Origin of the sequence: Peribacillus sp. NPDC096448 (assembly GCF_044762675.1) — a bacterium.
GTDB lineage: Bacteria > Bacillota > Bacilli > Bacillales > DSM-1321 > Peribacillus > Peribacillus frigoritolerans_B.
The window spans coordinates 57,672-115,342 of the sequence record NZ_JBIWEU010000001.1 but is presented as its reverse complement, the minus strand read 5'-3'; the positions used below and the strand labels follow the sequence as shown (position 1 = coordinate 115,342).

The window sequence follows — 57,671 nt, the reverse complement described above, 5'->3', positions numbered from 1 at the left end:
CTCCTTGTAAGACTGTTCCGCCTGCATATTGTGCAATCAATTGTGCAGCACGTTCTCCAGCTTCACGAACACGGGCCGGGTCGACGCCTTTTTCAAAGCGGGCACTGGCTTCACTGCGTAATCCATGGTCCTTTGAAGCTTTGCGAACTACTGTACCTGCAAAATATGCACTTTCAAGAATGATGTTCGTCGTATCATTTTTCACTTCGGAATCCGCTCCGCCCATCACACCAGCAATCGCAACAGGCTCGCTGCCATTTGTGATCACTAAATGGTCAGGTGTCAAAGTGCGTTCCGCTTCATCCAATGTTACGATTTTTTCAGCATCCTTCGCTCTGCGGATGACGATTTCCTTTGAACCAAAGCGGTCATAATCAAAGGCATGGAGCGGTTGTCCGTATTCAAGCAAAATGTAGTTCGTGATATCCACCACATTATTATGAGGTCGGATGCCTGCAGACATCAATCTAGTTTGCATCCAAAGCGGTGAGGGTCCGATCTTAACATCCTTGATGATTTTAGCCATGTATATCGGGTTATCTTCTTTCGCTTCCACTTTGACACTGATATAATCAGTTGCTTTTTCAGCTGCCTCTTCTTTCTCGACAACCGGCCATTTCACTTCCCGGCCTAGAATGGCTCCCACTTCATATGCAACACCAAGCATGCTCAATGCGTCGGAGCGGTTTGGAGTCAGCCCAAGTTCCAGCACTTCATCACTTAAACCAAGTTCCTCCAATGCATCTCTCCCTACTTCCACATCATTAGGGAAAACGAAGATACCTGTAGCGTAATCCTTGGAAACAAGCTTGGATTCGAAGCCCAATTCTTGAAGCGAGCAAATCATCCCGTGCGATTCCTCTCCACGAAGTTTCGCTTTCTTGATTTTGAAATTACCTGGAAGGACTGCGCCAACAGTAGCGACTGCGACTTTTTGGCCTTTATCGACATTCGGTGCTCCACAGATGATCTGAACGGGATTTTCGGCCCCGATATCAACTTGGCATTTATTCAATTTATCCGCATTTGGATGCTGTTCACGTTCTAAGACATGCCCGATGACGACCCCTTTTAGCCCTTCACTTTTCTTTTCCACCCCTTCAACCTCAATGCCGCTTTTCGTGATTTTGTCAGCTAGCTCCGTCGCATTGATGCCTGAAAGGTCAACATAATCTTGTAACCATTTATATGAAACAAACATGGTAGGTCCTCCTTTTTAAAATAAAAATTTATGCTTCGTGATGGTTGAATTGTTTTAAGAATCGAACATCATTCGTATAGAAATGACGGATATCGTCCACACCGTACTTCAACATGGCAATCCGTTCCACGCCGATTCCAAATGCGAATCCAGAATATTTCTTGGAATCGAAGCCAGCCATTTCAAGGACATTCGGATGAACGATCCCGCCGCCAAGCACTTCGATCCAGCCTGTTTGTTTACAAACGCTGCAGCCTTTACCTCCGCAGATTTTACAAGAAATGTCCACTTCGACGGAAGGCTCCGTAAATGGGAAGAAACTTGGACGAAGACGGATTTCACGGTCTTGCCCGAATACTTTTTTCGCAAATACGTCTAGCGTTCCTTTCAGGTCGCTCATGCTGATGTTCTCATCGATGACCAAGCCTTCAATTTGCTGGAATTGATGGGAGTGTGTCGCATCATCATTATCACGGCGATATACTTTTCCTGGGCAAATGATTTTAACAGGACCTTGACCTTTATGTTTTTCCATCGTTCTGGCTTGAACAGGTGAAGTGTGAGTACGCATAAGGATTTCATCCGTGATGTAGAAGGAATCCTGCATATCACGTGCCGGATGGCTTTTTGGCAAGTTAAGTGCCTCGAAGTTGTAGTAGTCGCTTTCGACTTCAGGACCTTCTGCAACGGTATAACCCATCCCGATGAATAGGTCTTCGATTTCTTCCACGACACGTGTTAATGGGTGTAGATTCCCCTTGTTTACCGGACGTCCTGGAAGTGTGACGTCAATCGTTTCAGTTGCTAGCTTGGCATTGACTGCCGCAGTTTCAAGCGCTTTTTGTTTCTCCTCGATCTTTGTTGCGATCGCTTCCCGTACATCATTGGCTAGTGCCCCGATTTTCGGACGTTCTTCGGCAGATAATTTACCCATGCCGCGCAATACCTCAGTGATTGGCCCTTTTTTCCCTAAATAAGCAACACGGACTTCATTCAGTTCTTTTAATTCGGAAGCGGCGGCAACTTTTTGCAACGCTTCTTCCTGCAGTTCTAGTAAACGTTCCTGCATCATGTCTTCCTCCTTTATTTTCCTTTTGTAAAAATGAACACAAAAAAACCCCGATCCCTAAAGGGACGAGGTTTATGTATCGCGGTACCACCCTTATTAGTGCACAAATAAACTTCTGCACTCACTTCATTAAAAATAACGGCTCTTCACCGGAACATTTTTCAGACAATCTGTCTTCCCAATGCCAACTCGAAAGGTGAATTCACTTAAGCAGTGCCATAAAAATGCTTTCAGTCAAGGCATTTTCTCCCTGGTTATGGTTAACTTTAAGCTACTACTCTTTGTCATCGTCGTTTCATTATAAAATTCTGTTTTATTATATTATAATTCTTCGGCCGTTTCAAATCGATTTTCGTAAATGGTACATTAAAATCCCGGCAGCGATCCCCACATTCAATGATTCGCTTTTTCCGTAGATGGGAATATAGAGGTTTTTAGTCGTTTTCTCCAATAATTCCTTTGATACTCCTTGGCCTTCATTACCGACCAGCAGGGCAAATCGGGAAGACTTTTCCACTTCTTCAAATGGCGATGCCCCTTCTAATGCCGTGCCATAAACCGGTGTGCCGCTTTGCTTCAGCTCATCGATGATTTCGGATAGGCTCCCTTTAATGACAGGCATATGGAAGAGGCTCCCTTGCGTCGAACGGACCACTTTGGGATTATACAAGTCAGCACACCCTTCGCCTAGTATGACCGCATCGATTCCAGCTGCATCCGCTGTCCTGATCATCGTTCCAATATTCCCCGGATCTTGGACGGCATCGATCAACAATAGCTTATCGGGATTGATGGATGCCATGCTCGTTGATTTCTGTTCACAAACCGCAGCAATTCCCTGCGGGGCTTCGGTATCGCAAATCGCCTTCATAATATCATTTTTCACATAAATGAGTTCTGTGCCTTCCACCTTAAAATGGGCAGGCATTTCAGTTTCTTCATTGATGATCACTTCCAAGACGATTTCTTCTTTTAAGGCTTCTTCAACTAGGTGAAAGCCCTCGACTAAATATTTACCTGTTTTATCCCGTTCTTTTTTCGTCAAAAGTTTTTTCCATTGCTTTACTTGCGGGTTTTTTACGGATTCGATATATTTCAAGGGTAAACGCTCCTTTAACTTCACACTGATTTTCCTATTATAACGCAATTCACATACATATTGCATGCGAGTTTGTGAAATGCTATTAATGTCAGTCATTATGTGTTAGAGGAGGAATAATTATGAATTTAAACTTACGTAATGCGATCATCCAAAATGTATCTGGAAATTCGCAAGAGCAGCTGGAAGACACGATTGTTGATGCCATACAAAATGGCGAGGAAAAAATGCTTCCTGGATTGGGAGTATTATTCGAGGTAATCTGGCAAAATTCATCTGAGCAGGAAAAACAGGAAATGATCACTGCCCTCGAAGCAGGATTAAAAAAATAACAGCCTTCAACGGCTGTTATTTTTTTGATCTCGCTTCGCCAGCCTTCAGTCCTTCGATGGAGACTTCTTCATCAAGCAGCAAGATGAATTTTTTTGCGCTCACTTCTTCAAGCATCGCTTTTGTCTCAGCAAAAGAGTAGCCGTATTTCGTGAAAAAGCTGCGTAAATCTCCAGATCCTTCATCTGTGAAGTAGTGGAAAATTTTCAAAAAAAGCGTGTCTTCCTTATCCTGATTGGCAATGATCAGTATATCCGTATGTTCATTTCCAAGCTGCACATAATTTTTTATATCAGCTGCCACTGTCATTTGGGTGCCAGATATGCCTTTAGCTTTTAAGTCTTGAATTGCAGCAAGTAGTTCCGGATTAGAGTCAAAAACACCATATACGTTTTTTTCCATGTTTCTCCCTCTCCTTGTTACTCTACTAAAAATAAAATTCCTTTGTCATTATACCTTGCGGCTTTATCAATAAACAAGCAAATAGTCTATTGAAATGAACGAGGGAACCCTCTGCCTAAAGGGTTTTTTAAAATAACGGTCTGGAAACAAACTAGATGAAAAATCGAGTTTGCCTACAGTTTCTTAATGGGCTTGTACAATTTGGACGTTGATTTCCATTCCAGGCACTCGTTTTCCGCGGGCGGTCAGGGGGCTTTGCACCTTCCTCCCAATCAACTAGATAGAAATCAGATCTGAGGAATTGAAAATGATGCTTTGGGTCAGTTGGTTCTGGAACATCATTTGATGATAGCTATATTTTCCATTCCCTCTTTATCTACAAACTGAAGAACAGCCTTGTGCAGGCTGTTCTTTTTGCGTATTACAGATTGTCGGTATTGATTCGATTTTTGATATATTCATCCTGCAAGCCTTCCTCTTGCTGCCCGCTAGCCTTCGGGCTAAGAGTCCGATTCATTGAACCTTGAGCATCAAGGGCTTTGTCAGTATCGGCAGAAAACGGTTCTGCATGCGGGTCGCTTGCCAGTGTCCCTTCATGATTCCCTGGTTTTTGCTTCTTGAATTTTTCTGTGGAATTCCCCCAGATTTCCCTTTCTTGAGCCCGCTTCGTATCCAGCTCTTCATTTTCAAAGATGTTGGCGGAATTCCCATGAAGTTCTTCGGTTCTTCCTGGCTGTGCTTCCACTTCCCCTGTTTGATAGGCATTCGCTGTTGTTTCAGGAAAAAGGTTCGGGTCCGGATTGTTCACCACCCCTGTTTTAAGCGGATTCTCTGCAGGTTCGTCCGTATCCTCCATGCGATTGGAAGTTATGCTCTCCCGTGCTGAAACGGTTTCCGATTCATCTAAAAGAATCAGATATTTTCCGGCCTCCACTTCATTTATATAAGCGGTGGCTTCACTATCGGATAGTCCTAATTCACCTAGTCGGTTCCTTATATCTTCAGAACCCTCGTTCATGAAAAAGTGTCTCATCTTATCAATGAAGGAATCCTCGTTAGATTTAGTAACGACGTCGACATCGGGAACAGGCTTTTCATTGACGAAATCCAAATCTTCTTTCCTATCAGCCATTACCGTTATTTCCCCTTCATGGACCCCCTTTTCCTTGAGGGATTGTATAGCCTGGATCATTTCACTTTCCGTATTAAAAACACCATATAATGTTTTTCCCATGCTTCTTCCTCCTCCTATTTTTCCGATAATTCTCCTTAAGTGTATTTATACCCTGATGGGTGCTAATTAAACAAAAAGGTTTGCCTCCCTATCGAACAATCAGTCTTTAAAATCAAAAAGAAACCTGCAGTTTTTAAAACTGCAGGTTTTTTCCTTCACTCTTAGAAGCGGTCGGTTCTACGTTCAGTTGCCTTTTTCTCATTCACGATCGATTCATCTGTACTATCAAGCTGGATATCTTCCTTTTTAAGAGTATCCTGAACCTGTTCCGTTTCTTGTACAGCATGTTTCTTGATGACAATTTCATCTGTGACAACCGGTTTTTTCGAAACTTCCAGTTTTTCTTCAACAACTGGGATTCGCAATGTTTCCCCATCTTCAATGCTTCCGGTTTCCAGATTTGCTTCACGTCCCGAAACCGATCTATGCTCGACTGTCACTTCTTCGTGTTCAACAGGGACATTAATCGTTTTATGCTGTTCATTGACTTCTTTGTTAATGACGACTTCTCCCGTCTGAACCCTTTCTTTGTCAATGTTCAGCTGTTCTTCCCGAAGTGTAAGCGTCCTTTCATCTTCTGGCAATTCACGGCCTCGTCCGCTGACTCCATAAACATCTTCTTTATTTAATGCATCGGTCTTTTCCGTACCATTATATAGTTGGTTGGTGGAGTTTGTATCAAGCCTTGTACCGGCAGTGTCCATTGTACCAGTCGTGAATTTATCCTTTGCCGTTCCAAGATGGCCTTCACCTTCTTCAACCAGAACCAGGACTTTTCCATTTTCTACATCAAAGACATGTTCAGCTGCATCGCTATTCGAAAGGCCTGCTTTCGCCAATCTTGTTGAAAGGTCTGCCGTATCTTCCGGCATGAAGAAACGTGCCACCTTGTCCATAAATGATTCGTCATTAGGAACATTCGTCATTGTATGAACATCCGTTTCACGTTGATGGTTCGTGAAATCCAAAGTTTCTTCCTTGTCTGCGACAACCGTAATATCGTCCCCTTCAAAACCCTTTGCCTTAAGTGCATTAATTGCTTGGATCACTTCTGCATTTGATTCATATACTCCATATACTGTTTTATTCATTTTACATTCCTCCTTAGGTTTTATTGTTTCGTTTAGTGGATGCTATATATAAACAATACCCGCCATGTTCCTAAGTAAACGAGGAATCCATATTTCATTTTTGTTATATCATTTACAATTCGTTCTCAGCACAGAACGCTTTTTTAGTTGAAACCCAGGCTTTACAAGGGTTTCCCCATTTATAAAGATGTAATGTTTAACCCATAAATGCCATTTCATTTACTGCTTGTAATCTATTTTCTTCTATTATAAAGCCACAGCCTTTATTAGCAGGTCCGCAATATGCACCGCTTTTGTACATTCCCCCACGTTTTCCCTCTCGATCCCCAATTGCATTTGCAACAGACAGCCAGGGTTTGCCGTGACAACAATATCGGCCTGTGTCGATTTCGTGTGCTCCATTTTAGAGTCGAGAATATTCATGGACATCTCTGATTCAACAATATTATAAATCCCAGCTGAGCCGCAGCATCGATCGGCATCCCTCATTTCCCTGAAATCGATTCCTTCTATCGATTGTAGGAGAATTCGCGGAGCCGAGGAGGCGTTCATCACATTCCGTAAGTGACAGGAATCCTGGAAAGTTACGGATTGAGCTGGCAGTTTAAGGCGAACTTTTTCCTAAAAACGCAAATCAACAAGAATCTGGCTGATATCTTTCAACTTATTTTTAAATGCGGTTGCACGGTCGTGCCATTCCGGTTCATCTTGGAGCAGATGGTCATAATCTATGAGAAAAGCGCCACAGCCGCCCGCATTCGTAATAATATAATCAACTTCCTCAGCTTCAAAGGCTTCAATATTACGCTTGGCCAGTTGCTTTGCACCTGCTTTTTCACCACTGTGCCCATGCAGCGCCCCGCAACATGCCTGGGATTTTGGAATCACGATTTCACATCCGGCCAGCTGTAGCAGCTTTAGTGTGGCCTTGTTCGTTTCCAAAAACATCGTATCCATCAAGCATCCGGAAAAGAAAGCCACCTTTTTGAGCGGCGTTCCGATTGCAGGCAGCTTGGTTGGCCTATTTTTCATTTCTGATTTTTTCGGGACTTTCGGCAGCACTCTTTCCATGGTTGCCAAATTATCCGGAAGCATATTGAGGACTCCCGTTTTCCGGGCCACATATTGCAGGCCAGATCTCTGATAGAAGCCAAGCAAACTTGTCATGGCCTGCATTCGCTCCTGGTGCGGAAATAATCCACTAAAAACGGCCTTGCGAATCGTTTTTACAGGGAAGCTATGTTTTTTATTCTGCTGGATGATATCCCTTGCTTCTTCAAGAAGATGTCCATATTTCACACCTGAAGGACACACAGGCTCACAAGCCCTGCAGCCGAGGCAAAGACTCAACGAACGTTCTACATCCTCATCGGGCTCAATCACACCTTCCGCCACCGCTTTCATAAGTGCAATCCGGCCCCTTGGTGAATGGGATTCCTTCAGCCCCGATTCTATGTATGTCGGGCAGTGGGGTAAGCAAAAGCCGCAGCGCATACAATTCAACAATTCATCTTCATTCATTCTTTCCGCGAATTGAATGGCAATGGTTTCCCTTTCCTGAACTGTGGTCATGTAGAAACCACCACCCTTTTTCTCGTTTCCTTGGCAAATACCTTGCCGGGATTCATGATGTTATTGGGATCGAAAGCTTGTTTAATCGCCCTCATGGCATCAATCCCTTCTTTCTTCAGCTTCCATTCAAGATACGGGGCCTTCATCGCTCCTACACCATGTTCACCGGTAATCGTCCCGCCAAGGTCGATAGCCGCGGCAAAAATGTCGGCAAAAGCGAGCTCCACCCTCTCCATTTCCTCATGATCACGAGCGTCGGTAATGCAAGTTGGATGCAAGTTCCCATCCCCAGCATGACCGAAAGTGCAAATGTCCACGTTATGTTTGTCAGCGATCTCATTAATCGCTGTAACCATTTTGGCAATTTCCGATCTTGGAATGGTGGCATCTTCCAAGATGGTCGTCGGCTTGAGCCGTGCCAATGCGGAAAGTGCTGTCCGTCTTGCCGTTTTCAAGGCGACAGCGTCAGATTCCGTTTCGGCAATTTCCACGGAAACCGCCTTTTCCTCTAGACAGATATCGGCCATTCTTTTCATATCACGTTCCACCACTTCAGGCGGGCCATCCTGTTCAATCAGCAGGACGGCTTCCACATTGGTAGGCAAACCGATTTTCGCGAAGTCTTCAACAACGATCAATGTCGGCCGATCCAGAAATTCTAATGTAACAGGAATGATCTTATTTGAAATGATCTTGGCCACTGACTGGGCTGCAGCATCCAGATCTTGATATAAGGCAAGCATCGTCTTAGTCGTTTCCGGCATTGGGATCAGCTTTAAGGTCGCTTCCGTAACGATGCCCAAAGTCCCTTCCGATCCGACAAAAAGTTTCGTTAAATCATATCCAGCTACATCTTTGGCAAGCTTGCCCCCTGTTCGAATGATGTCCCCATTCGGAAGGACCACTTCAAGCCCGATGACATAATCACGGGTGACTCCATACTTTAACCCTCTCAGTCCGCCGGAGTTCTCATTAATGTTGCCGCCAATCGTAGAGATTTTCATCGAACTTGGATCCGGCGGATAAAACAATCCCTTCTCTTCAACTGCGGAAATCAAGTCCAATGTGATGAGCCCAGGCTGTACGGTCGCCGTTAAGTTCTCTTCATCTATTTCAAGTAATGAATTCATTCGATTGAATAAAAGGACAAGCCCCCCCTCTGTCGGGCAGGTGCCTCCGCTTAAATTCGTACCAGACCCGCGGGGAACGATCGGAACATTGTATTCGTTGCAAACTTTGACGATGGCTGCGACTTCAGCTGTGCAGCCCGGCTTAATGACAGCATCCGGCATGGCTTGAAACCCTGGCGTTGCATCATATGAATAGACTAGACATTCCACTTTCGAGTCATCGTAATTCTCCTGACCGACTATGGTAAGAAGTAGCTGCTTAACCTGCTTTGTTAACATGTACATCCTCCTCAAATAAACATAGGAAATTCGAGATTTTTTTATATGATGTAAGTATAAGAAAAAAAACACTCAGCCTTCTATGTATGAACATATAGAATTTAGAGCTTTTCATAGAATTAATTTGTATGTTTATCCAATACACATACTGCTAGATACATAGTGACTAAATCGGCTAGCTTCCGAGGATTCAGCCGGGCCAAATCTTCTATGCGCTTGAGCCTGTAATGGAGGGTATTGATATGGATATGCAGGGCTCTAGCGGTCTCCTTTAAAGATAGATCACATGCAAAATACATGGAAAGGGTTTTAAGCAGATCCTCATTAGGAAGCAACTCCTCAATCGTCCGGGATAAATATTCCTGTCTTGTTTCAGCGGTAACTTCATCAAGCAGGACCTCAAGTTTCAAGTCCTCGTCAAATATGATCCCCGATGAAGGAAACGCGATTTTCAAGGAACGTTCCGCTTTAAAAAACGCTGACCTGAAAGCGGCTCCTGATGCACGCGAACTAACTCCTGCACACACTTTATAACCCGAGCTCTCTTCCAGTCTTTTTTGCAGTTTACTTAATTTCTTTAATTGCTGGATTTTTGAACCGAAGAAATCGGCCATTGAAAGAATGACGAATTGGTTCCTCCCCCAACGTACTGCGATGTCATTGGGATGCTGCTGTCTTATGAATATCTGAAGCGTTTTCCACACATGAGGTTCAATGATCTCCTCAGTCTTAAATTCACCCAGGGTGATGATCCGGTCTGCATGAACATCGACCCCAAGCAACTTGGCCTTCTGAAGGAAGAGATCATTGAACGTCTTCAGCTGATGCCATTCAAACACAAAGAATTCCATCAGACGTGATTGGGATTCTGTTTGTTCGATATGATAGCTTTCCTGAATGAACATCTCCGTCATTTTTTTTAAAAGTTCCGCATAGGGAGAAACATGTTTGGGGTCGCCCGTAATTCCTATGACACAAACGGCTTCCTGATTGAAGAAAATGGGCAGGTTTATCCCTGCCTTCACTCCTTTCCAACTTCGTTCATCCTGTTTATTGATGATCAATTTCTCACGATTGTTGAAAGCGTGAATGGCCCCTTCATGAAAAGATCCAATACGGCTGCCATCGGTGCTGGCGATAATCGTGCCAGCATGGTCAATAATGATGATCTCCTCATCAATCAGTTTTCGAACCTCATGCACCAATTTTCCTGCCACAGCTGCCAATTGCATTAAATGTCCTCCTTTTTTGAATCGACTTGAAAATATTTCAAGGCTCCCCTATGAAAAGGGAGCCTCATTCTAATTATGGAATCATCCAGGAAAGGACGCCATTTTGCAAGAAGGTAATCACACAAACAAGCAGCAATAAAAATAAGCTATGTTTGAGCGTGAATCTCAATAATTCCGATTCCCTGCCCGCCAATCCAACGGCAGCACAGGCAATCGCTATCGATTGGGGGGAAATCATCTTTCCGGTGACTCCTCCGGAAGAGTTCGCCGCCAGTGCCAGGACCGGTTCCATCCCCACTTTAAGCGCTGTCACTTTCTGCAGACTGCCAAATAAGAGGTTGGCTGATGTATCCGATCCGGTAATGAACACACCCAGCCAGCCGAGAACCGGTGCGAAGAACGGAAATAAATCACCCGATTTTGCAAGGGTCATCCCTAATGTTGTCGACATGCCTGAAGCATTGGTCACATAGGCAAAAGCCACCACGGTAGAAATCATCAAGATTGGTTTGGCCAACTCTTTCATCGCTTCAACAAAGGTGCCATAAAAGTCTTTTGCAGACATGTGTGCGATGAACTTCGTTACGATGGCGGCCAGTAAAATGGCCGTCCCGGCTGCTCCGAGCAGTTCTATTTTATAGAAAGCCGCAATCGGCAATCCATCGCTCCCGATTATCTCATTATGCAGACCTGGTACTTGGATTTGGAAGGTTAATAGTTTCCCGATTTCATTAATTCCACCAAGCAATACATTGTTGCCTTCATAATGTCCGGAGAGTGCCGGCTTTATTGGGTTCATCCCCCATATTGTTATGAAAAGCGTTAACAGAAGGAATGGTGACCAAGCATGGAATATCTGCCATTTCGTGTATTTTGTTTCCGCTTCGGCTGAATATAAAGGTTCGACAGCTGCTGCCGTTTCCTCGGATGCAAAGCGAAAGATCGTTTTAGGTTTCCAGAATTTAAGGAAGATCGCCAATGCAAACAGTGACACTAACGCGGAAAGGATGTCCGGTAATTCGGGCCCAAGAAAATTCGAACTTAAGTATTGTGTGATGGCAAAGGAAATTCCGGAAACCAAAATTGCCGGCAAGACCTCAAGCGATCTTTTCCACCCAGTCATGATTAAAATGAGATAAAGCGGAATGAGAGCCGAAAGGAATGGCAATTGTCGGCCGACCATTTTTGAAATCTCCATGGCGGCTATGCCAGTAGGGCCTTCCATGGCGATGATCGGTATTCCAACCGCCCCGAATGCTACCGGAGCGGTATTCGCGATCAAGCAAATCCCGGCTGCATACAGCGGGTTAAATCCGAGACCGACCAATAGCGCGGCTGAAATGGCGACCGGTGCTCCAAATCCCGCGGCACCTTCTAAAAAGGCCCCGAAAGAAAATGCCACCAATAATGCCTGGAGGCGGCGGTCTTCCGTAAGCGAAAGCACCGAAGAACGAATGATATTGAATTGTCCGCTTTTAACAGTCATTTTGTACAAAAATACGGAAGTGATGATTATCCATCCGATTGGGAGCAGCCCATATACGGCTCCTTGTGAAGCGGACATCACGGCTTTTCCTGCAGGCATTCCATATATCAATACAGCCACTGCAAGAGCTACAAGCAGCGTGGTTACACCTGCAATGTAACCTTTCATACGTTTGATGGTAAGTGCCCAGAAAAAGTAAAGAATTGGAATGAGTGCAGCAAGAGATGATAAAACTAAATTATCGGTGATCGGCGTAAAGTTTTGTGTCCATGTCATTCATTTCGACTCCATTTTCTATAAATTTTTTAAAAAATCAGAAATCAACCGCTAATTGAAACCCCTTACATATTCAAATATTCAAAGTCATCAGATGACTTGATGAGTACTCATTAAAATTAAATGATTGAAAATATAAAATCAAGATTTTTTTTATTTTTTGTTGATTTTTCACCCTTCTGGAAGTGTCAAATATCATTTGTGTTATATAATATTAACCAGAGAAACTCATAGAAAATAGAGGTGCTACTACTTGGTATATAAAAAAATAAAGCCGAAAAAAATTTATGAAGAAGTCAGCGATGAACTTTATGAAATGATTCGGTCAGGCAGCCTGAAACCAGGTGAACAATTGGATTCCATTCAGCAGCTTGCGGAAAATTTCCAAGTCGGGCGCCCGGCCATCCGCGAAGCATTAAGTGCATTGAGTTCAATGGGTCTTATTGAAATAAAACAAGGTGAAGGAACATTCGTCAAAACCTTCGACCCCACCATCATGAACCACCCCTTGTCTGCCGCCCTTTTGATGGATCAAGACAATATCAAGCATTTACTGGAAGTTCGGAAAATCCTGGAGTCCGGTACGGCAGAAGTGGCAGCGAAGAAGAGAACGGAAGATAACCTTATCGAACTCAAGGACAGGCTTTTTGATTTGGAAAAGGTATCAGATGATGAAGAGCTCAGTGATAAAGCGGATATCGCCTTCCATGTTGCCGTGGCAAACGCATCACAAAATGAGCTGCTGATTACATTGATGAATCACGTTTCGGAATTAATGACGGAAAAGATGCGTGATATCCGCCGGATTGCGCTTTATTCCGAAGAGATGACACTTAAGCAGCTTTACCAGCAGCATGTCAGGATATATGATGCAATTGTGGCACAGGATGAAGACGGAGCCCGCAGTGCCATGCTATTTCACCTTCAAAGCGTCGAGGAATCACTGGACCGGGTCATCCAAAAGAATCAGCAAAAGAATAATTGACATTCCTTTAAATTTTAAAAATACCCTATACAAAAAAGGATTAAATTGATATATTATTTTGAAAACGATTACTTCATTTAAAAATCTTGGAAATTGGTATATTCACTTAGCCATTTCCTTTTTCCATTTTTTAGTCATCAGATGACCTGTTAACCTATTTTTAAAAAGGAGGAGTTCAGTTTGAAAGTTACTCTCTTTGCAACATGTTTAGTGGATTTGTTTCAATCCAATGTCGGCAAAGCCACAGTGGAGCTACTCGAGAGATTAGGCTGTGAGATCGATTTCCCGGAGTCCCAGATATGTTGCGGACAGCCGGCATATAATAGCGGGTATACGAAGGAATCGAAGGAAGCCATGAAAAAGATGATTAAAACATTCGCGGATGCTGAATACATCGTAACCCCTTCCGGTTCCTGTGCAGCGATGTTCAAGGAATATCCGGTTCTTTTCAAAGGCGATGCCGAATGGGAAAAGAAAGCGGCATCATTAGCGGCTAAAACATATGAATTGTCCCAATTCATCGTGGATGTCTTAAAAGTGACCGACGTCGGAGCGACCCTTAAGGGAAAGGCCACTTATCATACTTCATGCCATATGACACGGCTGCTTAAGGTGAAGGAAGCACCTGCCATTTTATTAAGCCATGTCAGGGGACTGGAAATGACACCACTTCCGGATGCCCAAAACTGCTGCGGGTTCGGGGGGACATTTTCGGTTAAGATGGGTGACATTTCCGGGCAAATGGTCGAGGAGAAGGTATGCAATATTGAAGTTACCGGGGCAGATTTTTTAATCGGCGGGGATGCAGGATGTTTGATGAATATAGGCGGACGGATCCAAAGGAAGGGGCAGCCGGTGAAAGTGCTTCACATTGCGGAAGTCCTGAATAGTATTTAAAGAAAGCGAGGAGGGATAAACTTATGGCTATGAAAACCAGCTCTGCCAAATTTAAAGAACGGGTGGATGAAGGAATACATAATGACTTTATGCGATTGGCCGTATCCAGTGCCCAAGAACGATTACACGGACGGCGACTGACTGCCGTTGATGAATTGGGAAGCTGGGAGGATTGGCGTTCCCTTGGGGAAGAAATCCGGCAGCATGTGCTCAGTAACCTTGATTTCTATTTGCACCAGCTTGCAGAAAACGTTTCGAAAAGGGGCGGTCATGTCTTCTTCGCTGAAACCGCTGAAGAAGCAAGCGGATACATTAAGGATGTCATTGTAAAAAAGAATGCCAAAAAGGTCGTGAAATCCAAATCGATGGTCACGGAAGAGATCAATTTGAATGCAACACTTGAGGCAGTTGGCCTCGATGTCGTTGAAACGGACCTTGGTGAATACATTTTACAAGTGGATGATCATGATCCCCCTTCCCATATCGTCGCACCTGCTCTCCATAAAAATAAAGAACAGATTAGGGACGTTTTTAAAGAAAAGCTTGCCTATACGCAAACCGAAAAACCGGAAGAGCTTACCGCCCATGTGCGGGGCATTCTGCGGAAAGATTTCTTAAGCGCCGATGTGGGCATTACCGGCTGTAATTTTGCGATTGCGGAAACGGGCTCGATCGGTTTGGTGACGAATGAAGGAAATGCCGATTTGGTCACTGCCCTCCCAAAAACGCAAATCACCGTGATGGGTATGGAACGGCTTGTACCTACATTCGATGAATTCGAAGTCCTTGTCAGCTTATTGACAAGAAGCGCTGTCGGCCAAAGATTGACCAGTTACATCACCGCACTTACCGGTCCGCGTGATGAAGATGATGTAGACGGACCCGAGGAGTTTCACCTTGTGATTGTAGATAATGGACGTTCCTCAATTTTAGGAACTGAGTTTCAATCAGTTCTTCAATGCATTCGCTGTGCTGCCTGTATAAATGTCTGCCCGGTCTATCGCCAGGTTGGCGGTCATTCATATGGTTCAATATATCCAGGACCAATCGGTGCTGTGCTTTCACCCTTACTCGGGGGATATGATGATTTCAAGGAACTGCCATATGCCTCCACTCTTTGTGCAGCATGTACAGATGCCTGTCCGGTAAAGATTCCTCTTCATGATTTATTGAGGAAGCATCGTGAAGTCATCGTAGAAAAGGAAAAAATGGCGCCGTTTTCAGAAAAGATGGCCATGAAGGCCTTCGGAATTGGTGCGGCATCGCCTATGCTTTATAAGTTCGGCTCCAAAATGGCCCCATCAGCGATGTCACCTTTTAAAACGGGGGATATCATCTCGAAAGGACCGGGACCACTCAAAACTTGGACAGAAAGCCGGGAGTTCCCTGCTCCAGGTAAAGAGAGCTTTCGGGACTGGTTCAAAAATCGGGAAAAAGGAGGGAAACCATCATGAATGGAACCATCCATAATGAAGGGGCATTTTTAAACAATATAGCTAAAAACCTGGGGCGTGCTCCTATTACGGAGGGCATCTCCGTTCCGGAATGGAAGCACGCCCCCCAAAAAGAAGTTTTGAAACATGCGACACCAAATGATCTTGTCGCGGAATTGAAAGAGCAATGTAAACGGGTGCATACTCAATTTCACGTTACCGACTCCAAGCAAGTGATGCATTGTTTAACACAGGTGATCGAGGAACTTGGAAACGGACCCTTGATCATCCCTAAGGACGATCGATTTTCCGCCTATGGGTTAGAGGGTATCTTAAAGGAAAAAGATGTCCATATATGGGATCACCAAGCCGGGAATGAAAATATCGAAAAAGCAGAAAGTGCTAACATCGGAATCACATTCAGTGAGATGACACTAGCAGAATCAGCGACCGTCGTCTTGTTCAGCGACAAGGACCATGGCCGTTCCATCAGCTTCCTCCCTGCCTGCCATGTTTCCATCATTCCAAAAAGCACCATCGTTCCGCGAATGACGCAGGCTGCTGCGGCCATCCGTTCAAAAGTTACCCGGGGCGAAGTCGTTCCTTCCTGCATCAATTTCATAACAGGGCCGAGCAATTCGGCTGATATCGAAATGGACCTTGTCGTCGGCGTCCATGGACCCATCAAAGCGGTCTATATAATCGTCGAAGACAAGTAGAAATAGGAAAAAGAAAATGGAGAGGACCTAAATTAGGCCTCTCCATTTTTAACTTTCACTATATTATTCGTAAATGATCCGATCAACCGCTTCGCGATCGAGGCGTTTAATCACTTCGACAATGAGCTTAACTGCATTCTCATAATCATCCCTGTGAAGCATTGCTGCGTGTGAATGAATGTAGCGTGTGGCAATCGTGATCGCCAGAGCGGGAACACCATTTGCCGTTAAATGGATGGAACCGGCATCCGTCCCGCCGCCTGGGATTGATTCATATTGATAAGGAATATTCATTTCATCAGCCGTATCGGTGACGAAATCGCGTAATCCCTTATGTGCCACCATCGATGAATCATAGATGACGATTTGCGGGCCTTCCCCCATCTTACTCATCGCTTCTTTATCGGTAACCCCCGGTGTATCACCAGCAATGCCTACATCGACGGCAAAACCGATATCCGGCTGAATTTTGAATGTGGATGTTTTGGAGCCACGCAGGCCGACCTCTTCTTGCACTGCGCCAATTCCATAAACGACATTAGGATGGTCGCCGTCTTTCAGCTGTTTAAGCACATCAATGGCGATTGCACAGCCAATTCGATTGTCCCAAGCTTTGGCGAGCAGCATCTTTTCATTATTCATGACCGTGAATTCAAAATATGGCACAACCATATCCCCTGGCTTTACGCCCCATTCCCTAACCTCTTCTTTGCTGGATGCACCAATATCAATAAACATATCCTTAATATCAATCGGCTTCTTCCGCGCCTCCGCTGACAGGATATGTGGCGGCTTGGAACCGATAACGCCAGTTATATCACCTTTACCTGTAACGATTGTCACGCGTTGGGCCAGCATTACCTGTGACCACCAGCCCCCAACCGGCTGAAAACGCAAAAATCCTTTATCATCAATTTGGGTGATCATGAAACCGACTTCGTCCATATGCCCGGTAACCACGATTTTCGGTCCGTTTTCATCTCCCGTTTTCTTTGCAATCAAACTGCCCAGGCCATCTGTCGATATTTCATCAGCAAATGGTGTTATGTATTCGGTCATCACTTTTCTTACTTCACTTTCATTTCCTGCAATGCCTTTAGCATCAGTTAAGTCCCGAAGCATCCTTAACGTTTCATCCAATTGAGCCATTCCCTTACCTCCCTATAACTTACATTACAAGAATAATTATACAGACAATCGATTACATAAACAATCAGTAGCCTTGCTTTTGCCTTTCGTAATTCACTTCATTTTTGCTTACATATGCTTTTTCCACATCCACTGCCGAAAATCCAAGCGACTCCCCTAAATGTAAATACGCAGTAAAAACCTTTTGGAAAGATGACTCTGTCAACTGTGTGCGAAATTCACTGATGTAGCCGTAAATAGCGGTAAATTGAACCGTCAAATCCTCCCGATGCATCTTGAGGGCAGATGGAACTTCCGGCACAAATCCCCGTTCGATCCCGAGTGACAAAATGAAATGGATGCCATCCACGTATTCAGCCAAAATCGTTTCTTTATCAGAGGGTCCTTTAAGACTCCAGAATTTAAAACATCTTGTTTCATTGGCAAGCTCTCCAAGCTCCACTAAAAGAGCAAGTATCTTCCGTTCCACCAAGTCTTCAGCACCCAAATCATGCTTTGATTGTATATGCTCGTCCAAAGCTGCCTGCATTTCCATTAATTTACCTATGTTCATTTTCATCACTTCTTTCCATCGTCTTCCCCTAAATTATATCAAATAAATGAAACTTATTAAAAACCCATACGTAAATTAAGGGAATCACTCTGTTTAAGGAGGTATCTCCATGGTATTGATCATGCGGTCCATTCTTTTGGCTCTCATCATTTTCTTAATATATACAGTCATCAAATACCTATTTAATCCGAAAAGAAAATTAGAGCTGGCACATGAACAGAAAAAATTCTTTCTGCTCGACGATACAGCCAATATACGAAAGAATTTTTTATTGACGTACAACGGGGTGATGTTTGAAGGGGAAAAGTATTTAGGGACGACGGAACGCTCCTTCGAGGTCATCTCCATCTTCATATGGCCTAAAAAAGTGGCCGGCCTGAAAGGCTTGAAGCGAAATGACTTCTTAAAAATCGAGGCAGCCATTAAAAAACAATACCCGGATGCCGTTATTGATTGGAAGAGCCCGGTTAAGGAGTTTTTACAAAAATGAAAAAAATCATGCGCAATGAAGAGCCTTGAGAAAAATGGACTCAAGGCTCTATATTAATCATCTGAACGAAAAAATTCCTTCCAGGGGACGACCGTCTGCTTCTCTCTCAATAAATAGATCAATAAGGTTAAGGATAATAAAATGATGACGATAAGCGTTGGACTGAAATCTGCAATATAGTGGCCAAAAACCGTGTATACGAATGCTACAGGGAGATTGGTCATGAAGGATAGGTAAAAATAATTTTTCAGCCCTTTATTGGATTCCAATAAGCAAAGCGACAGTAAGTAAAAGTGGATGAATGGTATTAGCCTCAGTACTGCAATTTGCCGGCTGTTTAGCTTTCGGTTTCCAAACAGCTTATTCTTAAGACGCAGCAGCCTATCCTTTGTTTTCGGAAATTTGCCTATCACGAAATAAAAGGCCATACTGGACAGCGTCAAACCGATTACCGAATAGATGGTTCCAAAAGCTGCCCCGAATAATACTCCGCCGGACATGCAAACCACAATGACAGGAATGAATAAAAATTGCCTTAATAAATGAAAAGTGATAAAAATCAACGGTGCAAACACGCTTCCAGATTGAACGTAGCTCATCACAAGTGTCAGTTTATCATTCATGCTCTCCCTCCAGCTACTCTTTGCTGCTTCTACAAGCATATACATCATACGGGCTACATATTACAATTGAATGAATAACTTAATCAATAAGCCTATCTGAAGAATCATCAATATAGGCAGGCCCCACTTAAAAGCGGCATGCTTCGTCTTATGGCGGAATTGCTTCATCCCCAAAAAGGACCCGGTCCCCCCGCCTATGACTGCCCAAAACCAAAGTGTCTTTTCGCTGATCCGGTACTCCCCATTACGCGCTTTCCTTTTGTCGATTCCCATCAAGGCAAACCCGATGATGTTTGTGATGATCATATAAGCAGCAATGAACCATACTCCTTGCATTCTCATTCCCTCCTTAAAATATGTAAAAAGCCACCCTCTTGAAAAGAGAGTGGCTGTATCAGTCAGACTTATTTGTCTAATTGTTGTTTAGCAGCAGTTGCTAATTGAGCAAAAGCTTGTTCGTCAGCAACAGCAAGATCAGCAAGCATTTTGCGGTTCACTTCGATACCAGCAAGCTTTAGACCATGCATTAAACGGCTGTATGAAAGACCGTTGATGCGTGCTGCAGCGTTGATACGAGTGATCCAAAGTTTGCGGAAATCACGTTTCTTTTGACGACGGTCACGGAAAGCATAGTTTCCTGACTTCATTACTTGTTGGTTAGCTACTTTGAAAAGAATATGTTTCGCGCCATAGTAACCTTTAGCTAATTTTATTACCTTTTTACGACGTTTGCGAGTAACAGTACCGCCTTTTACACGTGGCATGTTATTTCCCTCCTATTTAACTCGATAAATCGAACTTATTTAATGTTGTCTAGCATATGACGAATACGTTTGAAGTCACCTTTGCTTACAAGGCTAGCTTTGCGAAGCTTACGCTTTTGCTTAGTAGATTTGTTAGCAAATAAATGGCTTGTGTAAGCGTTAGAACGCTTAAGTTTGCCGGATCCAGTCTTTTTGAAACGTTTAGCAGATCCGCGGTGAGTTTTCATTTTAGGCATAAGGTATTCCTCCTCATTACAAATTACTTTACAATTACTTTTCGTTTTTCGGTGCTAATATAATGAACATGCTGCGCCCGTCCATTTTTGGGTGTTGCTCGATTGTAGCCACTTCTTTACATGCTTCAGAAAAACGAACGAGTACACGTTGACCAATTTCCTTATGCGTAATGGCACGTCCTTTGAATCGGATAGAAGCTTTTACTTTATCGCCTTTTTCAAGGAATTTAATACCGTTGCGAAGCTTCGTATTGAAATCATGTTCTTCAATCGTCGGGCTCAAACGAACCTCTTTCAGACTGATGACTTTTTGATTTTTACGTGCTTCCTTGTCTTTCTTTTGCTGCTCGAAGCGGTGTTTTCCGTAGTCCATGATCCGGGCTACCGGAGGCTTTGCATTTGCAGCAACTAAAACTAGATCAAGATTTACACGAGCGGCAATTTCCAATGCTTCGAATTTCGTTTTAATTCCAAGTTGTTCTCCGTTTTGGTCAATAAGACGAACTTCACGGGCTCGGATGCCCTCGTTTACCATCGCGTCTTTACTAATAGTTAGCCACCTCCAAAGATATTGGCGAATACGAATATTTGAATAAATTCGGTCACGCTCACAACTCGCTTACAGGATATAATCATAATAAAAAAGTGTGGATGCATGTTGCACCCACACTGATAGACTCATTCAGAAAGATCCAAATAATCAAATCATGACCTGTTAACTGCATTGTTTGCGTCAACCAGGTGAGAAGCGGGTGCTTCTTCTTTTCCTCAAACACGTATTCAATTCACTTTAGAAATATATCATAAACACTGATGACTTGTCAAATGCTAATTTATTCGTTTTTCACAACAAAATTAATATTATCAGACATTCAGTTATTTGACAATACGTTTTTTAAAGTAATTTGGCCAAAAAATATTCATCATGATACATTCCATCAAAAAACAGTGATTCCCGCTTTATTCCTTCCTTTTCAAAACCCATCTTTCGATATAAGGAAAGCGCAGGGGCGTTGTTTGCAATCACGGACAATTCCAGGCGCCGAATTTCGTTTGTCCGTGCATGCTCCTCCATTTTAAGAAATAACTTCGTACCGATGCCTTTTCCTCTATCCTGTTCATTGATGCCGATGACGATTTTAGTGGAATGCCTCGTTCGGCCCATTCGATTGCCCAATAAAATTAGGTAACCATTCAACTCATCGCCACTAGCAGCAACGAGGAAAACGGAAGGGGTATTTTTTTCGATTTGCTCCAATTGCTTTTCCATTTGTTTCCCCGTAGCTTTTCTTTCCCCAGGGTTAAACAGCATGTACCCGGAATCTTCAACATGATTGAACAGAGAAGCCAAGTTACCCGCGTCTTTCCTTGAAGCTTTTCTAATCTTCATTTATCCCACTCCCCCTTTGGTTACAGTCCATACTGACAGAAGCCATCAAATTTTAAGAGTCTTCTTTCGCCTTTTTCTTTTTCTCAATGGCGTCCCAAGAAAATAACGCTATCCAGAAAAACAGGACCGGGACGATGGCATATTGTCGATAACCATCCAATAACAATAAGATGATGATGACAAGGAATGTCGGTCCGAATAGATAAGTAAATTTCTTTTTCATGCTGCCCCTCCTTTTCATGGCTGTACATATTTTCACATGATGGTTTCATTTTATCATGCCATAATTAAAAAGAGGGACACAACTATATGTGCCCCTCTTTTTGCTGTTAACGGCTCACTTCCGCCTTAATCGCTGAAACGAAATCTTCAAAAGCGATCGTTTCGGATTTTTGTTCACCGTATTTACGTACATTCACGCTGCCTTCTTTGGCTTCATTGTCTCCAACGACCAGCATGTACGGGATTTTTTGCATTTGCGCTTCACGGATTTTGTAACCGATTTTCTCGTCACGTGTATCCAGGTCGACACGAATGCCTTGCGCTTTAAGTTTTTCCTGTACTTCTTTCGCATAATCCAAGTGCACTTCAGGTGAGACCGGGATCACTTGTGCTTGAATAGGTGCAAGCCAAGTCGGGAATGCCCCCTTGTATTCTTCGATCAAGTAAGCGACAAAACGTTCCATTGTGGAAACGACGCCGCGGTGGATAACAACCGGACGGTGCTGCTTGCCGTCCTCACCTACGTAATTAAGATCGAAACGTTCAGGAAGCAAGAAATCAAGCTGAACAGTGGAAAGCGTTTCATCTTTCCCTAAGGCAGTACGCACCTGAACATCAAGCTTAGGACCGTAGAATGCCGCTTCACCTTCCGCTTCAAAGTAATCCAGACCAAGTTCATCCATGGCGCCTTTTAACATGCTTTGCGCTTTTTCCCACATGTCATCATCATCGAAGTATTTTTCTGTATCCTGAGGATCGCGATAAGACAGACGGAATGAATAATCCTTGATATCGAAATCTTTATATACTTCCAGAACAAGGTTCACAACGCGCTTGAACTCTTCTTTGATTTGGTCCGGACGGACGAAAATATGCGCATCATTCAATGTCATCCCGCGCACACGCTGAAGGCCTGAAAGGGCACCTGACATTTCATAGCGGTGCATCAAGCCTAGCTCGGCAATCCGGATTGGCAGTTCGCGGTAGCTGTGGATGCTGTTTTTATAGACCATCATGTGATGCGGACAGTTCATCGGACGCAGGACAAGCTGTTCGTTTTCCATCTCCATGACCGGGAACATGCCGTCCTGGTAATGATCCCAATGTCCAGATGTTTTATAAAGGTCCACGCTTCCCATTACAGGTGTGTAGACATGGTCATAACCCAAACGTTCTTCCTTGTCTACAATGTATCTTTCGATTGTACGGCGAATTGTCGCGCCTTTTGGCAACCACATCGGCAGCCCTTGTCCTACTTTCTGTGAGCTCATGAACAAGTCCAATTCTTTGCCGATTTTACGATGGTCACGTTCCTTGGCTTCTTCAAGGAGACGCAGGTGTTCGGCTAAATCTTCTTTTTTATAGAAAGCCGTACCGTAAATGCGTTGAAGCATTTTATTTTTGCTATCGCCTCTCCAGTATGCTCCAGCGATGCTCAATAGCTTGAATTCTTTGATTTTCCCCGTTGATGGAACATGAATTCCACGACAAAGGTCAAAGAATTCCCCTTGCTCATAAAGCGTTACCTGCTGATCGGCAGGAATCGCATCGATCAACTCCAATTTATACTCGTCGCCGATTTCTTTAAAACGGGAAATCGCTTCATCACGACTCACTTCGATGCGGGAAATTTCCAGGTTTTCGTTGACAATTTTCTTCATTTCTTTTTCAATCAATGGAAGGTCTTCGGGAGTCAATGATTCCTCCAGATCCATATCATAGTAAAAGCCGCCCTCGATGACTGGCCCTACGCCGAATTTAGCGTTTTTGTACAAACGTTTGATCGCTTGTGCCATCAAGTGCGCTGTACTGTGACGCAATACTTCAAGAGCATCCGCTGCGTCCTGTGTGACGATTTCGATTGTACCATCTTGTTCAATCGGACGTTTCAAATCATATAATTCACCATTGAATTTTCCGGCAATGGATTTTTTCCTTAAACCAGGACTGATGGATGCAGCGATGTCTTCAGTTGTTGTGCCTTTAGCAAACTCCTTAACCGCTCCGTCAGGAAAAGATATTTTCAGTAATTCTGACATTCAGTTTCACTCCTTCTTATTTGTTCGAACAAATTACAGGTTTTTGATTCCATTACAACACAAAAAAGCCCGCCCCTGTATAAAACAGGGACGAGCTTAGTAATAAATATCATTAACCCGCGGTTCCACCCTCGTTCCATCTTGCTTCTCACGGCAAAATGGCACTTGTAACTTGGTAACGGCAGCTTCCCGTCAGCTCATATTCGCAGAATGCCTGCTTTCCGAGCCGAAGTTTAAAGGTGGTAAGTGTTCCATGCGAATAGGAAGCTTACAGCCTGTTGGCTCCCCTCTCTGATAATCGGCGACTAGAATACCCTTGTCCTCATCATAACTTTTAGTTTTTTAATAGTATGTAGGAAATTATAATTTGTTATACGGTGAAAATCAAGGTTAATTTTCTTTTTTCCACGAAAGATCATTCAAATGCATAGTAAATGACGAAAGTGGCAAGATAGTCGCCCGTTCTTCGAAAATCCTTGAAATGGTCTGGATCAGCCCCTCTTCCTTGTCATCGGTATAGATGCACAAGTTTTCAGGAGCAATCGATAAAAGCGGGGCAAGTATCACCGTATCGAGAAAAAGTGAACTTTTGGCAAGAAGCCTCCTGTCGATCATACTATTGATTTTTGGACGGTCGAGTTTGCTGAATTTCTGATCATAGAAGTGAAAACCATCCTGGTTGACCAGGTGGAGCTTCCTTAATTTCGACTCCTGCCCATGAAGGCAATCACGGAGCGTAGCAATGAAATTTTGATAATCCTGTTCCAGCTTATATTCATCAATCGCCTTGACGACATACTTCTCCAAAGTGTGCTGAAACGATTTCAACCGGAAGGTCGTAAAAGAATCGAATGAAAAAGATACCTTCCCAGCCAAGATGCTTTGAAGTCCTTCCTCTATCAATCGTTTCTCCGTACTGAATGCTTCATCTTGATTCCTGGCTCTTTCCGCCTCGATGATCGATGATGCAATTTCAATGATGGCTTCAATTTCTTCCCGTTCCCTATAAAAAAATTTACTGACTATTATTTGCTCCAGAACAGGTAGCGTCTTTTCTTCCAATAAAAAAGAATGAAATGCATCTCGAAGCAGAATTAGCCATTCATCACCTGAAGACTCCGTCATATCCACATGCATGCCTTGTTGCGGAAGAAATCGAATATATGCTTGAAATTCTGCCCCCAATGGATGGACAGAAACGAAATTCAGTAATTTCAATGCCTCTGAATCGTTTTGAAACGAAATTTGCACTACGACATCCCCCCTTCCCCCTTGCTTCTTTTTTCATGTATATGGGGATGGGGACGTGTTTAGAAGTAGGATGGGCCTTGTAAGAAGAAAAAAGTGACCTCCATTAAGAGACCACTTTTCTTCATCTTCTCCGATTCACGCCATCAAGCTTGACCGGCTCAGCTAAATATTGAATTCTTTCCAGTACCCTGGCCGCCTTCACTTCTTCCTTCTCACCACGCTGTGAAAAGGTCAGGTGGTTCTCCAGGCCATTCAAGTCAAAATTCGAAGTGAAAAACGTCGGCAGATTTTCCAGCATCCTAAATTGCAAAATCGGACCAAAAACCTCATCGCGTCCCCAGCTCGTCATGGACTCCGCTCCAATATCATCCAGCATGAGGACAGGTGCCGTTTTCACCATCTCTATTTTTTCATTGACCGTATTATCACCTATCGATCCCTTAAGTTCCCTCAAGTAGTCAGGTACATAAACAATAAGGGAGGAAATTTGCCTTTCTGCAAGTTCATTGGCAATCGCACCTAATAAGTACGTTTTCCCAACACCGAATTTGCCATAAATATATAAACCTTTTTGCCTTTTACCTGGCTCATATTCCATAATGAACGACATCGCTTTACTTAAAACACCCAAGCGTTTGTTTTCATTATCCGTTTGGGTAAAGTCCTCAATGGTCGCCTTTAAAATATCCTTCGGTACATATAGGCTGCGGATCAATTTTTCCCGTTTTCGCTTTTCATCCTCTGCCAATTTCCGCGGGCATATTTCATAATGCAGGTTCAAAGCCTTCCCTTGAACCACCAATTTAGGATAATACCCTTGCATCATATTGATGCAGCCATTCAGGCTTGGACATTTATCACATTTATTGCTCTGTGAAGTGAACTCATAAAGCTTCCCCAAATTTTTATCGATCATTTCCTTCGTGACCGTCGAACTGTTGGCATTCAAAAATAACCGCACTTGTTCGTCTTCAAAAATCTCCTGTTTCAGCTTTTCATAACGCTGTTGGAATTGGTTTGTATTGGCCAATTTATTAAGGGATCTATTAATCTTTTCCATCGTTCATTTCACCTCCTGCTTTCCACTGCTTCCATATTTCCTGAAGCTCGCGTTTCTGGGCATTCAATTCAGGCTGATCTGCATCCTGCTCCTGCTGTGCTTCTTCTTTTTTCTCAAGCCACTCCGGAACCACTTCTTCCCGTATCGCCTTTTTCCGGCTGCCCTTCGCAGCATTCCTGCTTCCTTGAGCCCAGTCCTGATATTTCCTATGTTCATTTTTAGCCAGTTCCATCGCCTCGACGACCGTGGACACCTTCAGCCGTGCCCAATGGCCCGCCAGCTTTTCCACATAACCCTTCGTGAACTTCATATCCGTTTTTAGCATGACATATTCAATCAAGACATTGACTACACCCGGATTCAGCTTTTGATTGATCATCACGCCCTCAACCACTTTCAAATCACCGCTTGACGGTTCTGCACCGCCAGACAATTGCATCAGCCGCTCCCTTGGAGAAATCGTCTCCAAATGACGGATTAACTCTTGTTCCTTTGTTTTCGGTTCTTCTTTTTGTGTCCGTTCACGAATTGGCTGCACCCGATTGACAAGGGAAGGCATATCGGCCTGCCGTTCGATCTGGTACCAGTGCCTTGCCGCCTTTCTAAGCATTTCCTCATCAATCTCATCATCCAATGAAACGGCATCCATGACTAGTTTTTGCATTTCCAGCGGATCAATGCCATATAAGAAAGCAAGTTTGGCAATCGTACTTTTTATTTTCGGAGTAAACGCCTTTTTCGGCACGATAGAGGATTTCATCCCGGCAAATAAAAGGTCAAAATCAAATAAGTCATCAAACCCCGATGGCTCGACGCCTTCCGACCGATCGATGAATTGCTGTTCAGACAGCGGTTTCCATTCGTTTTTCGCTTCATCCGTTACATATAAAGAGTCCAAATGATCTGATGAGAATACTTCCGCAAAAGATTTAGTCACACCTTCATATTGATCTGTTAAGATATGGTCATCACAAAAGAATCTCTTTAACCGGTTGAATTGCACTTTACCGATTTTTTTGTATAAGTAAATATTCAGCATTCCATCCGTGAAAAACTGCTGGGGTGAAAGCGGCGGGTTTAACTCATAGATGAATTCCTTCGTATCATTTTTCGATTTCCTATATACATTCAACAGACCGATTCCTTCAAGTAAAAGCCGTGCTTCGTAAATATCACCTAACTTAAGGCCGATCGTATTCATTAATTGATAATGCGAGGAGGTTTCCGACCATAGCCTGTTTTCCTCCAACTCACTCCATAACGTCATATATAGGCTAATGCAGATAGGTCCAATAAGAGGTTGATATAGTCGGGTAAGTATTTTCCGATCATAATCATGAAGCAGCCCCGCAGATGAGACCAAATATGAATCCGCTGGGAGCAATTCTTGCCAATGCATTGACATCTCCATTCAAACCTTTCAAAAGATGTAGTGAAAAAAGAGCCAAAGTGAATCTTCAGCTCTACTTTCTTTCTTTATTTATTAAATCTTTCAATTCATCGATAAAGACATTGATATCTTTAAATTGTCGATAGACGGATGCGAACCTTACGTAGGCAACCTCATCGACTTCCGCCAGCTTGTCCATTACCATTTCGCCGACACTGTCGCTTTTCACTTCCGATATGCCCTGGTTGCGTAGTTCTTTTTCTACATAACTGGTAATTTGCTCTAGTTCTTTCAAGGGAACCGGACGTTTTTCGCAAGCCCTGATTAAGCCACGCAGGATTTTATCACGACTGAACTCTTCACGTGTCCCGCCCTTTTTCACTACAATAAGCGGTGTTTCCTCCACCTTTTCAAATGTCGTGAATCGAAAACCACATGCCTCACATTCACGGCGTCGTCGAATCGATTTACTTTCATCGACTGGCCTGGAATCGAGCACTCTTGTTCCGTTATATTGACATGATGGGCATTTCATCATTATCAGCTCCGTATTTTATGTAGGACTCCCCTATCTAATGTTCCCCAAGGAATTACTTCTCTATCTTAATCTTATATTAAAAGGAACGGCCAGTACAAGTAAAAAGTGTAACTTCCGGCAGCAGGCACTTTTTGTCCTGCCGTTTAGGCACCGTTGTCAAGGGCATGCGCTACAAGGCAATCCTCTCCAATAAAGTGAAGCAGACTGCCGATTCATTGCATTAAAAAAGAGATGCACCCATGGCATCTCTGTGTATACATTTTTTTATAGGGCACTTATATTGGCTTTTTTCATTTGTACAGGACCTAATCCACGTGGTAATTCTATGTTTTCACGTGTTTGCGCATTCAAAGCTTCTGCAATATAATCTGCCGCAATATTCGGATCCAAGTTACCGCATGTATAGACATCAATGCTCGCATAGCCGTGTTCTGGAAAACTGTGAATCGTTAAGTGTGATTCAGAAATGATGACAACCCCGCTGACTCCTTGTGGAGCAAATTTGTGAAAGGCAACTTCTCGTACCTCTGCACCTGATTTCAAAGCAGCATCAACAAAAATCTTTTCAATTAAATCGATATTGTTCAGTTTTTCAAAGTCACAACCCCAAAGTTCAGAAATGACATGTCTACCCATTGTTTCCATAGTGTAAGCTGTTTCCATATTAAGCTTCCCCCTTACCATGATTTAAAAATAAGTTCTGATAACTACCACGGGGGAAAGTTAGTCCAAAGAGGTCCTAACCCTTTAAGTAGCCATCATGCAAACCGCTTTTGAAGAAGTTCACGATTCATAGTATATATGGTTTGAATTTTTTTTGCAACTCCAAATTGAATTTTTGGAAAGATAAACTTTATATGTAATTGGGATATAACGAAGGTTCCAATGTGGAGCAAATTCTGTCTTCGGTTTATTCAGCGCCATAAAGCAGCCAGGAACTGATTGATCACTGCATTAAAAATAGCCCGCTAAAAAAATTTTAGTGGGCTTAAAATGCGGACCATCTCGTAATTGAGTTTGTCTACAATTTTTTAGGATTTTAAAATTTGGACGTTGATTGGAACGAAGGGCACTCGCTCCAATCAACTTTGTTTTAACATTAAGATAGAAACTCCTTTTGCCTTCAGTCTATTTAAGTAAAAAAACCCTAGGCGATTAAAGACAGTTCAACTGACCCTGAGAGTGGCTACTATGTGAACGGACAAAGCAAGTACGCCCGTTCGTTTCATGCGGTATCAGACCGCAATGGATTTGTGTTGGGGACGATAGTAACACCTGGAAATACACATGGTGGCCATATCTTATAGCCTCTGGTTGAACAAGTGATTGGGAAAATTGCAGTTGCCGCAGATGCAAAAGAAAAGTATGGTATGAGTTAGGTCACTATTCTCTATAACTACTTCAAATCCAAAATGGCCTGCTAAAAAATTTTAGCAGGCACGGTTTTTTGATTTTATTTTACTGATAATTCGACTTCGGAAGTTTTTTTCAACTCGGAACCAACCAATTTTACAAGGTCCACTACACGGTTGGAGTAACCCCACTCATTATCATACCATGCAAGGACTTTCACTTTCCTGTCCCCGATCATCATCGTCGTCAACCCATCGATGATTGCAGAGTGTGGATTCGTTTTGAAATCACTGGAAACTAAAGGTTCCATCGTGAATTCCATGATTCCTTTGAGTTCATTTTCTGAAGCATCGATGAAGGCTTGGTTCACTTCATCAATCGTGACATCACGGTTTAAATCCACAACAAGGTCGACTAAAGATACGTTAGGTGTCGGTACGCGTATCGCCATTCCATGAAGCTTGCCTTTTAATTGCGGCAACACTAGTGAGATGGCTTTTGCAGCTCCTGTAGTCGTAGGAATCATGCTTTCCGCAGCGGCACGGGCACGTCTCAAGTCTTTGTGCGGGTTATCGATATTATTTTGATCATTAGTATAAGAATGTATCGTTGTCATTAAACCGTTGTTTATGCCGAATTTTTCATCAAGCACTTTTGCAACCGGTCCAAGGCAGTTCGTTGTACAAGATGCATTGGATATGACGAAATGCTTGTCAATTTCCAGCACTTCCTGATTTACTCCCATTACAATGGTAACGTCTTCATTTTTACCCGGGGCTGATAATATAACTCTTTTAGCTCCTGCGTCTAAATGAAGAGCCGCTTTAGAACGATCATTGAATTTGCCAGTGGCTTCAATTACAATATCTATGTTCATCTCTTTCCAAGGCAATAGCTTTGGATCGCGGTTATTTATTAGTTTAACTCGGCGGCCATTCACTACTAGTGAATCATCTTCAGCTATAATGATACCGTCGAATTTACCATGTATCGTATCATATTTTAGTAAGTGTGCTAAAGTTTCAGCTGGATAGCTTGCATTAATGGCAACAATGTCCAAACTCTCATCTAATATGGCTTTTCGGAAAACCATTCTTCCAATTCTCCCAAATCCGTTAATCGCTATTCTTGAATTCATTGTTCGGACCCTCCAGAAATATTAGTGTTATACTTATTACCTTTCACATGTAATTAGTATAACATAATTCTGAGGAATTGTGCTAATAAAAATGCGGATTGTTCTTATTTTTTCAACATAAAAAGAAGAAACCGGGTGGTTTCTTCTTTTTATCATGATTATATGACATACCATTCGCTAAGTATGGACTTCACTTGCCGCTTCGTTTCATTAATGTCACCATTATTATCGATGACGGCATCCGCTAAAGCCTTTTTATCGGCCAAGGGCATTTGCGAATTGATCCTGGCAAGTGCCTCCGTCTCCGAAAGACCATTCCTGTTCATTAATCGCTGCAATTGAACTTGTTCATCTACATAGATCAAAATCGTCTTATCCACCATGAATGTCAGCTTGCTTTCGAATAGGAGCGGAATATCCATGAACACCGTTTCTTCCCCTGATGATAATGCCGCTTCCGTTTTCAGCCGCATCCAATTCCTGACGGCAGGATGCACGATGCCATTCAATAGCAATCTCTTTTCTTGATCATTAAATATGATCGACCCGAGCTTTACGCGATCTATATTCCCATCCGTCAATAAGATATCTTCACCAAATGCCTTCACAACTTGATGATAGGCTTCTTCACCTGGCTCAACGACAGCACGGGAAGCCAGATCTGCATCGACAATCGTGAATCCGAGTTCCTGTAAATAAAGGCTGACGGTGCTTTTCCCACTGGCAATGCCTCCGGTGATTCCGATGATTTGTCCCATAAGCTCCCCCTTTTAAACTTATCCTAACTTGAATAAACCGATGATAATCAATAGTGCACCTGGAAGAAAGGTCAAATGCTGGACAACTTTATTATTTGAAAGCAATTTCCCGCTTTGAATTCCGCTCCAAATGAAAATCGAACTCATAACAGCGATGCACCCTGCGAGGATAATCGGTGAAATCCCGATCATAGCCGCTCCAACTCCGGCCCCGAACGCATCCAGCGAAAGTGCAAACCCCAGAACAAGCGCTTCAACACCTGTAATCGTACCTGATTTATCAAAATCAGCATTCAATGGTTTTTGTAAAATATTAATGACTACCCCAAGTGATTTAATTTCAAAATTAAAGATGATTTTTTCATGATATCTATCATCTTTCAAATCTTTTTCAGGCTTAAAATACTGGTATACCATCCAGGCACCAAGAAAAATGAGGATGATGCCGCCTGTTTTTTCAGCCGCCCCGATGGATATGAGCTGACTGATGAATTGTCCGATGATCATCGCCATGCCTAAACTCAATGCAGAACAAAATGAGATGACCGCTATTGACTTTAAGGGGATTTTCATCTTCCGCATACCGAATGTCAAACCTACGCCAAATCCGTCAATACTAACTGCAAAAGCGAGAAAAATAATTTGTAGCCACATCGGAATATTACTCCTTCCCTACTCGTTGCTACCCTAGTATATGGAAGGAGCCCATCCGATGTGTTTGAAAAAACATTACCTATTTTAGCGGCTGGCATGACGGGCAAATATGTGTGCCGCGTCCTGCAACAACCAGTTTTTCAAGTGGCGTGCCGCATTGTTTGCAGTTCTCGCCTTTTCGTCCATAAACATTCAGTTCCAACTGAAACATGCCGATTTGCCCTTGGGAATTAATGTATGAACGAATCGTACTTCCGCCTTTTTCCACAGCTTCACTTAATGTCGCAATGATTTCAGCATGCAATGTTTTGATTTCCTGCAACGAGAGTGAAGATGCCATTCTCTCCGGATGGATACCGGAACGGAATAACGACTCATCCACATATATATTCCCAATCCCGACGACAACCGTTTGATCAAGGAGAACGGGCTTGATTTTCCTGTTGGTTCTTGCCAACTTCTTACTTAGCCCCTCGACAGTAAAATCTTCAGACAACGGTTCAGGCCCTAAATGCAACAGAGGCAACCGTTCAAATTCTTCTCCTTTGGCAAATAGGTGCATCGTTCCGAATTTCCGGACATCCCTGTACCGAAGTTCACTGCCATCCGTGAAAGTGAAGATCACATGGGTATGCTTATCATACGGCTCTTCTTTTGGATGGACGCCGTATTTCCCCTCCATTCTTAAATGCGAAACCATCGAATAATCATCCAAGGTGAAAATGAGGAACTTGCCCCGACGGCCTATTGCAGAAATCGTCTGCCCCCTTAAAGCATCCTGAAACTGTTCGACAGGCTCAGGTGCTTTAATGATCTTTGGCCAGAAGACGGACACTTCCTTGATCTCTTTTCCGAGTACGAGCTGCTCTAATGTTCTTCTGACTGTTTCCACTTCTGGAAGTTCTGGCATTGCAATCACCTATCTTTTATTATTTGGCATCAAACCATGTTGGCCCGAAAGCATAATCCACCTTAAGTGGCACGTTCAATTCAATGGCATTTTCCATTTCCTCCGGAACGATCACTTTAAGGATTTCGAGTTCCTCAGGAGGAGTTTCAAAAATCAATTCATCATGCACCTGTAGAAGCATTCTCGTTTTGAGCCCTTCCCTTTTCAGGCGTTTATTCATGTTTATCATGGCAAGCTTGATGATATCAGCGGCACTGCCTTGAATCGGCGTGTTCATCGCTGTCCGTTCGGCAAAACTCCTGATGTTGAAATTCCTGCTTGTTATCTCAGGTATATATCGCCTTCTTTGCATCAAAGTCGTGCTATATCCTTTTTGACGTGCCTCATGTATGCTTTCTTCCATATATTCCTGAACACCTGGAAAGCTTCTTAAATACTTCTCGATGAACTCTCCAGCTTCTTTTCTCGTGATTCCAAGACTTTGCGATAGTCCGTAATCACTTATACCATAAACGATTCCGAAGTTGACCGCTTTGGCATGGCGCCTCATGTTCGAAGTGACTTGATCTGCAGATACATGGAATACATCCATGGCTGTCTTTGTATGGATGTCCATCCCGGCCTGGAATGCTTCCACCAATCCGCTGTCATTGGCAATATGCGCCAGGACGCGTAACTCGATCTGGGAATAGTCGGCAGCAAAAATGATCCAATCCTTTTCGGAAGGAATGAAGGCCTGCCTGATTTTCCTTCCTTCTTCCAGTCTGATCGGGATATTCTGGAGATTGGGATCTGTAGAACTTAACCGGCCGGTCTGGGTCAACGCTTGGTTGAAACGGGTGTGCACCTTGTCCGTTTTGCCATTGACCACTTTAAGCAACCCTTCAATATAAGTGGATTGCAACTTACCAAGCTGGCGATACAGCAGGATCTCCTTAACGATATCATGCTTGCTCTCCAGTTTCTCCAGCACATCGGCTGAAGTCGAATAACCTGTTTTGGTTTTCTTCATGACCGGAAGCTCCAACTTTTCAAACAGGATGGCCCCTAGCTGTTTAGGTGAATTGATATTGAACGCCTCTCCAGCCAATTCAAAAATTCGTGCTTCGATATTTCTTAAGCGAATGGCTAATTCCTGTCCCATGTTTTTCAGTCGGCCTATATCCACCTTGATTCCCTGCCATTCCATATTTGCCAAGATGATCGACAGTGGCAGCTCCAGTTCCGTAAATAGGTGGAACTGCTCGAACTCTTGCAGCTTATCAATCATCGGTTCTTTCAGAGAAAAGATCGCCTTCGATTTTCTGGCGATATGCTCCCTCAATTCCGCTTCCTCGGGTATTTTGCGTTTTGCACCTTTTCCATAAAAAACATCATCTGTTTCAAGCCGGATAGTACCTTGAGTTTTCGTGATTTCTGCGACTTCGTCCACTGACTCTGCCGGATCCAGGATATAGGATGCCAAAAACACATCAAAATCGATGCCTTTTATTTCGACTCCTCGATGACGCAGCGCCACGACCGTACGCTTCGCATCGAAAACCGTTTTCTTTTTTGTTTCATCCTCAGCCCAGGATTTAAATGCATCGGAACCCAGAGCATCATCTCCATTGAAGTAAAAATGACCTTGTTCATTACTGATGGCGATCCCTATTATATCGGCACGATGATAATTATCTTCTAAAATTTCAACATACAAGGCACTTTCATCTGCAAACATTTCCTCTGTCATTTCAGCAGTGTGCACCTCTATCTTCTCCTGTTCAAGCGGTGCGCTTTCCGTTACATCCAATTTATCGAGCAAAGTCGAAAAGCCAAGCTCCTTATAGAATGAAATGACTCGATCCTGATCCATTCCAGTGTACTCGGTCTCGTTAACTGAAACTTCAAGCGGCGCTTCCCTCGTTATCGTAGCCAGCTCTTTGCTTAATAATGCCAGGTCTTTATGTTCTTCAATTTTCTCTTTCAATTTTTGTCCGCTTACCTCATCAATCGACTGCAGCAGGTTTTCAACCGTTTCAAATTGATGCAATAATTTAAGTGCAGTCTTTTCACCAACACCCGGAATACCGGGGATATTGTCGGAGGCATCTCCCATCAGCCCTTTTAAATCAATGATTTGCAAAGGGGATAGACCGTATTTTTCATGTATATGCTTTGGAGTGTATTCCTCAATTTCAGTTATCCCCTTTTTCGTGATGGAAACCGTCGTACTAGGGGAGGATAATTGCGTTAAATCCTTATCACCGGAAATGACCTTCACTTCAAAACCATCTTTTTCCGCTTGTAAAGACAGCGTACCGATAATATCATCGGCTTCGTAGTTCTCCAGTTCATACCTTTTTATTCGAAAACAATCAAGCAGCTCCCGAATGAAGGGGAATTGCTCGGATAATTCTGGCGGCGTTTTTTGGCGCCCACCCTTATATTCTTTAAATGATGCATGTCTGAAAGTCGTTTTACCCGCATCGAATGCCACAAGTATGTGTGTTGGCTTTTCTTCTTCAAGAATGCGGTTGAGCATCATTGTGAATCCGTACACGGAATTCGTATGGACCCCCTTATCATTATTCAAGAGCGGAAGCGCAAAAAACGCACGGTATGCAATGCTGTTTCCATCTATGAGTACTAACTTTTTATCCAAATCCGTCTTCCTCCAGTCATACAGGTTTATGTAGTTATAGCTTCTATTAAAAAACGCAAAAAGCCGTTCATTTTCTTTCTCTATTCTACCATGAGTAGAAGCGGAAAGAAAAATGACGGCTTCAAGGTTATTTAGTATTTCCCATTAACAAGCTGGCATAAGGGGAATCAGAAGGCAGAACGATGACCGTTTGATCTCCAATCGTTTTCTTGTAGGATTCAAGAGTCCGGTATAGTTTATAGAATTCGGGGTCTTTGGAAAAAGATTTATTATAGATTTTCGCTGCTTCCCCTTCTCCTTCTGCCCTGATCACTTCTGCATCAGCCTCTGCAGTAGAGAGCAGTTCTTTCACTTTCCGATCAGTATCCGCAATGATACGGTTTTTCTTCGCATCACCTTTGGATAGGTATTCCTGCGCTTTCGATTCCCGCTCGGAAATCATCCTCTTGAAGACGGATGCTTCGTTTTCGGCGGGCAGGTCAGTACGCTTTATCCGGACATCCGTCAAGCTGATTCCATAACTGTCCTTTTGCAGCAGATCGTTGACTTTTTCGGTTATGCGGTCGTTTAAACTTCCCCTGGATGACTTTTCATCATTGATGATCTCATCATAATTCAGCTGGCCCAGCTCTGAACGAACTGCCGAATAGATGAACTCTTCCATTTTCGTTTCGGCATTCTCAAGTGTCCTTGCATTTGTAATCAATTTCTTCGGATCTTCTATTCTCCAAACTGCATAGTTATCGATCAGCATCCGCTTTTTATCTTTCGTATTGATTTCCGCTTCGGAAACATCAGAAGTCATCTGGTACTTCGGCAAGGTCATGATACTCTGAATGAAAGGCACCTTCGCCTTCAATCCCGGGGTCTTATCGATCCTTACCACCCCACCGAATTGACGGACGACTTTGTATTCGCCCTCTTTGACGATATAGACATTGGTGAAGATGATTAGCAGCAGCGCGATGAAAATAATCAGGAAAATGCCGATTCTCACATAGCCCCTCCAATGAAAATCCCCTTTTTTCAACTCAGAGAAATCTATTATTTTTCCGCTCATTGTTTAGTGCCCCCTTCCCCTGTCGCTTTTTCTTCCGGTGCATTCCCTTTTTTCGTTTCTTCTTCAGGTATAGCGGCTTCATCAGGGGCAGGAGTTTTTTTCGTTTCCTCCTTTTCAAGTGAGCGAAGCGGCAAGTACTTCATTGTGTTTCCATCATCATTCATGATATAAATCTCTGCATTCGGCAGCACTTCCTCAAGGGTCTCAATAATAAGACGGTCCTTCGTAATCCCCTTATTGCCTTTATACTCACTTAGTAATTTTTCAAAGACCGCTACATCTCCGCGGGCAGCTTCCGTACGGGCAGCTTTATCCCCATTAGCCTGTGAAATGAGGGCATCTTTTTCCCCTTCCGCTTCATTCATCCGCTTATTTTCATATTTATCCGCTTCGTTGATTTTCGTATTCGCCGTTTCCCGGGCATCCGTTACATTTGTAAATGCTTTCCGCACTTCTTCATTCGGCAGCTCCACGTCCTGGAGTTTAACCGCAGATATGGAAATCCCGACATCATATTTCTCCATTAGCTGCGACAATAAATCGCGTACATCCGCTTCGATTTGCGCTTTACCGGATGTAAGGGCATCATCGATTTTCGTACTGCCGATAATGCTACGTAATGCAGCTGAAGTCGTATCGTATAATATTTTTTCTGGATCATCTGCATTGTATAGATATTTTGGAGGGTCGGTAATCTTCCACTGAACCACTAGGTCGGCCAGCACAATATTTTCATCACCCGTGATCATTTTGGTCTCACTCGGGTAATCCGTCACCTCTCCATCCTCTTCCTTATATCCAAATTTAAGACTGAATGTTTCTTTGGATAATTTCTCGACCGATTGAATCGGCCAAGGCAGTTTAAAGTGAAGTCCTGGTTCCGTTATCGTTTGTTCCACTTTACCAAACGTCATTATGACAGCTTGATCGGATTCATCAACCGTGTACCAGGTCGATATCGCAACTACACCTAAAATTAAAATAAGAAAGACAAGTCCTGTTATCGTATATATCCTTTTTAAGCTAACGATATGTATCACCCCTTCTTTTGCAGTTATATCTTATTTACGCAAGAAAGGGCCTAAAGTTTCATGAAAATCAAATATTTTCCTAGGAAAATAGGATAGAGGAATGGTTCCCGGGGAATATGGCCAAAATTAAAAGACAGAGACTATGTCTCTGCCTACAGTTTTTTAAGGGTTTTGTACAATATTGAATGTTGATCGGAACGGAACGCAGGGTACTCGCTTTCCGCGGGCGGTCCGCCCTTTGTGCTTGTGGGGTCTCCTTGGGAAGGGCTATTCCTACGGGGAGTTTCGCTCACCTGTTCCAATCATCTATGCTTTAATGTTTAGATTGAACTTCTACAAAATCAAACAGAGACTATGTCTCTGTCAATGTTTAACTCCTTGGATGAGGGGTTGTACAACCATTGTACCCCTGCATTATGAAGTCCGTTTTAAGGAATTGTAAAGGACATGTAAATACGAAACCCGCTACATTTTCCCTTTTAAGCTTTTATTTAAAGTGACTGTAAAGGTCGTCCCGGTTCCAGGTGTGCTTTCCACGTTGATTTTACCTTTATGGACTTCAATTATGTGCTTGACGATTGCCAATCCAATGCCAGTTCCTCCTGAATCGCGGCTCCTCGCCTTATCAATCCGGTAAAACCGTTCAAAGATCCTTGGCAGTTCTTTTTCTTCGATGCCGATCCCGTTGTCTTGAACTGCAATATCGACGGTCTGTTCATTTTCTATGATATCAACGGTGACCCTGCCGCCATTTGGTGTATAGGTCAATGCGTTCGTAATCAAATTGATGAAAACCTGTTTGATCCTGTCAGATTCCCCCTCAATGAATACGGGTTCCGGTGATGTTTTAATTTCAAGGGATACTTCTTTTTCCTTCAGCTTGCCTATAAGCATCTCTTGTATTTCGCCAAGTACTTTCGTAATATCCACGACCCCTGCGTGTAGAACGAATTCCTGTTGCTCCATCTTGGATAAATTCAGAAGCTCCTGAATGAGTTCTTGCAGCCGGTCACTTTCTTTCAAGATAATCGATAAAAAGTGCTTTAAGGTCTTTTCGTCTTTTAGAGCGCCATCTAACAATGTTTCAGAAAAGCCTTTAATGGAAGTGATCGGGGTCCTCAATTCATGGGACACATTAGCCACGAAATCCTTCCGCATCTGCTCGAGCCTTTTCAATTCGGTGATATCATGGAAAATGAGGAGGATCCCCTTCCATTCATCATGATTCCCGATAATGGGAGCCCCGTAAATCTCAAAATGCTTACGTTCTATGGCAAGCGGTATCTTCACCTGTCGTTTTATCGTTTTTTCCGTTCGAAAGATCTCTTCGATGATGGCTATCACTTCCTGATCTTTAATGACCGAGTAATATTCCTGAAACAAAAACGTAGCGGCGTTCACATGGAAGCTTTTCTTGAATTCCCGGTTGATTAAGGTCGTATACCCTTTACTGTCTATCAGCAAGACCCCGCTGCCGATATTTTCAACAAGTGCTTCCAAACGATCCTGATTCATTTCCCTCGCTACCTCTGTTTCCTGAAGATTCCTCGCCAATATGTTCAAGGAAGTTGTCAGCATTCCCGTTTCATCGGAATGCCGCCCGAATGTCCTGGTTCCGTAATTCCCTTTTGCCAGTTCAATGGCTGCTGTCGTCGCCTCTTCGATCGGACGGGTATAATATGAGGTGATTTTACTCGCAAGCATGAGAATGATGATCAAGGCAACCCCTAAACAAATGATCAATATTTGCCACATTTGTTTATTCACTTGATGGATGGCCTCTATTTCATTGCTATGGACGACAAATCCTTCAATCTCGCCGTCCTTTTCAACCGTCTTCCAATAATAATGGAGGTCCGATTCCCCTTCGACCACTTCATACCCTTCCCCATGCTTAAGCCCTTTTTCCAAAGTTATCTTGCGAAGGACATTGGCATGGCTTTTAAGTATTTCATTGGATGATGTCGAATCGTATAATATTTCCCCTCTCGTGGAGAGAATGGTTAAATTCGAATCTAAAAGCGGTGTCAGTTTTGCCGTCTTCCCTTTTTCCAAAAAGGACTCGATCCCGCCATGCTCCTGAATATATGTAGAAATGAAAAATGTTTCGTTCTGTATACGCTCATTGAACGTTTTAATATAATAACTTTTGAACAAGTGTCCTAATAAAAAGCCCACGGCCATCAGGACGACCATCACCAATGTGATGAGGGTATATAAGAGCTTTTTACGATAGGTCGTCATTCTTTTTTAGGCTCCTCAAGCTTATACCCCAAGCCCCTTATCGTTTTAATATAAAGAGGTTTTTTTGTATCCTTCTCTATTTTTTCACGAAGATGGCTAATATGGACATCGACGATCCTTGAGTCTCCCGCGAAATCATAATTCCATACCGCACTGAGCAGTTGATCCCTTGTCAGCACTCTTCCTTTATTCTTCGCCAAATATAAAAGTAATTCAAATTCCTTTGGAGTCAATTCTAATTGCTGTTCATCAAAGAATGCTTCGTATCGTTCCGGGAACACTTTCAATTCCCCTAATTTCAAGAGACCATCTTCCTGATCCTGACTTGACTCACTTCCGTTCGATTGCAACTGGGATCTTCTTAAAATGGCTTTAATCCGGGCCACTACCTCCCTGGGACTAAATGGCTTGGTCAAGTAATCATCCGCCCCTAGTTCCAGTCCCAGCACCTTGTCAAATTCATCGTCCTTAGCTGTCAGCATCAAGATCGGTATATTGATTTTTTGCTGGCGAAGCTGCTTACATACTTCAAGCCCGTCCATTTTAGGCAGCATCAAATCCAATACCACTAAATCGGGGCGCATATCCACTGCAGCCTCCAGCCCTTGTTCTCCATCCAAAGCTGTGATCACCGTATAGCCTGACTGTTCTAAATTGTACTGAAGTAAGGTAACTATTGATTGCTCATCATCCACTACGAGAATTTTCTTTGACATTAGATCCTCCTGAATTATGTATTACCCAAAAGACCAATTTCTTGGTCTACTCATCCAATTCCATTATAAAGAATATTATATGAAATTTACACATAAAAAAAACGGAAATAAAGTTATCCCTATCTTCAGCAAGGAGATTATAAGTTCAAGGCTTCTTTTGAAGCGGATTAAAAAACTGCCCGGAGTTGGAAAAAGGCCTTGGCCTTTTCTTCCATTATCCGGGCAGTCTGATCATGATCTCTTATTGAAGGACTTGCATTACTGCTTTAACTGATTCAACTGATTTTGAAAGTGCCGCTTTTTCGCCTTCAGTCAAATCAAGTTCGATGATTTGTTCAATACCGTTTGCACCAAGTACAGTCGGCACTCCAAGGTAGATCCCTTCAAATCCGTATTCACCTTCAAGATAAGCGATTGATGGAAGAACGCGACGTTGATCTTTAAGGATCGCTTCAGCCATTTCCACTAGGGATGCAGCCGGTGCATAATAGGCGCTTCCGTTTCCAAGAAGGTTTACGATTTCCCCGCCGCCAGTGCGGGTACGAGCCACTATTGCTTCTAAACGATCTTGAGGGATCAATTTTTCCAAAGGAATTCCGCCTGCATAAGAGTAACGCACTAGAGGAACCATATCGTCTCCGTGTCCGCCAAGTACGAAACCAGTTACATCTTTAACGGATAAGTTTAATTCTTGAGCTACGAATGTGCGGAAACGAGCTGTATCAAGAACGCCTGATTGTCCGATAACGCGTTCTTTAGAGAAACCAGATTCTTTGTATACAGTGTAAGTCATTGCATCTACAGGGTTAGTTAAAACGATGATGGTTGTATTAGGGGAATGTTTAACTACTTCTTTAGTTACTGATTTCATAACTTTTTGGTTAGTTTGAACTAAGTCGTCACGGCTCATGCCGGGCTTACGGGCAATTCCGGCAGTGATGATCACTACGTCGGAGTCAGCTGTTTCTGCATAGTCGGATGTACCGATGATGTTAGCATCGAAACCTAGAACAGGTCCTGCTTCCGCCATATCAAGAGCTTTACCTTTTGTAGGGTTTTCCGCTTGCGGAATATCAACTAAAACGATATCACCAAGCTCTTTTTGAGCTGCAAGGAATGCTGCTGTAGCACCAGTGAATCCAGCACCTACCACTGTGATTTTTTTACGTTTAGACATGTTATTTCCTCCTTAAAATATATAAATACTTTTGGAATACTTCTAACATCCGCTTGAAAATATATATAAGCCTCCTGGAAAAGGAGCCCGTTCAGGCACTTTTCCAGAAAGCATATAATGAATTACTTAAGGTTTTTGATAAGCTCGTCTGCGAACTCAGAACATTTAACTTCCGTTGCACCTTCCATTAGGCGGGCAAAGTCGTATGTAACAACTTTAGAAGCGATTGTTTGTTCCACTGATTTAGTGATGCTGTTTGCAGCTTCGTTCCAACCAAGGTGCTCAAGTAAAAGAACGCCTGAAAGAAGAACTGAAGATGGGTTAACTTTATCAAGACCAGCATATTTAGGAGCCGTTCCGTGAGTTGCTTCGAAGATGGCATGTCCAGTTTCGTAGTTGATGTTTGCTCCTGGAGCGATACCGATTCCGCCAACTTGTGCAGCTAATGCATCAGAAATGTAATCTCCGTTCAAGTTCATTGTTGCAACAACATCAAACTCTTTAGGACGAGTCAGGATTTGTTGTAAGAAGATATCAGCAATGGAATCTTTAACGATGATTTTGCCTTCAGCTTCAGCAGCAGATTGTGCTTTGTTAGCAGCTTCAGTGCCTTCAGCATCTTTAATTTTGTCATATTGGTTCCATGTGAACACTTTATCGGCGAATTCTTGTTCTGCAACTTCATAACCCCAAGTTTTGAATGCACCTTCAGTGAATTTCATGATGTTACCTTTATGAACAAGTGTTAATGACTTACGGCCTTCTTTGATCGCATAGTTAAGTGCAGAGCGAACAAGACGTTTTGTTCCTTCTTCGGAAATCGGTTTAATTCCGATACCTGAAGTTTCAGGGAAACGAATTTTTTGAACACCGAATTCATTTTGTAGGAATTCGATTAATTTCTTGGCTTCGTCAGAACCTTTTGCATATTCGATACCAGCATAGATGTCTTCAGTGTTTTCACGGAAGATGACCATGTCAGTGTCTTCTGGACGTTTAACTGGAGAAGGTACACCTTCAAAGTAACGTACTGGACGAAGACATACGAATAAGTCTAATACTTGACGCAATGCAACGTTCAATGAGCGGATACCGCCACCGATTGGAGTTGTAAGAGGTCCTTTAATAGCGATTAGATATTCGTTAATGACATCAAGAGTTTCTTGTGGAAGCCATTCGCCCGTTTGGTCAAATGCTTTTTGTCCAGCTAAAACTTCTTTCCATTCGATTTTCTTTTCGCCATTGTAAGCTTTTTCAACTGCTGCGTCTAAAACGCGGGATGCTGCAGCCCAGATATCAGGACCGATTCCGTCTCCCTCAATATAAGGAACGATTGGGTTGTTTGGTACGTTAAGAACACCGTTAGTAACTGTGATTTTTTGGCTTTGTGTCATGTCTCTTACCTCCGATTCAAATTCAAAGGTTAGATGGCCTGCCATTTTAATGAGGCAGAACCACTAACCTTTTTTACTCACATCTATTAATTTACTACAAATTCGATGAAATAAAAAATGATTTTTCGAAAAAACTTTTAATTAGCGTTTTTCAATCGGTACATATTTTTGCATACCTGGTCCAACATACTCTGCACGCGGACGGATAAGGCGGTTGTTTGAATATTGCTCAAGGATATGAGCGATCCAGCCTGAAGCACGGCTTACAGCAAAGATTGGTGTAAATAGGTCATGCTCGATACCTAAACTGTGGTATACGGAAGCAGAATAGAAATCCACGTTCGGCGGAAGATTTTTTTGACCGGTTACGATTTCATGAATTTTGATGGACATATCATAATATTGAGGTTGTCCAGTAAGTTCAGTCAGTTTTTGTGACATTTCTTTAAGGTGTTTAGCACGAGGATCACCTTTACGGTATACACGGTGACCAAAGCCCATGATTTTTTCTTTATTGGCTAATTTTTCGTTGATATATGGCTCAACGTTTTCAACTGAACCAATTTCTGTAAGCATTTTCATGACTTGTTCGTTGGCTCCGCCGTGAAGTGGGCCTTTTAAAGCACCAATGGCAGAAGTTACGCCAGAATAGATATCAGATAATGTAGCCACACAAACGCGTGCAGTGAATGTAGAAGCGTTTAATTCATGGTCAGCATGAAGAACCAATGCTTTGTTGAATGCTTCTTCTTCGATTGCCGTTGGTTCGTTACCGCTTAACATATATAAGAAGTTAGCAGCAAAGCTTAAATCTGTACGTGGAGCAACAGCTTCTTTCCCTTGACGGATGCGAGCGAAAGTTGTTACCAATGTAGGGATTTTTGCTTGGATGCGGATTGCTTTACGATAGTTAGCGTCTTCACTCATTACATCTGCTTCTTCATCATAGAGACCAAGAAGAGATACTGCAGTGCGAAGAGCTCCCATTGGATGTACTTTATCAATTGGGTATGTTTTGAAGTGATTAACCACTTCAGCTGGAATTTCAGCATTTTCAGCAAGTTGTTTAGTTAATTCTTCTAGTTGGCTTTTGTTCGGAAGAGCTCCGTGCCATAAAAGATAGATTACTTCCTCGAATGTTGCGTTCGAAGCCAAATCATCGATGTCATAACCTACATACGTTAATGTGTCATCGATAATGGAGCTTACTGATGAAGTTGTTGCTACCACACCTTCAAGACCTTTTGTTGCTGTCATACTAAATCTCTCCTTTTCCTAGATATTCCCCTATGCCCTTGCTATTAGCGTATAAATATAGCGCTTCCAAGAAATTAGCTTTGTAAACAACCATCTATTTTTTAGCAGAAGACATACATCTTGTATTGGAAGCGTTCACAGAATATGACCCCAACAATAGTAAAATGTACGATAATCTTTAATACGAAATTCTAAAAATAATGCTTGTAGCTATTCCTAGTGAGCGCTTGCTCAATAACTACATCTTTTTTTTAAGATTCCTCAAAAATATCAATGATATTCTGAATCCCATTTTTAATAAATCAGAGCAGTTACATGATTATTATAAACAATAAACACTTTTTTGGGAATGAAAAGCACTTAAAATGTGAAAAAATTATTATTTTATTAGAAAAATTAGCTACATATTCTCTTGCTTTTTTAATGCGATTCAAAACGTTTTTTTTTAAAAAAATGACCCAAAGCAGAATAAACGAAACATTAAATAGAAAATTTACAATCCCGGCATTGACGGACTTTTCTCCCCTTAGCCACTCGCTTCATTTAAAAAAATTGAAGATCTGCATGCATAAATAAGCAATTCCCGCCCCGATTAACGGGCCGACAGCCACTCCTTTGAATAAGGCGACCGCAAGAATCGTCCCAAATACAAGTGCAGTGGTAATGTGCGGATCGTGCGACAGGAGTGTAATCCCATTTTTTGCTATGAGCGCAACAGCTATTCCAGATGCTAGTGCAATCCAGGCATAAGGAGATTTTATCGCGTCTCCGAGTTCCTTGAAACCTATCGCCCCGTTTGCTATGGGAATGAGTACGGAGATCGTGATGATCGTGACGCCCAAGTTGATTCCTTTCGCTTCCAGGTATGGAAACACTTTAGCGTCAAGGCCAACCAGTTTCATGCTTAAAAGAAAACCCGCAGCCATGATCAGTGAGGTATTTTTCCCGAACCAACCGATTGCAGCAAGCAGAATTAAAAATACGACAGGACCGTTGATCATTATCCCTTCACCTTCTTCCTTCTGTTTTTTTGTTATTTTAACATAACAAACTCCCTTGTTCCTGGGAGAAAAATGATTTAAGGGAACGATGCATCTGCGGAAAAAATCCAAGCCGAAAGATGAAAGAATCTTTCCTTTCTTTTCCATCATCGTTACAATTATAATACAAACTTAATGGTTGAAGGAGGATATGACTTGAATCCGGTATATATGTATCGTTTCATTCGCTCTTTACTGGTCGTCGGAGGGATAATTTTAGGTGGAATTGCCTTGTTTTATTTATCTAAATATACATATCCATTCATCATTGCCATGATAATCGCTTTCTTGATGAATCCCCTGGTCATTTTTTTCGAAAGGAAAGGGCGGCTGCCACGGGGGTTGGCTGTATTCGTTTCCCTTTTGCTCATTTTCCTTTTATTTGCGGGTCTTATCACCTTACTGGTTACCGAAATCATTTCAGGGACCAATTACCTTGCCGGAGTCATCCCGAAACACATTGAAACCATCGTGGATTATATAGAAACATACATCGCTACCACCGTCATCCCTTTATATAATCAAATAGCTGCCATGTTCAATAATTTGGATACCGAACAGCAAGACACGATCCTCAAGAATATCCAAAATATCGGTGAATCCATCACTACGGGAGTAAGCGGCTTCATTCAAGCTTTCTTGAAGAACATCCCCACAATCATCGGGTGGTTTCCAACTACAGCAACGGCACTCCTTTTTACCCTGCTTGGCACGTTCTTCATCAGCAAGGATTGGGATACCTTTGGCCGCATGACCGGAAAAGTGTTGCCTGATAAGATATTTGCGGGTGCAAAGCGTTTATTCTGGGACCTAAAACGGGCTTTATTCGGGTTTATCCGGGCACAATTCACTCTTGTTTCATTGACGACTGTCACGATTTTAATCGGATTCCTCATTTTGGGGGTGAATTATTCAATTACCATTGCCCTGATATGCGGACTGGTCGATATCATTCCCTATTTAGGGACAGGTACGATTTTCATTCCTTGGATCATCTTTGAATTCATCGCCGGGAATACAAGTCTCGCAATCGGTTTGTCCGTCCTATACATAATCGTCGTTGTCCAGCGTCAGCTAATTGAGCCAAAAGTACTTTCTTCCAGTATTGGTTTGGATCCGCTTGCCACTCTCATCGCCTTGTTCATCGGCTTCAAATTGATCGGTTTCCTAGGTCTGATTGCAGGACCTGTCGTACTTGTCATATTCAATACACTTCAGCGTGCCAATGTCTTCAAGGCCATATGGACTTTCATCATCGGGGATACAAAAAAAACCACTTAAGATAATCCAGACATCTATTAGCATTCACTCCTTTCCATTTAAAAATCCGCCTCGGGTACAAGGCGGATCTTTGGTTTTACGCTAAAATTATTTTGACGTCTCGAATTGTTCTGTTTCAGTAGAACCTGCAAGTGCTGTTGTGGATGATGTTCCACCGGAAACGACTTGTGCCACTTCATCAAAGTAACCAGTTCCCACTTCACGCTGATGACGTGTTGCTGTATAGCCGTCCGGCTCACTGGCGAACTCCGCTTGTTGAAGTTCTGAGTATGCAGCCATGCCGCGATCTTTATAACCAAGAGCAAGGTTGAACATGCTATGATTCAATGAGTGGAAGCCTGCAAGTGTAACGAATTGGAATTTATAACCCAATTTACCCAATTCCACTTGATAATTGGCAATCTCCTCATCACTTAATTTCGCTTTCCAGTTAAATGATGGGGAACAATTGTAAGCAAGCAATTTGCCCGGGAACTCTGCATGGATAGCCTCGGCAAAGCGGCGAGCATCCGCTAGATTAGGTTCAGAAGTCTCACACCAGATAAGGTCGGCATATGGCGCATAAGCAAGGCCTCTTGCAATGGCTTGGTCAAGACCTGCATTCGTGCGGTAGAATCCTTCTGGAGTCCTTTCACCAGTGATGAATGGTGCATCGACCGGATCAATATTATCGGTGATCAAATCTGCAGCATCAGCATCCGTACGGGCAATCAGGATGGTCGGTGTACCCATTACATCGGCTGCCAATCGGGCGGAAACTAAATTACGTACTGCCGTTTGGGTTGGAAGAAGGACTTTACCGCCTAGGTGACCGCACTTTTTCTCGGAAGAAAGCTGGTCTTCAAAATGAACGCCTGCCGCTCCAGCTTCGATCATGCCTTTCATTAATTCGAAGACGTTAAGGGAACCGCCAAAACCTGCTTCAGCATCCGCCACGATTGGAGCGAACCAATCGATATCATCTTTACCTTCAGCAAAGCTGATTTGGTCTGCACGCTGAAGTGTCTGATTAATGCGTTTAACAACTTGCGGCACGGAGTTGGCTGGATATAAACTTTGGTCAGGGTACATTTGCCCTGCGATGTTAGCATCTGCCGCCACTTGCCAGCCGCTTAAGTAGATTGCTTTTAAACCAGCTTTCACCTGCTGCATTGCTTGGTTACCAGTCAATGCTCCTAATGCATTGATGAAATCCTCTGTATTTAATAGATTCCATAACTTTTCGGAACCACGGCGTGCCAATGTTTGTTCAATATCGATGGAACCTCTTAGTTTAATTACTTCTTCGGCCGTATAAGGACGTTTAATACCAGTCCACCGTGAGTCATTTTCCCAGCTTTGTTGTAATTTTTGCGCTCTCTCATTCATCATCATTTTTTCCTCCTAATTCATATTATATATTTTGAATATTAAGATAATTTTTCGTATGCCGCGTTAGTTAAGAAATCTGCAAAGTCATCCGCTTCAATCAATTGTTCAAATAGTTTAGTAGACTCTTCAAACTTTCCTGATTTGAAAGTTTCTTCCCCTACTTCCGATTTAATGACCGCCAATTCTTCTTCTTTGATTTGATGGAATAATTCCTCGGTTATTTCCCTGCCATCTTCGAGAATGCCTTTTGGATGACGGATCCATTGCCAGACTTGAGCCCTTGAAATTTCAGCGGTTGCAGCATCTTCCATTAAGTTATTGATAGGTGCCGCACCTCTGCCGCTTAACCATGAGGCGATATATTGGATGCCGACATTAATATTCGTCCTTAATCCTGCCTCTGTGATCGTTCCTTCCGGTACAGCCAGCAACTCTTGAGCTGTTACATGGACATCTTCCCGTTTCCGGAAAATTTGATTCGGTTTTGGGACGAGGAGGTCAAAAACCTCTTTTGCCGTGCTAACCATACCTGGGTGGGCGACCCATGTTCCATCATGACCGTCTCTTGCTTCGCGTTCTTTATCTGCCTTTACTTTCGCAAAAGCCTCATCGTTCTTAACCGGGTCATTTTTAACAGGAATTTGCGCGGCCATCCCGCCAATTGCAGGAGCATTACGAGTGTGACATGTTTTGATTGCCAGTAAGGAATACGCCCTCATGTTCGGGACAGTCATCGTGACCTGCTGCCGATCTGGGAAGATAACATCATCCGAGTGACGGAATTTTTTCAGGAAACTAAAGATATAATCCCAGCGGCCGCAGTTCAGGCCTGCGGAATGCTCTTTCAGCTCGTACAGAATTTCGTCCATTTCGAATGCAGCTAGAATCGTTTCTATCAAGACCGTTGCCTTGATGGTTCCTTGCGGAATTCTCAAATCGTTCTGTGCATATACGAATATTTCATTCCATAATCTTGCTTCGAGATGGCTTTCCATTTTTGGTAAGTAAAAGTATGGACCGCTTTGTTTTTCGACCAATGCTTTTGCGTTGTGGTAAAAGTACAGTCCAAAGTCAAAAATGCTGGCCGATATAGGCTGTCCATCCAATAGGACATGTTTTTCCTCCAAATGCCACCCTCGTGGCCTTACCTTTAGGACAGCTGTTCTTTCATTTAATTCATACACTTTGCCATTTGGATTTTTAAATGAAATGGTTCCGCGGATTGCATCGCGCAGATTCAATTGGCCATCAATGCAATTCTCCCAAGTGGGTGAATTGGCATCTTCAAAGTCCGCCATGAATACATTGGCACCTGAGTTCAGGGCATTTATGATCATTTTGCGATCAACAGGTCCAGTGATTTCAACCCTGCGGTCCTGCAAATCATTCGGGAGGGGCGCAATCGTCCAATCACTTTCACGAATATGCTTCGTTTCTTCAAGGAAATCAGGAAGCTTGCCTTGATTCAGTTCTTCCTGAACGCTTTTCCGCCGTTCTAGAAGTTCTGCCCTTCTCCCACTGAAATGCCGTTCAATTCTTTCGATGAATTGAAGAGCTTCCGTTGTAAGTATTTGTTCATATCCTGGCTTAATGGTGCCTGTAATTTGTAAGCCTTTTGCTTCCGTAATCATGTTGCCTCTCCACATCCTTTCCAACTCTCCTATGTTATAATACAGATGTTTTATTTCCTGTTTGTATTATATAACACGTTGTATAAATTTGTCACCAGTTTTTTCTAAAAAATCTAAAAAAAGATTTTTAAGCATGGAAAAGCCTGATTTACCAATGTTTCCAATGGTTAATAATTTAAAAATCCTGTTATTATACACATTTCATTCTCGTGGAAATCATCATTCAATGGTGTAACAGGCAAAATCCGCTTTACATTGAAACTCCCATTTCAATGTAAAGCAAAAAAGCACCCCCCAAATAAATTGGATGCTTTTGCGGACCTTTTTTCCAGACCAAAAAGGCCGCCTAAAAGCTTGAGCCTTTAGACAGCCTTATATTATTTATGCCGAATGATGGTAACTTTCCCTTTATTCATCCTGTTCATGATAAACCGGATAACAATCGGTTTGAGGAGATTCCGGGTTGGCGGAAACACAAGGATCAATCCCATGATATCCGAGATGAGCCCAGGGGACAGCAACAGTGCAGCTCCGATAAAGATACAGATTCCATCAATGATTTCATTTCCTGGCATCATTCCGTAATGAATCTGTTCCTGTGCCTTTTTCCAAGTTTCCATCCCTTGCCGTTTAGCCAAATAGGCTCCGATCAAACCTGTGGCTATAATCAGGAACAGCGTTGGCCAAAAACCAATCAGATTGCCTGACAGCAAAAGGACAATAATTTCAACGACCGGCATCGCAATGATAAACATTAAAAAATATTTCATCTACATTCCTCCTGCACAGCCCATTTCTGGTGCGGTACATCCATCTTACCTCATTGGCACGGAATCAGCCAAAATTTCGTTTTACAAAACGTTTGCATGTCCATCATAAATGACTCCACGCCCTGCATCGACCGTTATTCTTTGACCATCCGTGAAAACCTTGGTCGCGTCCTCCGCCCCAACGATGACCGGTATACCCAATGTAACTCCTACAACAGCTGCATGGCTTGTCAAACCGCCTTCTTCCGTAATCAACGCCGCACACTTTTCAATCGCCGGCATCATTTCGCGGTCCGAACCGATCGTAACCAATACAGAGCCTTCCTTCACTTTATCCAAAGCTTCCTTGGCATTCTTAGCTATTACCACTTCACCTTTCGCCGATTTCCTGCCGATTCCTTGAGCCTTCAAAAGAACCTCTCCTAAAACATGAATTTTCATCAAGTTAGTCGTACCTGTTTCACCTACAGGCACACCGGCTGTAATGACGACTAAATCCCCATGGGAAACTAAGCCAGAATGCAAGCTTTCATCTATTGCGGTTTGAAGCATTTCATCGGTAGTCGTCGCTTTTGGACCAATCTGCGGATAGACTCCCCATGCCAATGCAAGCCTTCTTGAAACATGATCATTGGATGTAACAGCAATGATCGGTGCTTTAGGGCGGTATTTAGAAATCATCCTTGCCGTATGACCGCTTTCTGTAGGGGTGATGATTGCCCCAGCATTAAGATTAAGCGCGGTGTGGGCAACGGATTGACCAATAGCATCAGTGACATTATGGCGGTTCACTTTGCTTCTGACTGATAATATATCCCGATAATCAAGGGCAGTTTCAGCACGTGAAGCAATGTTATGCATCGTTTGCACCGCTTCGACAGGATAGGTTCCAGCAGCCGTTTCGCCAGAAAGCATGATTGCATCCGTTCCATCAAATATGGCATTGGCCACGTCACTTGCTTCTGCACGGGTCGGCCTTGGATTACGCTGCATCGAATCGAGCATTTGTGTAGCCGTTATGACTGGTTTCCCGGCATTATTACATTTTTTGATCATTTGTTTTTGGACCAATGGCACTTCTTCTGCAGGAATTTCCACTCCCAAGTCTCCACGTGCTACCATCAAGCCATCTGAAACTTCCAAGATCTCATCAAGACGGTCCACGCCCTCTTGATTTTCGATTTTAGGGATGATTTGAATATGTTCCGCTCCATTTTGCTGCAATAATTCACTTACTTCAAGCACGTCGGAAGCCCTGCGTACAAATGAAGCAGCAATGAAGTCGATACCCTGTTCGATCCCAAAAAGGATATCCTGTTCGTCTTTCTCCGTTATACCAGGCAGGTTTACCGAAACTCCTGGAACATTCACGCCTTTTTTGTTCTTAAGTGTACCGCTATTCAAGATCTTCGTATGGATTTCTTTTCTTACCTCATCTATCTTCAACACTTCAAGCCCGATCAATCCATCATCCAAAAGGATTTTAGATCCTGGGTGGACATCGTGCAGAAGCCCTTCATAGGTAATGGAGAATTTTTCAGGTGTTCCCAGGACTTCATTCATGGAAATGATGACTTCATTGCCGGCTACAAGCTCTATGGAATCATTTTCCATATTATTTGTCCGTATTTCAGGTCCTTTTGTATCCAAAAGGATGGCAACCTGTTTACCCGTTTTTTCGCTCGCTTCTCTGATATTGCGGATTCTGGCTGCATGTTCTTCATGGTTTCCATGAGAAAAGTTAAGCCGTGCTACATTCATCCCAGCCTCTATTAATTGAACCAGCTTTTCTATACTTTCACTTGCGGGGCCAATCGTACAAACAATCTTGGTTTTACGCATAGTGTCATCCTCCTTTAAGGAAACTCGCCGCCTGTCCACCTTTTGAAGGCAGGGGGCGCAGTGTTTTAGTCTTCTTTTTAATACCCATTAATAAAAAGCGATTCCAATCGGTCAATAATGATTAAATGGATAGCTCAGCGGATAATTCATACATTTTCTTGTCAATGGTATGCGGTTTAGCAAGAGCTTCGATGATATCATAATCAACAAGTTGATTTTGTTCTATTCCGACTGCCCTGCCTCCTTTTCCTTCAAGAAGCAATTCAACGGCTCTTGCCCCAAGCCGGCTAGCCAATACGCGGTCATTTGCCGAGGGAGATCCGCCGCGCTGAACATGGCCCAGGACCGTTACACGAGTTTCAAACCCTGCTTTGGCCTCAATTTTCCTGGAAATATCAACGGCACTTCCAACACCTTCAGCTACAATGATGATACTGTGCTTTTTCCCACGGTCATGTCCGCGGTTCAGCTTCCCAATCAGATCTTCTATATCATATTCATATTCAGGACAAAGAATCGTTTCAGCTCCGCCAGCCAGTCCAGCCCAAAGCGCAATATCGCCGGCATCTCTTCCCATCACTTCAACCACATAAGTCCTTTCATGGGACGTGGCCGTATCCCGAATTTTATCGATGGCATCGATGACTGTATTCAGGGCCGTATCGAAACCTATCGTAAAGTCCGTACCCGGTATGTCATTATCAATCGTGCCAGGAACCCCGATACAAGGGAAGCCCCTTTCCGTTAAAGCTCTCGCCCCGCGGTAAGAACCATCGCCACCAATTATGACAATGCCCTCGATACCATGTTTATTCAATTGTTCAATCGCTTTCAGCTGGCCTTCCTCCGTCTTAAATTCCGGACAGCGAGCCGTATGTAACATCGTGCCGCCTCTATGAATGATATCCCCGACCGACCCAAGTTCAAGCTTCTTTATATTTCCATTTATCAGACCCTGATACCCATGATAAATACCGAAGACCTCCATTTCATGAAAAATTGCTTTCCGGACAACTGCTCGGACTGCCGCATTCATGCCTGGAGAATCTCCTCCACTTGTCAATACACCTATTCTTTTCATAAATGTCACCTCTCTACAGCACTAATCAATTTTAAGCTTCTTATATCATTGTACCCTTTTTCAAGCTTCAATAAGCAGTAACTGTTTCACTTATGCATACTTGATGTTATAAGCCTAACCGATTCTCATCAGAAATTGAAGTAAAATGGTGTAAAACTTTACATTCTACACACAAACCATATTCTTTCTCGTTTCGGTAATGAATACATATGCGCCTATGAAAGGATGAAAAAACGTGTTGCCCCAGGCAGCACGTTTTTCCTTTTGCAAAATGTGTTTATGAATGCTGTTCAACTTCCTTAGGTTCGCCCTCAGGTTGTTGTTTTGCAAATTCATATTCACCGATTTTCTTGAATTTCATATAACGCTGGTTGATAAGATCATCACTATTCAATGGCAACAGTTCATTGAATGAACGTTTCAGGATTTCCTTGATGGCTTCTGCCTGTGAATTCGAATCCCGATGGGCGCCGCCCCTCACTTCAGGAATGATCTCATCGATGACTCCTAAGCGGTTTAAGTCGGGAGCCGTGATTTTCATCGTTTCCGCAGCCCTCTTAGCCTGAGAGGCATCCTTCCACAGCAAGGCTGCAGCCCCTTCTGGGGAAATCACGGAATATGTTGAGTTTTCAAGCATGAAAATTCGGTCTCCGACGCCAAGCGCCAATGCACCGCCGCTTCCGCCTTCACCAATGACAATACTGATGACCGGCACCTTCAGCCCTGCCATTTCGAAAAGGTTTTTCGCAATGGCTTCACTTTGCCCGCGCTCTTCAGCAGCTTTACCAGGGAAAGCTCCCTTCGTATCAATGAAACAAATAATCGGCCTGTTGAACTTTTCAGCCTGTTTCATCAGACGCAAAGCTTTTCGATAGCCTTCAGGATGGGGCATGCCAAAGTTACGACGTATGTTTTCCTTCGTATCCTTCCCTCTTTGATGACCGATGACAGTCACGGCAAGTCCATCAAATTCTGCGATTCCAGAGACAATCGCTTCATCATCCCCATAATAACGATCTCCATGAAACTCGATGAAGTCATTGAATAACAGCGGAATGTAATCAAGCGTCGTCGGACGGGCTGGATGCCGGGCAATCTGAACACGATCCCACGGTTTAAGATGGTTGTAGATATCCACTTCCAGCTTCTCTAAACGCTTTTCCAATGTTTCGATTTCTGCTGTAAGGTCGACATCAGCATCCTTCGAAATTGCCTTTAGCTCTTTAATTTTATTTCTCAGGTCCGTAATGGGACGCTCGAACTCTAATTCGTAAATCATAACCACTCACCGCCCGGGGCATGGATTTTAAGGATCGTCGTCAAGGTTTCCTTCATTTCCGTACGTTTGACGACCGCATCCAATTGACCGTGCTTCAACAAGAATTCAGCCGTTTGGAAATCTTCAGGAAGCTCTTCACGAATCGTCTGCTCAATGATTCTTCGTCCCGCAAAACCAATAAGGGCTCCAGGTTCGGCTAGATTAATATCGCCAAGTGACGCGAAACTTGCCGAAACCCCACCTGTGGTAGGATGGGTCATCATTGATATGATCAGTCCGCCTTCATTGCTGAATATCTTGAGTGCTGCACTTGTCTTTGCCATCTGCATCAAGCTTAAAACACCCTCCTGCATCCGGGCGCCGCCTGATGCCGTAAATATGATGAACGGAATCTTCAATTCACCAGCACGTTCAATGGCACGGGTAATTTTTTCTCCAACAACGGATCCCATGCTTCCCATCCGGAAATTCGAATCCATGATGGCTGTTGAAACTTGGTACCCATTGATGCTTCCGACTCCTGTGACAACCGCCTCATTAATCTTGGCTTTCTTTCTATCTTTTTCCAATTTATCTAGATAATCCGGAAAATCAAGCGGGTTAACGGAAATCATTTCTTTATCAAATTCATTAAAAGTGCCTGCGTCGAATAAAAATTCGATGCGCTCATGGGAAGACATCGGATGATGGTACCCGCAATGCAGACAGACTTTCTTGTTTTTCACCAATTCTTTTGTATACATGATTTTTTTACAGCCGGTGCACTTTGTCATGATTCCTTCTGGTACATCTTGTTTCTCCCGATCTAAAGGAACCGTTGCATATTTCTTCTTAGACTTCGCAAATAGCTCTTTAAGCAAGCTTAATCCTCCCTTTACCACCAATTATCTATTTTATGATACTTGGTACAAACTATATCAGAAATAAAATTAGTGTCGTGTAAAAAGGTGTCACTCGTCCTTCGACATATTTCTAATTCTAATAAGATACGTTTCGATGGCTTTTTCTTCATCACGTTCGAGCAAATATGTAAGAAGTGCCAGATAATCTTCTTTTTTCACATTACCCTGTACCATCTCTGATGTTCTAGCATAGCTGTTGACAATGCGCCAAATTCTTTCCAGCAATCGATTGCGATTCAAAATGGCAATTCTTAAGAAGAAATCATCATCATGAAACTTATCCGCTTTGACCCAGGCCATCAATCTTTTGATGTCCTCAGCCGTAGCGAAAAAGGCGACGATCCGCAAACAGTCAATTTCAATCAGCCTTTTCGTCTCAGCCAAATCTTCTTGTACTTTTTTATCTTGCAAAAAAAAGGTTCCCAGAAGCTCGACTAGCCTATGCTCCTGGAAATCCCTGATAAACGTCCCTTCACCACGCCTTGTTTCTATTAATCCTAATAGCTCTAAGGCTCGCAATGCTTCACGGACAGAGGAACGGCCAACATTAAAACGATCCGATAACTCCCGTTCTGATGGGATTTTATCTCCCGGCAGGAGGCTGTCCGCTTCAATCATGCTACGTAGGCTCTCAACGACATCGAGATAAATTTTGGATGAAGAAGTACGACCTGCCAAATTAATTATTCCTCACTTTTTCCAATGATCGCTAATTTCCTTGTTTTTTCTTTAATTCCCTCGGGATCCACATTAATTCTAGCCACTCCCGTTTCCATCGCTGCCTTGGCAACAGCAGCTGCAACGGCTGGAGCTACCCTCGCATCAAATGGAGCTGGGATAACGTAGTCTTCGTTCAACTCATCTTCCTGTATTAAACCGGCAATGGCTTGTACTGCAGCAACCTTCATTTTTTCATTGATATGAGTCGCACGTACATCCAAGGCACCACGGAAAATCCCTGGGAAAGCAAGGACGTTATTGACCTGATTCGGGAAATCCGAACGGCCAGTTCCAACAACCTTGGCACCCGCTGCTTTTGCATCTTCCGGCATGATTTCCGGATCTGGATTAGCCATCGCGAAAATGATCGCATCCCGGTTCATCGAAGAAACCATTTCTTTTGTCAATGCACCTGCGGCAGAAACACCTATAAATACATCAGCGTTTTCAATGACAGATTCCAAAGGTCCTGAAACCTTATTTCGATTGGTCACTTTCGCCACTTGTTCTTTTGTATCATTCATACCTGTCGAACGGCCCTCATAAATGGCACCCTTCGTATCACACATGATGATGTCGCGAACTCCATAGTTATAAAGCAATTTAATGATGGCAATGCCCGCAGCGCCTGCTCCATTCGCTACCACTTTAATTTCTGACATTGATTTATTCACAAGTCGTAAAGCGTTCACAAGGCCCGCAACAGTAACAATGGCTGTACCGTGCTGATCATCATGGAAAACAGGAATATTCATTTCTTTCTTGAGTCGTTCTTCAATTTCAAAACAATTTGGTGCGGCTATGTCCTCTAAGTTCACTCCACCGAAAGTCGGTTCGAGTAATTTAACGGTCTCTACAATTTTGTCCACATCCGTGGTTTTTAAACAGATTGGGAAAGCGTCCACTCCGGCGAAACTTTTAAATAAAACGGCTTTTCCTTCCATGACCGGCATAGCAGCTTCCGGACCGATGTTTCCAAGTCCCAAAACAGCCGTTCCATCAGAAATGACGGCAACAGTATTCCCCTTCATTGTATAGTCATAAACGGTTTCCGGCTTATCATAAATATCTTTACACGGTTCTGCGACACCAGGAGAATAAGCCAGGCTCAAATCTACTGCATTCCTAACCGGTACTTTCGAAACTGTTTCTAATTTTCCTTGATTCAAGCGGTGCATATGTAATGCTTCTTCTCTTAATGTCATAGTTTCACTCCTAAAACAAATTGGGTAACCCATATCTTATATGCAGAAATTATGCTGAAATCTAGTGGTCAGA

The 57,671-nt window shown here is 43.1% G+C and carries 53 protein-coding genes, 2 pseudogenes and 2 other annotated features (1 of these 57 only partly in view); of the genes and pseudogenes, 8 read left to right on the top strand and 47 right to left on the bottom strand.

Annotation, left to right across the window (positions count from 1 at the left end):
* The 3 genes from pheT to ACIQ0C_RS00535 form a co-directional block, all read right to left on the bottom strand.
* Positions 1-1,201: the 5' end (the start) of a phenylalanine--tRNA ligase subunit beta gene (pheT, locus tag ACIQ0C_RS00545; protein WP_403055923.1), read on the bottom strand. It extends 1,214 nt beyond the left edge of the window; only the first 1,201 of its 2,415 coding nucleotides appear in the window; it begins with the start codon at positions 1,199-1,201; its stop codon lies beyond the left edge, outside the window.
* A 28-nt stretch (positions 1,202-1,229) separates the two neighbouring features.
* Complete coding sequence (pheS, locus tag ACIQ0C_RS00540; protein WP_098370018.1) at positions 1,230-2,270, bottom strand: phenylalanine--tRNA ligase subunit alpha; 1,041 nt, start codon at positions 2,268-2,270, stop codon at positions 1,230-1,232.
* A gap of 58 nt (positions 2,271-2,328) precedes the next feature.
* Positions 2,329-2,567: a binding site (T-box leader), on the bottom strand.
* A gap of 43 nt (positions 2,568-2,610) precedes the next feature.
* The gene (locus ACIQ0C_RS00535) at positions 2,611-3,369 is read right to left on the bottom strand and encodes a TrmH family RNA methyltransferase (RefSeq protein WP_403055920.1); all 759 of its coding nucleotides are present in this window, start codon (positions 3,367-3,369) and stop codon (positions 2,611-2,613) included.
* A gap of 122 nt (positions 3,370-3,491) precedes the next feature.
* Here ACIQ0C_RS00535 and sspI point away from each other — a divergent pair, with 122 nt between their 5' ends.
* Positions 3,492-3,701, top strand: coding sequence for a small acid-soluble spore protein SspI (sspI, locus tag ACIQ0C_RS00530; protein WP_057911488.1), 210 nt, complete (start codon positions 3,492-3,494; stop codon positions 3,699-3,701).
* A 16-nt stretch (positions 3,702-3,717) separates the two neighbouring features.
* On the opposite strand, the gene ACIQ0C_RS00525 is transcribed toward sspI, so the two are convergent.
* From ACIQ0C_RS00525 to ACIQ0C_RS00495, 7 genes and pseudogenes are all read right to left on the bottom strand, one after another.
* Positions 3,718-4,101: a hypothetical protein gene (locus ACIQ0C_RS00525; protein ID WP_402835269.1), complete on the bottom strand. Its 384-nt coding sequence runs from the start codon at positions 4,099-4,101 to the stop codon at positions 3,718-3,720.
* Between the two features lie 421 nt (positions 4,102-4,522).
* Entirely contained in the window at positions 4,523-5,335 is an 813-nt protein-coding gene (locus ACIQ0C_RS00520; protein WP_403055917.1) for a general stress protein, read from the bottom strand.
* A gap of 161 nt (positions 5,336-5,496) precedes the next feature.
* On the bottom strand, positions 5,497-6,426 hold the full coding sequence (locus ACIQ0C_RS00515) for a YsnF/AvaK domain-containing protein (RefSeq protein WP_403055914.1): 930 nt from the start codon (positions 6,424-6,426) through the stop codon (positions 5,497-5,499).
* Positions 6,427-6,672: 246 nt separating this feature from the next.
* Positions 6,673-7,998: pseudogene (locus ACIQ0C_RS00510) on the bottom strand ((Fe-S)-binding protein).
* Positions 7,995-9,407, bottom strand: a complete 1,413-nt coding sequence (gene glcD, locus ACIQ0C_RS00505) for a glycolate oxidase subunit GlcD (RefSeq protein ID WP_403055911.1) — start codon at positions 9,405-9,407, stop codon at positions 7,995-7,997. The pseudogene ACIQ0C_RS00510 and the gene glcD overlap by 4 nt, the downstream one beginning before the upstream one ends.
* 119 nt (positions 9,408-9,526) lie before the next feature.
* Complete coding sequence (locus ACIQ0C_RS00500) at positions 9,527-10,639, bottom strand: PucR family transcriptional regulator (protein WP_403055908.1); 1,113 nt, start codon at positions 10,637-10,639, stop codon at positions 9,527-9,529.
* Positions 10,640-10,712: 73 nt separating this feature from the next.
* A complete protein-coding gene (locus ACIQ0C_RS00495; protein WP_403055905.1) occupies positions 10,713-12,401 on the bottom strand; it encodes an L-lactate permease in 1,689 nt (562 codons plus the stop codon).
* 253 nt (positions 12,402-12,654) lie between these two features.
* Here ACIQ0C_RS00495 and ACIQ0C_RS00490 point away from each other — a divergent pair, with 253 nt between their 5' ends.
* The 4 genes from ACIQ0C_RS00490 (at position 12,655) to ACIQ0C_RS00475 (ending at position 16,435) form a co-directional block, all read left to right on the top strand.
* Positions 12,655-13,386 (top strand): FadR/GntR family transcriptional regulator, encoded by a 732-nt coding sequence (locus ACIQ0C_RS00490; RefSeq protein ID WP_403055902.1) that lies wholly within the window; start codon positions 12,655-12,657, stop codon positions 13,384-13,386.
* Positions 13,387-13,566: 180 nt separating this feature from the next.
* Positions 13,567-14,283, top strand: coding sequence for a (Fe-S)-binding protein (locus tag ACIQ0C_RS00485; RefSeq protein WP_403055899.1), 717 nt, complete (start codon positions 13,567-13,569; stop codon positions 14,281-14,283).
* A 23-nt stretch (positions 14,284-14,306) separates the two neighbouring features.
* Positions 14,307-15,737 carry a LutB/LldF family L-lactate oxidation iron-sulfur protein gene (locus tag ACIQ0C_RS00480; protein ID WP_403055896.1) on the top strand — a complete coding sequence of 477 codons (1,431 nt, stop codon included), beginning with the start codon at positions 14,307-14,309 and terminating at the stop codon, positions 15,735-15,737.
* Entirely contained in the window at positions 15,731-16,435 is a 705-nt protein-coding gene (locus tag ACIQ0C_RS00475; protein ID WP_403057075.1) for a LutC/YkgG family protein, read from the top strand. Before ACIQ0C_RS00480 ends, ACIQ0C_RS00475 begins: the two co-directional genes overlap by 7 nt.
* Positions 16,436-16,498: 63 nt before the next feature.
* Here the strand turns inward: ACIQ0C_RS00475 and ACIQ0C_RS00470 are convergent, their stop codons facing one another.
* Entirely contained in the window at positions 16,499-17,584 is a 1,086-nt protein-coding gene (locus ACIQ0C_RS00470; RefSeq protein ID WP_403055893.1) for a M42 family metallopeptidase, read from the bottom strand.
* A gap of 64 nt (positions 17,585-17,648) precedes the next feature.
* Positions 17,649-18,137: a dUTP diphosphatase gene (locus tag ACIQ0C_RS00465; RefSeq protein ID WP_402835280.1), complete on the bottom strand. Its 489-nt coding sequence runs from the start codon at positions 18,135-18,137 to the stop codon at positions 17,649-17,651.
* 109 nt (positions 18,138-18,246) lie between these two features.
* Here ACIQ0C_RS00465 and ACIQ0C_RS00460 point away from each other — a divergent pair, with 109 nt between their 5' ends.
* The gene (locus tag ACIQ0C_RS00460) at positions 18,247-18,627 is read left to right on the top strand and encodes a sigma-w pathway protein ysdB (protein WP_403055890.1); all 381 of its coding nucleotides are present in this window, start codon (positions 18,247-18,249) and stop codon (positions 18,625-18,627) included.
* A gap of 53 nt (positions 18,628-18,680) precedes the next feature.
* Here ACIQ0C_RS00460 and ACIQ0C_RS00455 read toward each other — a convergent pair whose 3' ends face one another.
* The 13 genes from ACIQ0C_RS00455 to speD all read right to left on the bottom strand — a co-directional run bounded on the left by ACIQ0C_RS00455 (position 18,681) and on the right by speD (position 28,785).
* Positions 18,681-19,250: a TVP38/TMEM64 family protein gene (locus tag ACIQ0C_RS00455; protein ID WP_034309063.1), complete on the bottom strand. Its 570-nt coding sequence runs from the start codon at positions 19,248-19,250 to the stop codon at positions 18,681-18,683.
* A 60-nt stretch (positions 19,251-19,310) separates the two neighbouring features.
* Positions 19,311-19,586, bottom strand: a complete 276-nt coding sequence (locus tag ACIQ0C_RS00450; RefSeq protein ID WP_048681184.1) for a DUF1294 domain-containing protein — start codon at positions 19,584-19,586, stop codon at positions 19,311-19,313.
* 68 nt (positions 19,587-19,654) lie between these two features.
* Entirely contained in the window at positions 19,655-20,014 is a 360-nt protein-coding gene (gene rplT, locus ACIQ0C_RS00445) for a 50S ribosomal protein L20 (RefSeq protein ID WP_034309067.1), read from the bottom strand.
* Positions 20,015-20,049: 35 nt separating this feature from the next.
* Positions 20,050-20,250 (bottom strand): 50S ribosomal protein L35, encoded by a 201-nt coding sequence (gene rpmI / locus ACIQ0C_RS00440; protein WP_034309070.1) that lies wholly within the window; start codon positions 20,248-20,250, stop codon positions 20,050-20,052.
* Between the two features lie 34 nt (positions 20,251-20,284).
* Positions 20,285-20,785: a translation initiation factor IF-3 gene (infC, locus tag ACIQ0C_RS00435; RefSeq protein WP_034309072.1), complete on the bottom strand. Its 501-nt coding sequence runs from the start codon at positions 20,783-20,785 to the stop codon at positions 20,285-20,287.
* Positions 20,786-20,883: 98 nt separating this feature from the next.
* Positions 20,884-21,020, bottom strand: a sequence feature (ribosomal protein L20 leader region).
* Positions 21,021-21,145: 125 nt separating this feature from the next.
* Complete coding sequence (locus ACIQ0C_RS00430; protein WP_403055885.1) at positions 21,146-21,640, bottom strand: GNAT family N-acetyltransferase; 495 nt, start codon at positions 21,638-21,640, stop codon at positions 21,146-21,148.
* A gap of 52 nt (positions 21,641-21,692) precedes the next feature.
* Positions 21,693-21,863, bottom strand: coding sequence for a hypothetical protein (locus ACIQ0C_RS00425; protein WP_153246102.1), 171 nt, complete (start codon positions 21,861-21,863; stop codon positions 21,693-21,695).
* 106 nt (positions 21,864-21,969) lie between these two features.
* On the bottom strand, positions 21,970-23,901 hold the full coding sequence (thrS, locus tag ACIQ0C_RS00420) for a threonine--tRNA ligase (protein ID WP_402835284.1): 1,932 nt from the start codon (positions 23,899-23,901) through the stop codon (positions 21,970-21,972).
* 390 nt (positions 23,902-24,291) lie between these two features.
* Entirely contained in the window at positions 24,292-25,152 is an 861-nt protein-coding gene (gene ytxC, locus ACIQ0C_RS00415; protein ID WP_402835285.1) for a sporulation protein YtxC, read from the bottom strand.
* A 121-nt stretch (positions 25,153-25,273) separates the two neighbouring features.
* A complete protein-coding gene (dnaI, locus tag ACIQ0C_RS00410) occupies positions 25,274-26,212 on the bottom strand; it encodes a primosomal protein DnaI (RefSeq protein WP_305158807.1) in 939 nt (312 codons plus the stop codon).
* Positions 26,199-27,611 carry a replication initiation and membrane attachment family protein gene (locus ACIQ0C_RS00405; protein ID WP_403055882.1) on the bottom strand — a complete coding sequence of 471 codons (1,413 nt, stop codon included), beginning with the start codon at positions 27,609-27,611 and terminating at the stop codon, positions 26,199-26,201. The genes dnaI and ACIQ0C_RS00405 overlap by 14 nt, the downstream gene beginning before the upstream one ends.
* 64 nt (positions 27,612-27,675) lie before the next feature.
* Positions 27,676-28,137, bottom strand: coding sequence for a transcriptional regulator NrdR (nrdR, locus tag ACIQ0C_RS00400; RefSeq protein WP_034309080.1), 462 nt, complete (start codon positions 28,135-28,137; stop codon positions 27,676-27,678).
* Positions 28,138-28,404: 267 nt separating this feature from the next.
* A complete protein-coding gene (gene speD, locus ACIQ0C_RS00395) occupies positions 28,405-28,785 on the bottom strand; it encodes an adenosylmethionine decarboxylase (RefSeq protein WP_034311443.1) in 381 nt (126 codons plus the stop codon).
* A gap of 509 nt (positions 28,786-29,294) precedes the next feature.
* Here speD and ACIQ0C_RS00390 point away from each other — a divergent pair.
* Positions 29,295-29,444: pseudogene (locus ACIQ0C_RS00390) on the top strand (IS5/IS1182 family transposase); the annotation flags it as partial.
* Positions 29,445-29,593: 149 nt separating this feature from the next.
* Here the strand turns inward: ACIQ0C_RS00390 and ACIQ0C_RS00385 are convergent.
* The 13 genes from ACIQ0C_RS00385 to ACIQ0C_RS00325 all read right to left on the bottom strand — a co-directional run bounded on the left by ACIQ0C_RS00385 (position 29,594) and on the right by ACIQ0C_RS00325 (position 45,477).
* Complete coding sequence (locus ACIQ0C_RS00385) at positions 29,594-30,631, bottom strand: glyceraldehyde-3-phosphate dehydrogenase (protein WP_141993894.1); 1,038 nt, start codon at positions 30,629-30,631, stop codon at positions 29,594-29,596.
* Positions 30,632-30,789: 158 nt separating this feature from the next.
* Positions 30,790-31,389, bottom strand: coding sequence for a dephospho-CoA kinase (gene coaE / locus ACIQ0C_RS00380; protein ID WP_402835288.1), 600 nt, complete (start codon positions 31,387-31,389; stop codon positions 30,790-30,792).
* Between the two features lie 18 nt (positions 31,390-31,407).
* Positions 31,408-32,043 (bottom strand): sporulation membrane protein YtaF, encoded by a 636-nt coding sequence (gene ytaF, locus ACIQ0C_RS00375; RefSeq protein ID WP_403055878.1) that lies wholly within the window; start codon positions 32,041-32,043, stop codon positions 31,408-31,410.
* A gap of 79 nt (positions 32,044-32,122) precedes the next feature.
* Positions 32,123-32,953, bottom strand: a complete 831-nt coding sequence (gene mutM / locus ACIQ0C_RS00370; RefSeq protein ID WP_403055875.1) for a DNA-formamidopyrimidine glycosylase — start codon at positions 32,951-32,953, stop codon at positions 32,123-32,125.
* A gap of 19 nt (positions 32,954-32,972) precedes the next feature.
* Positions 32,973-35,597 (bottom strand): DNA polymerase I, encoded by a 2,625-nt coding sequence (gene polA, locus ACIQ0C_RS00365; protein WP_403055872.1) that lies wholly within the window; start codon positions 35,595-35,597, stop codon positions 32,973-32,975.
* 127 nt (positions 35,598-35,724) lie between these two features.
* Positions 35,725-36,657 carry a protease modulator HflC gene (hflC, locus tag ACIQ0C_RS00360; protein ID WP_403055869.1) on the bottom strand — a complete coding sequence of 311 codons (933 nt, stop codon included), beginning with the start codon at positions 36,655-36,657 and terminating at the stop codon, positions 35,725-35,727.
* On the bottom strand, positions 36,654-37,688 hold the full coding sequence (gene hflK, locus ACIQ0C_RS00355) for an FtsH protease activity modulator HflK (RefSeq protein ID WP_403057073.1): 1,035 nt from the start codon (positions 37,686-37,688) through the stop codon (positions 36,654-36,656). The genes hflC and hflK overlap by 4 nt, the downstream gene beginning before the upstream one ends.
* Positions 37,689-38,153: 465 nt before the next feature.
* The gene (gene pnpS, locus ACIQ0C_RS00350) at positions 38,154-39,932 is read right to left on the bottom strand and encodes a two-component system histidine kinase PnpS (RefSeq protein ID WP_402835293.1); all 1,779 of its coding nucleotides are present in this window, start codon (positions 39,930-39,932) and stop codon (positions 38,154-38,156) included.
* Positions 39,929-40,648: a response regulator transcription factor gene (locus ACIQ0C_RS00345; RefSeq protein ID WP_402835294.1), complete on the bottom strand. Its 720-nt coding sequence runs from the start codon at positions 40,646-40,648 to the stop codon at positions 39,929-39,931. The genes pnpS and ACIQ0C_RS00345 overlap by 4 nt, the downstream gene beginning before the upstream one ends.
* Positions 40,649-40,889: 241 nt before the next feature.
* Complete coding sequence (mdh, locus tag ACIQ0C_RS00340) at positions 40,890-41,825, bottom strand: malate dehydrogenase (protein WP_403055866.1); 936 nt, start codon at positions 41,823-41,825, stop codon at positions 40,890-40,892.
* A gap of 122 nt (positions 41,826-41,947) precedes the next feature.
* Positions 41,948-43,264, bottom strand: coding sequence for an NADP-dependent isocitrate dehydrogenase (gene icd, locus ACIQ0C_RS00335; protein WP_402835296.1), 1,317 nt, complete (start codon positions 43,262-43,264; stop codon positions 41,948-41,950).
* A 96-nt stretch (positions 43,265-43,360) separates the two neighbouring features.
* Entirely contained in the window at positions 43,361-44,476 is a 1,116-nt protein-coding gene (gene citZ, locus ACIQ0C_RS00330) for a citrate synthase (protein ID WP_403055863.1), read from the bottom strand.
* A gap of 539 nt (positions 44,477-45,015) precedes the next feature.
* Positions 45,016-45,477 (bottom strand): DUF441 domain-containing protein, encoded by a 462-nt coding sequence (locus ACIQ0C_RS00325; protein ID WP_403055860.1) that lies wholly within the window; start codon positions 45,475-45,477, stop codon positions 45,016-45,018.
* A gap of 195 nt (positions 45,478-45,672) precedes the next feature.
* Between ACIQ0C_RS00325 and ytvI the strand changes: the two genes are divergently transcribed.
* Positions 45,673-46,797, top strand: coding sequence for a sporulation integral membrane protein YtvI (ytvI, locus tag ACIQ0C_RS00320; protein ID WP_403055857.1), 1,125 nt, complete (start codon positions 45,673-45,675; stop codon positions 46,795-46,797).
* Between the two features lie 87 nt (positions 46,798-46,884).
* On the opposite strand, the gene aceA is transcribed toward ytvI, so the two are convergent.
* From aceA to ystJ, 9 genes are all read right to left on the bottom strand, one after another.
* Positions 46,885-48,168: an isocitrate lyase gene (aceA, locus tag ACIQ0C_RS00315; RefSeq protein WP_402835489.1), complete on the bottom strand. Its 1,284-nt coding sequence runs from the start codon at positions 48,166-48,168 to the stop codon at positions 46,885-46,887.
* A gap of 38 nt (positions 48,169-48,206) precedes the next feature.
* Positions 48,207-49,799, bottom strand: coding sequence for a malate synthase A (aceB, locus tag ACIQ0C_RS00310; protein ID WP_403055854.1), 1,593 nt, complete (start codon positions 49,797-49,799; stop codon positions 48,207-48,209).
* A 377-nt stretch (positions 49,800-50,176) separates the two neighbouring features.
* A complete protein-coding gene (locus tag ACIQ0C_RS00305) occupies positions 50,177-50,569 on the bottom strand; it encodes an FxsA family protein (RefSeq protein WP_403055851.1) in 393 nt (130 codons plus the stop codon).
* An 81-nt stretch (positions 50,570-50,650) separates the two neighbouring features.
* Positions 50,651-52,411 carry a pyruvate kinase gene (gene pyk, locus ACIQ0C_RS00300; RefSeq protein ID WP_403055848.1) on the bottom strand — a complete coding sequence of 587 codons (1,761 nt, stop codon included), beginning with the start codon at positions 52,409-52,411 and terminating at the stop codon, positions 50,651-50,653.
* A gap of 121 nt (positions 52,412-52,532) precedes the next feature.
* Complete coding sequence (gene pfkA, locus ACIQ0C_RS00295) at positions 52,533-53,492, bottom strand: 6-phosphofructokinase (RefSeq protein WP_252296238.1); 960 nt, start codon at positions 53,490-53,492, stop codon at positions 52,533-52,535.
* 277 nt (positions 53,493-53,769) lie between these two features.
* Complete coding sequence (accA, locus tag ACIQ0C_RS00290) at positions 53,770-54,771, bottom strand: acetyl-CoA carboxylase carboxyl transferase subunit alpha (protein WP_403055844.1); 1,002 nt, start codon at positions 54,769-54,771, stop codon at positions 53,770-53,772.
* A complete protein-coding gene (accD, locus tag ACIQ0C_RS00285) occupies positions 54,768-55,631 on the bottom strand; it encodes an acetyl-CoA carboxylase, carboxyltransferase subunit beta (protein WP_402835302.1) in 864 nt (287 codons plus the stop codon). The genes accA and accD overlap by 4 nt, the downstream gene beginning before the upstream one ends.
* A gap of 90 nt (positions 55,632-55,721) precedes the next feature.
* A complete protein-coding gene (locus ACIQ0C_RS00280) occupies positions 55,722-56,351 on the bottom strand; it encodes a FadR/GntR family transcriptional regulator (protein ID WP_402835303.1) in 630 nt (209 codons plus the stop codon).
* A 5-nt stretch (positions 56,352-56,356) separates the two neighbouring features.
* Entirely contained in the window at positions 56,357-57,598 is a 1,242-nt protein-coding gene (ystJ, locus tag ACIQ0C_RS00275; protein ID WP_402835304.1) for an NADP-dependent malic enzyme, read from the bottom strand.
* Positions 57,599-57,671: the final 73 nt, after the last annotated feature.

Excerpts from the sequence above, each read along its gene's own strand:
- pfkA (WP_252296238.1), bottom strand. The coding sequence starts at position 53,492 with ATGAAAAGAATAGGTGTATTGACAAGTGGAGGAGATTCTCCAGGCATG.
- rplT (WP_034309067.1), bottom strand. The coding sequence starts at position 20,014 with ATGCCACGTGTAAAAGGCGGTACTGTTACTCGCAAACGTCGTAAAAAG.
- rpmI (WP_034309070.1), bottom strand. The coding sequence starts at position 20,250 with ATGCCTAAAATGAAAACTCACCGCGGATCTGCTAAACGTTTCAAAAAG.
- ACIQ0C_RS00515 (WP_403055914.1), bottom strand. The coding sequence starts at position 6,426 with ATGAATAAAACAGTATATGGAGTATATGAATCAAATGCAGAAGTGATC.
- mdh (WP_403055866.1), bottom strand. The coding sequence starts at position 41,825 with ATGTCTAAACGTAAAAAAATCACAGTGGTAGGTGCTGGATTCACTGGT.
- dnaI (WP_305158807.1), bottom strand. The coding sequence starts at position 26,212 with ATGGAAAAGATTAATAGATCCCTTAATAAATTGGCCAATACAAACCAA.
- pnpS (WP_402835293.1), bottom strand. The coding sequence starts at position 39,932 with ATGACGACCTATCGTAAAAAGCTCTTATATACCCTCATCACATTGGTG.
- ACIQ0C_RS00345 (WP_402835294.1), bottom strand. The coding sequence starts at position 40,648 with ATGTCAAAGAAAATTCTCGTAGTGGATGATGAGCAATCAATAGTTACC.
- pyk (WP_403055848.1), bottom strand. The coding sequence starts at position 52,411 with ATGCGTAAAACCAAGATTGTTTGTACGATTGGCCCCGCAAGTGAAAGT.
- ACIQ0C_RS00500 (WP_403055908.1), bottom strand. The coding sequence starts at position 10,639 with ATGCAATTGGCAGCTGTGGCAGGAAAATTGGTGCATGAGGTTCGAAAA.
- ACIQ0C_RS00520 (WP_403055917.1), bottom strand. The coding sequence starts at position 5,335 with ATGGGAAAAACATTATATGGTGTTTTTAATACGGAAAGTGAAATGATC.
- ytaF (WP_403055878.1), bottom strand. The coding sequence starts at position 32,043 with ATGTGGCTACAAATTATTTTTCTCGCTTTTGCAGTTAGTATTGACGGA.
- ACIQ0C_RS00405 (WP_403055882.1), bottom strand. The coding sequence starts at position 27,611 with ATGCATTGGCAAGAATTGCTCCCAGCGGATTCATATTTGGTCTCATCT.
- hflC (WP_403055869.1), bottom strand. The coding sequence starts at position 36,657 with ATGAGCGGAAAAATAATAGATTTCTCTGAGTTGAAAAAAGGGGATTTT.
- speD (WP_034311443.1), bottom strand. The coding sequence starts at position 28,785 with ATGGAAACAATGGGTAGACATGTCATTTCTGAACTTTGGGGTTGTGAC.
- thrS (WP_402835284.1), bottom strand. The coding sequence starts at position 23,901 with ATGTCAGAATTACTGAAAATATCTTTTCCTGACGGAGCGGTTAAGGAG.
- ACIQ0C_RS00430 (WP_403055885.1), bottom strand. The coding sequence starts at position 21,640 with ATGAAGATTAGAAAAGCTTCAAGGAAAGACGCGGGTAACTTGGCTTCT.
- accA (WP_403055844.1), bottom strand. The coding sequence starts at position 54,771 with ATGATTTACGAATTAGAGTTCGAGCGTCCCATTACGGACCTGAGAAAT.
- ACIQ0C_RS00325 (WP_403055860.1), bottom strand. The coding sequence starts at position 45,477 with ATGATCAACGGTCCTGTCGTATTTTTAATTCTGCTTGCTGCAATCGGT.
- glcD (WP_403055911.1), bottom strand. The coding sequence starts at position 9,407 with ATGTTAACAAAGCAGGTTAAGCAGCTACTTCTTACCATAGTCGGTCAG.
- ACIQ0C_RS00305 (WP_403055851.1), bottom strand. The coding sequence starts at position 50,569 with ATGAAATATTTTTTAATGTTTATCATTGCGATGCCGGTCGTTGAAATT.
- sspI (WP_057911488.1), top strand. The coding sequence starts at position 3,492 with ATGAATTTAAACTTACGTAATGCGATCATCCAAAATGTATCTGGAAAT.
- ystJ (WP_402835304.1), bottom strand. The coding sequence starts at position 57,598 with ATGACATTAAGAGAAGAAGCATTACATATGCACCGCTTGAATCAAGGA.
- ACIQ0C_RS00525 (WP_402835269.1), bottom strand. The coding sequence starts at position 4,101 with ATGGAAAAAAACGTATATGGTGTTTTTGACTCTAATCCGGAACTACTT.
- ACIQ0C_RS00385 (WP_141993894.1), bottom strand. The coding sequence starts at position 30,631 with ATGAATTCAAGAATAGCGATTAACGGATTTGGGAGAATTGGAAGAATG.
- ACIQ0C_RS00450 (WP_048681184.1), bottom strand. The coding sequence starts at position 19,586 with ATGCAAGGAGTATGGTTCATTGCTGCTTATATGATCATCACAAACATC.
- ACIQ0C_RS00465 (WP_402835280.1), bottom strand. The coding sequence starts at position 18,137 with ATGAACATAGGTAAATTAATGGAAATGCAGGCAGCTTTGGACGAGCAT.
- aceA (WP_402835489.1), bottom strand. The coding sequence starts at position 48,168 with ATGATGAATGAGAGAGCGCAAAAATTACAACAAAGCTGGGAAAATGAC.
- ACIQ0C_RS00480 (WP_403055896.1), top strand. The coding sequence starts at position 14,307 with ATGGCTATGAAAACCAGCTCTGCCAAATTTAAAGAACGGGTGGATGAA.
- ACIQ0C_RS00470 (WP_403055893.1), bottom strand. The coding sequence starts at position 17,584 with ATGGCTCAATTGGATGAAACGTTAAGGATGCTTCGGGACTTAACTGAT.
- ACIQ0C_RS00455 (WP_034309063.1), bottom strand. The coding sequence starts at position 19,250 with ATGAATGATAAACTGACACTTGTGATGAGCTACGTTCAATCTGGAAGC.
- ACIQ0C_RS00495 (WP_403055905.1), bottom strand. The coding sequence starts at position 12,401 with ATGACATGGACACAAAACTTTACGCCGATCACCGATAATTTAGTTTTA.
- nrdR (WP_034309080.1), bottom strand. The coding sequence starts at position 28,137 with ATGAAATGCCCATCATGTCAATATAACGGAACAAGAGTGCTCGATTCC.
- infC (WP_034309072.1), bottom strand. The coding sequence starts at position 20,785 with ATGGTAAACGAGGGCATCCGAGCCCGTGAAGTTCGTCTTATTGACCAA.
- pheS (WP_098370018.1), bottom strand. The coding sequence starts at position 2,270 with ATGCAGGAACGTTTACTAGAACTGCAGGAAGAAGCGTTGCAAAAAGTT.
- coaE (WP_402835288.1), bottom strand. The coding sequence starts at position 31,389 with ATGGGACAAATCATCGGAATCACCGGAGGCATTGCCAGTGGGAAAAGC.
- ACIQ0C_RS00425 (WP_153246102.1), bottom strand. The coding sequence starts at position 21,863 with ATGAAAAAGAAATTTACTTATCTATTCGGACCGACATTCCTTGTCATC.
- aceB (WP_403055854.1), bottom strand. The coding sequence starts at position 49,799 with ATGATTACGGAAGCAAAAGGCTTACAAATTACAGGCACCATTAAGCCA.
- citZ (WP_403055863.1), bottom strand. The coding sequence starts at position 44,476 with ATGACAGCAACAAAAGGTCTTGAAGGTGTGGTAGCAACAACTTCATCA.
- ACIQ0C_RS00460 (WP_403055890.1), top strand. The coding sequence starts at position 18,247 with ATGGTATTGATCATGCGGTCCATTCTTTTGGCTCTCATCATTTTCTTA.
- icd (WP_402835296.1), bottom strand. The coding sequence starts at position 43,264 with ATGGCAGGCCATCTAACCTTTGAATTTGAATCGGAGGTAAGAGACATG.
- mutM (WP_403055875.1), bottom strand. The coding sequence starts at position 32,953 with ATGCCAGAACTTCCAGAAGTGGAAACAGTCAGAAGAACATTAGAGCAG.